Origin of the sequence: Desulfobacter postgatei 2ac9 (assembly GCF_000233695.2) — a bacterium.
In the GTDB taxonomy this organism is placed as follows: Bacteria; Desulfobacterota; Desulfobacteria; order Desulfobacterales; family Desulfobacteraceae; genus Desulfobacter; species Desulfobacter postgatei.
Genome location: NZ_CM001488.1, coordinates 3,315,453 through 3,373,123, shown reverse-complemented (window position 1 = coordinate 3,373,123; position 57,671 = coordinate 3,315,453). Strand labels below are relative to the sequence as shown.

At 48.8% G+C, this 57,671-nt stretch carries 52 protein-coding genes, 1 tRNA gene and 2 pseudogenes (1 of these 55 only partly in view); 30 read left to right on the top strand and 25 right to left on the bottom strand.

Annotated features, from left to right (window positions below):
• On the top strand, positions 1-259 hold the final stretch of the coding sequence (locus tag DESPODRAFT_RS15570; RefSeq protein WP_004074676.1) for a universal stress protein. The gene continues 1,277 nt to the left of window position 1, outside the view; 259 of the gene's 1,536 nt are visible here — the last part of the coding sequence; the start codon falls outside the window, past its left edge; the stop codon is at positions 257-259.
• Positions 260-367: 108 nt separating this feature from the next.
• Here DESPODRAFT_RS15570 and DESPODRAFT_RS15565 read toward each other — a convergent pair whose 3' ends face one another.
• The 4 genes from DESPODRAFT_RS15565 to kaiC are packed head-to-tail and all read right to left on the bottom strand — an operon-like array spanning position 368 to position 5,466.
• Complete coding sequence (locus DESPODRAFT_RS15565; RefSeq protein ID WP_353740122.1) at positions 368-2,107, bottom strand: ATP-binding protein; 1,740 nt, start codon at positions 2,105-2,107, stop codon at positions 368-370.
• Complete coding sequence (locus tag DESPODRAFT_RS15560; RefSeq protein ID WP_004074672.1) at positions 2,077-3,672, bottom strand: GAF domain-containing protein; 1,596 nt, start codon at positions 3,670-3,672, stop codon at positions 2,077-2,079. The genes DESPODRAFT_RS15565 and DESPODRAFT_RS15560 overlap by 31 nt, the downstream gene beginning before the upstream one ends.
• The gene (locus DESPODRAFT_RS15555) at positions 3,672-3,980 is read right to left on the bottom strand and encodes a circadian clock KaiB family protein (RefSeq protein WP_004074669.1); all 309 of its coding nucleotides are present in this window, start codon (positions 3,978-3,980) and stop codon (positions 3,672-3,674) included. Before DESPODRAFT_RS15555 ends, DESPODRAFT_RS15560 begins: the two co-directional genes overlap by 1 nt.
• Complete coding sequence (gene kaiC, locus DESPODRAFT_RS15550; protein ID WP_052314712.1) at positions 3,970-5,466, bottom strand: circadian clock protein KaiC; 1,497 nt, start codon at positions 5,464-5,466, stop codon at positions 3,970-3,972. The genes DESPODRAFT_RS15555 and kaiC overlap by 11 nt, the downstream gene beginning before the upstream one ends.
• Positions 5,467-5,585: 119 nt before the next feature.
• On the opposite strand from kaiC, the gene DESPODRAFT_RS15545 reads away from it, so the two are divergent.
• The 3 genes from DESPODRAFT_RS15545 to DESPODRAFT_RS15535 all read left to right on the top strand — a co-directional run bounded on the left by DESPODRAFT_RS15545 (position 5,586) and on the right by DESPODRAFT_RS15535 (position 9,532).
• Complete coding sequence (locus tag DESPODRAFT_RS15545; protein WP_040016039.1) at positions 5,586-6,287, top strand: hypothetical protein; 702 nt, start codon at positions 5,586-5,588, stop codon at positions 6,285-6,287.
• Between the two features lie 165 nt (positions 6,288-6,452).
• Positions 6,453-8,942, top strand: coding sequence for a glycosyltransferase (locus DESPODRAFT_RS15540; RefSeq protein ID WP_004074664.1), 2,490 nt, complete (start codon positions 6,453-6,455; stop codon positions 8,940-8,942).
• Between the two features lie 2 nt (positions 8,943-8,944).
• Positions 8,945-9,532 carry a radical SAM protein gene (locus DESPODRAFT_RS15535; RefSeq protein WP_245531940.1) on the top strand — a complete coding sequence of 196 codons (588 nt, stop codon included), beginning with the start codon at positions 8,945-8,947 and terminating at the stop codon, positions 9,530-9,532.
• A 17-nt stretch (positions 9,533-9,549) separates the two neighbouring features.
• Here the strand turns inward: DESPODRAFT_RS15535 and tnpC are convergent, their stop codons facing one another.
• From tnpC to tnpA, 3 genes are read right to left on the bottom strand one after another with little or no spacing between them, the layout of a single operon-like run.
• On the bottom strand, positions 9,550-11,136 hold the full coding sequence (tnpC, locus tag DESPODRAFT_RS15530; RefSeq protein WP_004072245.1) for an IS66 family transposase: 1,587 nt from the start codon (positions 11,134-11,136) through the stop codon (positions 9,550-9,552).
• A 44-nt stretch (positions 11,137-11,180) separates the two neighbouring features.
• Positions 11,181-11,534, bottom strand: a complete 354-nt coding sequence (tnpB, locus tag DESPODRAFT_RS15525; RefSeq protein WP_004072247.1) for an IS66 family insertion sequence element accessory protein TnpB — start codon at positions 11,532-11,534, stop codon at positions 11,181-11,183.
• Positions 11,534-11,866: an IS66 family insertion sequence element accessory protein TnpA gene (tnpA, locus tag DESPODRAFT_RS15520; protein ID WP_004070426.1), complete on the bottom strand. Its 333-nt coding sequence runs from the start codon at positions 11,864-11,866 to the stop codon at positions 11,534-11,536. Before tnpA ends, tnpB begins: the two co-directional genes overlap by 1 nt.
• A 62-nt stretch (positions 11,867-11,928) precedes the next feature.
• Between tnpA and DESPODRAFT_RS15515 the strand changes: the two genes are divergently transcribed.
• Positions 11,929-12,666: a hypothetical protein gene (locus DESPODRAFT_RS15515; RefSeq protein ID WP_216594015.1), complete on the top strand. Its 738-nt coding sequence runs from the start codon at positions 11,929-11,931 to the stop codon at positions 12,664-12,666.
• Positions 12,667-12,747: 81 nt separating this feature from the next.
• Here DESPODRAFT_RS15515 and DESPODRAFT_RS21520 read toward each other — a convergent pair whose 3' ends face one another.
• Positions 12,748-12,873, bottom strand: coding sequence for a hypothetical protein (locus tag DESPODRAFT_RS21520; RefSeq protein WP_277002391.1), 126 nt, complete (start codon positions 12,871-12,873; stop codon positions 12,748-12,750).
• Between the two features lie 285 nt (positions 12,874-13,158).
• Between DESPODRAFT_RS21520 and DESPODRAFT_RS15510 the strand changes: the two genes are divergently transcribed.
• Both DESPODRAFT_RS15510 and DESPODRAFT_RS15505 read left to right on the top strand, forming a co-directional pair.
• Positions 13,159-14,415: an OmpP1/FadL family transporter gene (locus DESPODRAFT_RS15510; RefSeq protein ID WP_004074661.1), complete on the top strand. Its 1,257-nt coding sequence runs from the start codon at positions 13,159-13,161 to the stop codon at positions 14,413-14,415.
• A 199-nt stretch (positions 14,416-14,614) separates the two neighbouring features.
• Positions 14,615-15,403: a hypothetical protein gene (locus DESPODRAFT_RS15505; RefSeq protein ID WP_004074659.1), complete on the top strand. Its 789-nt coding sequence runs from the start codon at positions 14,615-14,617 to the stop codon at positions 15,401-15,403.
• 376 nt (positions 15,404-15,779) lie between these two features.
• Here DESPODRAFT_RS15505 and DESPODRAFT_RS15500 read toward each other — a convergent pair whose 3' ends face one another.
• From DESPODRAFT_RS15500 to DESPODRAFT_RS15470, 7 genes are all read right to left on the bottom strand, one after another.
• Positions 15,780-16,832 (bottom strand): ABC transporter permease, encoded by a 1,053-nt coding sequence (locus DESPODRAFT_RS15500; RefSeq protein ID WP_040016038.1) that lies wholly within the window; start codon positions 16,830-16,832, stop codon positions 15,780-15,782.
• Between the two features lie 5 nt (positions 16,833-16,837).
• Positions 16,838-17,869 (bottom strand): ABC transporter permease subunit, encoded by a 1,032-nt coding sequence (locus tag DESPODRAFT_RS15495; RefSeq protein ID WP_004074653.1) that lies wholly within the window; start codon positions 17,867-17,869, stop codon positions 16,838-16,840.
• On the bottom strand, positions 17,866-20,493 hold the full coding sequence (gene alaS / locus DESPODRAFT_RS15490; RefSeq protein ID WP_004074651.1) for an alanine--tRNA ligase: 2,628 nt from the start codon (positions 20,491-20,493) through the stop codon (positions 17,866-17,868). Before alaS ends, DESPODRAFT_RS15495 begins: the two co-directional genes overlap by 4 nt.
• 106 nt (positions 20,494-20,599) lie before the next feature.
• A complete protein-coding gene (gene recA, locus DESPODRAFT_RS15485; RefSeq protein ID WP_004074649.1) occupies positions 20,600-21,664 on the bottom strand; it encodes a recombinase RecA in 1,065 nt (354 codons plus the stop codon).
• A 17-nt stretch (positions 21,665-21,681) separates the two neighbouring features.
• Positions 21,682-22,146: a phosphatidylglycerophosphatase A family protein gene (locus DESPODRAFT_RS15480; RefSeq protein ID WP_004074647.1), complete on the bottom strand. Its 465-nt coding sequence runs from the start codon at positions 22,144-22,146 to the stop codon at positions 21,682-21,684.
• A 23-nt stretch (positions 22,147-22,169) separates the two neighbouring features.
• Positions 22,170-23,372: a nickel pincer cofactor biosynthesis protein LarC gene (gene larC / locus DESPODRAFT_RS15475; protein ID WP_004074645.1), complete on the bottom strand. Its 1,203-nt coding sequence runs from the start codon at positions 23,370-23,372 to the stop codon at positions 22,170-22,172.
• Positions 23,369-24,514, bottom strand: a complete 1,146-nt coding sequence (locus tag DESPODRAFT_RS15470; RefSeq protein ID WP_004074643.1) for a M20/M25/M40 family metallo-hydrolase — start codon at positions 24,512-24,514, stop codon at positions 23,369-23,371. Before DESPODRAFT_RS15470 ends, larC begins: the two co-directional genes overlap by 4 nt.
• A 322-nt stretch (positions 24,515-24,836) precedes the next feature.
• Between DESPODRAFT_RS15470 and DESPODRAFT_RS15465 the strand changes: the two genes are divergently transcribed.
• Entirely contained in the window at positions 24,837-25,217 is a 381-nt protein-coding gene (locus tag DESPODRAFT_RS15465) for a hypothetical protein (RefSeq protein ID WP_004074641.1), read from the top strand.
• Between the two features lie 422 nt (positions 25,218-25,639).
• On the opposite strand, the gene DESPODRAFT_RS15455 is transcribed toward DESPODRAFT_RS15465, so the two are convergent.
• Positions 25,640-26,296, bottom strand: a complete 657-nt coding sequence (locus DESPODRAFT_RS15455) for a PEP-CTERM sorting domain-containing protein (protein WP_004074639.1) — start codon at positions 26,294-26,296, stop codon at positions 25,640-25,642.
• A gap of 231 nt (positions 26,297-26,527) precedes the next feature.
• Between DESPODRAFT_RS15455 and DESPODRAFT_RS21770 the strand changes: the two are divergent.
• Both DESPODRAFT_RS21770 and DESPODRAFT_RS15450 read left to right on the top strand, forming a co-directional pair.
• Positions 26,528-26,812 (top strand): annotated as a pseudogene (locus DESPODRAFT_RS21770) (transposase); the annotation flags it as partial.
• 36 nt (positions 26,813-26,848) lie between these two features.
• Positions 26,849-27,808, top strand: a complete 960-nt coding sequence (locus DESPODRAFT_RS15450; protein ID WP_245531939.1) for a hypothetical protein — start codon at positions 26,849-26,851, stop codon at positions 27,806-27,808.
• A gap of 504 nt (positions 27,809-28,312) precedes the next feature.
• Here DESPODRAFT_RS15450 and DESPODRAFT_RS15445 read toward each other — a convergent pair.
• Positions 28,313-28,648, bottom strand: a complete 336-nt coding sequence (locus tag DESPODRAFT_RS15445; RefSeq protein WP_004074637.1) for a type II toxin-antitoxin system HicB family antitoxin — start codon at positions 28,646-28,648, stop codon at positions 28,313-28,315.
• On the bottom strand, positions 28,645-28,899 hold the full coding sequence (locus tag DESPODRAFT_RS15440) for a type II toxin-antitoxin system HicA family toxin (protein WP_004074628.1): 255 nt from the start codon (positions 28,897-28,899) through the stop codon (positions 28,645-28,647). Before DESPODRAFT_RS15440 ends, DESPODRAFT_RS15445 begins: the two co-directional genes overlap by 4 nt.
• 431 nt (positions 28,900-29,330) lie before the next feature.
• Between DESPODRAFT_RS15440 and DESPODRAFT_RS21765 the strand changes: the two genes are divergently transcribed.
• The 4 genes from DESPODRAFT_RS21765 (at position 29,331) to DESPODRAFT_RS15420 (ending at position 30,856) form a co-directional block, all read left to right on the top strand.
• On the top strand, positions 29,331-29,537 hold the full coding sequence (locus DESPODRAFT_RS21765; RefSeq protein ID WP_040016035.1) for an Rpn family recombination-promoting nuclease/putative transposase: 207 nt from the start codon (positions 29,331-29,333) through the stop codon (positions 29,535-29,537).
• Positions 29,538-29,685: 148 nt separating this feature from the next.
• Entirely contained in the window at positions 29,686-30,039 is a 354-nt protein-coding gene (locus tag DESPODRAFT_RS15430; RefSeq protein ID WP_040016034.1) for an RpnC/YadD family protein, read from the top strand.
• A gap of 237 nt (positions 30,040-30,276) precedes the next feature.
• Complete coding sequence (locus tag DESPODRAFT_RS15425; RefSeq protein ID WP_004074626.1) at positions 30,277-30,621, top strand: DUF4258 domain-containing protein; 345 nt, start codon at positions 30,277-30,279, stop codon at positions 30,619-30,621.
• Between the two features lie 4 nt (positions 30,622-30,625).
• Complete coding sequence (locus tag DESPODRAFT_RS15420; protein ID WP_004074625.1) at positions 30,626-30,856, top strand: type II toxin-antitoxin system MqsA family antitoxin; 231 nt, start codon at positions 30,626-30,628, stop codon at positions 30,854-30,856.
• Between the two features lie 249 nt (positions 30,857-31,105).
• On the opposite strand, the gene hrpA is transcribed toward DESPODRAFT_RS15420, so the two are convergent.
• Positions 31,106-35,128, bottom strand: a complete 4,023-nt coding sequence (gene hrpA, locus DESPODRAFT_RS15415) for an ATP-dependent RNA helicase HrpA (RefSeq protein ID WP_040016407.1) — start codon at positions 35,126-35,128, stop codon at positions 31,106-31,108.
• 281 nt (positions 35,129-35,409) lie between these two features.
• Between hrpA and DESPODRAFT_RS15410 the strand changes: the two genes are divergently transcribed.
• From DESPODRAFT_RS15410 to DESPODRAFT_RS15365, 10 genes are all read left to right on the top strand, one after another.
• The gene (locus DESPODRAFT_RS15410; protein ID WP_004074623.1) at positions 35,410-36,168 is read left to right on the top strand and encodes a ParA family protein; all 759 of its coding nucleotides are present in this window, start codon (positions 35,410-35,412) and stop codon (positions 36,166-36,168) included.
• Positions 36,165-37,034 carry a ParB/RepB/Spo0J family partition protein gene (locus DESPODRAFT_RS15405; protein WP_004074622.1) on the top strand — a complete coding sequence of 290 codons (870 nt, stop codon included), beginning with the start codon at positions 36,165-36,167 and terminating at the stop codon, positions 37,032-37,034. Before DESPODRAFT_RS15410 ends, DESPODRAFT_RS15405 begins: the two co-directional genes overlap by 4 nt.
• The gene (gene ispH, locus DESPODRAFT_RS15400; protein WP_004074621.1) at positions 37,031-38,737 is read left to right on the top strand and encodes a 4-hydroxy-3-methylbut-2-enyl diphosphate reductase; all 1,707 of its coding nucleotides are present in this window, start codon (positions 37,031-37,033) and stop codon (positions 38,735-38,737) included. The genes DESPODRAFT_RS15405 and ispH overlap by 4 nt, the downstream gene beginning before the upstream one ends.
• 36 nt (positions 38,738-38,773) lie before the next feature.
• A complete protein-coding gene (locus tag DESPODRAFT_RS15395) occupies positions 38,774-40,933 on the top strand; it encodes a flagellar assembly protein A (protein WP_004074612.1) in 2,160 nt (719 codons plus the stop codon).
• A gap of 398 nt (positions 40,934-41,331) precedes the next feature.
• Positions 41,332-42,162, top strand: coding sequence for a 4'-phosphopantetheinyl transferase family protein (locus DESPODRAFT_RS15390; RefSeq protein WP_157488503.1), 831 nt, complete (start codon positions 41,332-41,334; stop codon positions 42,160-42,162).
• Positions 42,163-42,353: 191 nt separating this feature from the next.
• Positions 42,354-43,493 carry a prephenate dehydratase gene (pheA, locus tag DESPODRAFT_RS15385; protein ID WP_004074608.1) on the top strand — a complete coding sequence of 380 codons (1,140 nt, stop codon included), beginning with the start codon at positions 42,354-42,356 and terminating at the stop codon, positions 43,491-43,493.
• Positions 43,490-44,290 carry a shikimate dehydrogenase gene (locus DESPODRAFT_RS15380; protein WP_004074605.1) on the top strand — a complete coding sequence of 267 codons (801 nt, stop codon included), beginning with the start codon at positions 43,490-43,492 and terminating at the stop codon, positions 44,288-44,290. The genes pheA and DESPODRAFT_RS15380 overlap by 4 nt, the downstream gene beginning before the upstream one ends.
• Before the next feature lie 15 nt (positions 44,291-44,305).
• The gene (aroA, locus tag DESPODRAFT_RS15375) at positions 44,306-45,562 is read left to right on the top strand and encodes a 3-phosphoshikimate 1-carboxyvinyltransferase (protein WP_004074603.1); all 1,257 of its coding nucleotides are present in this window, start codon (positions 44,306-44,308) and stop codon (positions 45,560-45,562) included.
• A gap of 12 nt (positions 45,563-45,574) precedes the next feature.
• A complete protein-coding gene (aroL, locus tag DESPODRAFT_RS15370) occupies positions 45,575-46,114 on the top strand; it encodes a shikimate kinase AroL (protein WP_004074601.1) in 540 nt (179 codons plus the stop codon).
• Positions 46,115-46,204: 90 nt separating this feature from the next.
• Positions 46,205-46,588 carry a hotdog domain-containing protein gene (locus DESPODRAFT_RS15365; protein WP_004074598.1) on the top strand — a complete coding sequence of 128 codons (384 nt, stop codon included), beginning with the start codon at positions 46,205-46,207 and terminating at the stop codon, positions 46,586-46,588.
• A 101-nt stretch (positions 46,589-46,689) separates the two neighbouring features.
• On the opposite strand, the gene DESPODRAFT_RS15360 is transcribed toward DESPODRAFT_RS15365, so the two are convergent.
• From DESPODRAFT_RS15360 to DESPODRAFT_RS15350, 3 genes are read right to left on the bottom strand one after another with little or no spacing between them, the layout of a single operon-like run.
• Positions 46,690-47,016, bottom strand: a complete 327-nt coding sequence (locus tag DESPODRAFT_RS15360) for a hypothetical protein (RefSeq protein WP_004074596.1) — start codon at positions 47,014-47,016, stop codon at positions 46,690-46,692.
• Positions 47,017-47,029: 13 nt separating this feature from the next.
• The gene (locus DESPODRAFT_RS15355; protein ID WP_004074593.1) at positions 47,030-48,343 is read right to left on the bottom strand and encodes a TolC family protein; all 1,314 of its coding nucleotides are present in this window, start codon (positions 48,341-48,343) and stop codon (positions 47,030-47,032) included.
• 28 nt (positions 48,344-48,371) lie between these two features.
• Positions 48,372-49,028 carry a TIGR04211 family SH3 domain-containing protein gene (locus DESPODRAFT_RS15350; RefSeq protein WP_004074591.1) on the bottom strand — a complete coding sequence of 219 codons (657 nt, stop codon included), beginning with the start codon at positions 49,026-49,028 and terminating at the stop codon, positions 48,372-48,374.
• Positions 49,029-49,187: 159 nt separating this feature from the next.
• On the opposite strand from DESPODRAFT_RS15350, the gene DESPODRAFT_RS15345 reads away from it, so the two are divergent.
• The gene (locus DESPODRAFT_RS15345; protein WP_004074589.1) at positions 49,188-50,630 is read left to right on the top strand and encodes a DNA integrity scanning protein DisA nucleotide-binding domain protein; all 1,443 of its coding nucleotides are present in this window, start codon (positions 49,188-49,190) and stop codon (positions 50,628-50,630) included.
• A gap of 9 nt (positions 50,631-50,639) precedes the next feature.
• Complete coding sequence (nagZ, locus tag DESPODRAFT_RS15340) at positions 50,640-51,638, top strand: beta-N-acetylhexosaminidase (RefSeq protein WP_004074587.1); 999 nt, start codon at positions 50,640-50,642, stop codon at positions 51,636-51,638.
• On the opposite strand, the gene tsaD is transcribed toward nagZ, so the two are convergent.
• Both tsaD and purM read right to left on the bottom strand, forming a co-directional pair.
• The gene (gene tsaD, locus DESPODRAFT_RS15335; RefSeq protein WP_004074584.1) at positions 51,635-52,633 is read right to left on the bottom strand and encodes a tRNA (adenosine(37)-N6)-threonylcarbamoyltransferase complex transferase subunit TsaD; all 999 of its coding nucleotides are present in this window, start codon (positions 52,631-52,633) and stop codon (positions 51,635-51,637) included. The genes nagZ and tsaD overlap by 4 nt on opposite strands.
• A gap of 23 nt (positions 52,634-52,656) precedes the next feature.
• Positions 52,657-53,700, bottom strand: coding sequence for a phosphoribosylformylglycinamidine cyclo-ligase (gene purM / locus DESPODRAFT_RS15330; RefSeq protein ID WP_004074582.1), 1,044 nt, complete (start codon positions 53,698-53,700; stop codon positions 52,657-52,659).
• Between the two features lie 164 nt (positions 53,701-53,864).
• Between purM and DESPODRAFT_RS15325 the strand changes: the two genes are divergently transcribed.
• The 4 genes from DESPODRAFT_RS15325 to DESPODRAFT_RS15310 all read left to right on the top strand — a co-directional run bounded on the left by DESPODRAFT_RS15325 (position 53,865) and on the right by DESPODRAFT_RS15310 (position 56,976).
• Positions 53,865-55,178 (top strand): homoserine dehydrogenase, encoded by a 1,314-nt coding sequence (locus DESPODRAFT_RS15325; RefSeq protein WP_004074580.1) that lies wholly within the window; start codon positions 53,865-53,867, stop codon positions 55,176-55,178.
• Positions 55,179-55,268: 90 nt separating this feature from the next.
• Positions 55,269-55,874, top strand: coding sequence for a bifunctional phosphoserine phosphatase/homoserine phosphotransferase ThrH (gene thrH / locus DESPODRAFT_RS15320; protein ID WP_004074578.1), 606 nt, complete (start codon positions 55,269-55,271; stop codon positions 55,872-55,874).
• On the top strand, positions 55,875-56,840 hold the full coding sequence (gene rfaE1, locus DESPODRAFT_RS15315; RefSeq protein WP_004074576.1) for a D-glycero-beta-D-manno-heptose-7-phosphate kinase: 966 nt from the start codon (positions 55,875-55,877) through the stop codon (positions 56,838-56,840).
• A 59-nt stretch (positions 56,841-56,899) separates the two neighbouring features.
• Positions 56,900-56,976 (top strand) — tRNA-Met (locus DESPODRAFT_RS15310).
• 421 nt (positions 56,977-57,397) lie between these two features.
• Here DESPODRAFT_RS15310 and DESPODRAFT_RS15305 read toward each other — a convergent pair.
• Positions 57,398-57,671: pseudogene (locus tag DESPODRAFT_RS15305) on the bottom strand (hypothetical protein); the annotation flags it as partial.

The window sequence follows — 57,671 nt, the reverse complement described above, 5'->3', positions numbered from 1 at the left end:
TCTTGAAGAACGCATCCGAACCACGTCGGAAAAGGTGATCCGGGAAATCTCAGCCTGTCCCTTATCAAAGCACCGCATAATTGTCAAAATAGGTGATCCTGTGGAAGAAATTACCAAAGCGGCGACCCAGGGAAAATTTGACTTAATCATCATGGGCACCCACGGAGATCAGGGTATTGATGATATCCTTTTAGGCAGCACAGCCCAAGGGGTTATTCATGAATCAAAGATTCCTGTCCTTGTGGCACGCCCTTCCTGACACGCTTTTAATCTTATTGTCCCGCTTTTTTTAAAAAAATGCGGGACATTTTTTCACATGATCAAAAGCCTGAGATCAATTAATCTCTGGCCACCGGGATTGAATCCGTTATTTCCGATCCAGGACGGCTCTGACTTTGACGCCCAGGTCCGTCTTTGAGAAGGGCTTTTGAATGAACTGTACGCCTTCATCCAATACACCATGGTGGGCGATCACATTCGCTGTATAGCCGGACATGAACAATAGCTTGAGATTCGGATAAAGCGACAGCAGGTTTTTTGCCAGGTCCCGACCGTTCATCTCGGGCATCACCACATCGGTCATGAGCAGGTGAATATCGCCGGCGTGTTCACGGGCAAGCGCGATGGCTTCTCCCGGCGTGCCGGCCGCAAGGACCGTGTAACCGGTCCGCTCCAGCATCATCGTTGTCATTCTCAGGATGGCCGGCTCGTCTTCGACCAGCAGGATCGTTTCGCGACCGCGCGCGGCGGGTCGGATCGCTTCCTTGTCCGGCCACCGGACCTCTTTTGTCCGGTGGCGCGGCAGGTAGATCCGGAAGGTCGTACCCTGGCCCGGCTCGCTGTAGACATTGATGAAACCATTGTTTTGCTTGACCACACCATAGACCGTGGCAAGGCCCAGGCCGGTGCCTTTGTCCGATTCCTTGGTGGTGAAAAACGGTTCGAAGATATTTTCAAGCGTCTCGGCGTTCATGCCGCAACCGTTGTCACTCACCGTCAGCAAGGTATACTCACCAGGCACAAAACCAGCATGTTCCTTGCAGTATTCCTCGTCAAAAACAATGTTGCCCGTTTCGATGGTCACTTTGCCGACATCAGCAATGGCATCCCGGGCGTTGACGCACAGGTTGGCCAGAACCTGGTCGATCTGGGCGGGATCGATTTTCACCGGCCACATCTTCTCGCCCGGAATCCAGGCCATATCGATATCTTCACCGATCAGCCGCTGCAGCATGTTGAGCATGCCTGCCACGGTTTTGTTGAGATCGATCACCTTGGGGGCCACGGTCTGTTTGCGGGCAAACGCCAGGAGTTGCCGGGTCAGATCGGCGGAGCGTTCACCGGCTTTTCTGATTTCCGTAAGATCGGCATACAATGCCTGATCCGGGTCCATCTCCTCCAGGAGCATATCCGCATGCCCGAGAATAATCCCCAGCATGTTGTTGAAATCGTGGGCCACGCCGCCTGCCAAACGGCCTACGGCCTCCATTTTCTGGGCCTGGCGCATTTGCTCTTCCAGTTTCTCATGCGCTTTTTTTTGGCGGGCGTCTTCCTGGATGGCAAACAGAATCGGCGCCGTTTGCGCTGCCACGCTTTCCAGAAGGTCCCGGTCGTCCTTGTTGTATCCCCCCGCCTTGTCGGCTACGACAAACTGGCCGATCAGTTTATCATGGTGCACAATGGGCGTCGCCAGGGCGTTCTCCAGGGCCACATGTCCTTCGGGAATCCGGAGGTTTTCGTTGGCGACCAATGTCTGCTTCTCCATCAGCGACCGACCCCACAGCCCTCCCCAGTCGGCTCGGGGAAAAACGATGCTCTTTTCGGGCACCTGGCATTGATCCCAGATCTCCCGCGTCATGGAGGGACAGACCAGGTCGCCGGCCTCATCAATGTACCCGAAAAAGCCGAACCGGCTGTCCAGGGCACTCAGGAGGACATCAAGAACATCAGCAAAGACCTCGTTCCGGGAGGAGATCAGAAAAACACTGGCGATCTGACTGGATAGTTTGATGGATCGCTGTTGTCGGGCAAACGCCTCTTCAGCCTGCCTGCGCTCGGTAATGTCCGTAGCGATGCTCAGAACGGCTCGCCGGCCTTCCCATTCGATTTGTTTGGCCAGAACCTCAAGGGGGAACGTCGAGCCGTTCTTGCGATAGTGCTTGACATCGAAGCGGGGGCCTCGTCGAGCATGTGGCCCAGGATGGCAATGCGTTCTCGCGCGCGCTTTATTTCCGTGATGTCATGCAGACTGCCATACAGACGGTTGACCGCGCCATCGGCACCGTGCTCTGGAATTCCCCGCACGATGCAGTGACGCAACTGTCCGTCGGTGCGCGTGAAACGTACTTCCAAAGCATAAGGGACGCCGTTTTGCAGGCAGTTTTCAACCGCCTTGGCCAGGCGCGCGCGATCCGCTGGGACATAAAAAGCCTGGTGCTCGGCAAATGGGGGGGCTTGTTCCCTGGGTTCGAGTCCGAAGATGCGGAACAGTTCTTCCGACCAGGTGACCTTGTCGCCTTCGGCTTCCCACGCCCAGCTGCCCACATGAGCGAGGGCCTCGGTGCGGGCCAGCATGTCGTGCTGCCGTCTGAGCGATTCTTCAGTCTGTTTTAGATCCGTAATGTCGGTATGCGTGCCGAACATGGATAGCGCCTTGCCCACGTCGTCGCGGGTCATGATGCGCCCTCGATCGAGAATCCATACCCAGCGGCCGTCCTTGTGCTGCATGCGGAACTCGCAGTTGTAGTCGGTCGTCCGGCCCTCAACGCAATCCGCCAGGGCCTGGCGCGCCTGTCCAAGGTCTCCCGGGTGAACCAGGCGTTCCCAGGTCGCATAGTCGTAAGGCGTCAGTTCCTCGATGGTGTATCCGAGCATGGCCGCCCACTGCTCGTTGAAGCGGGTTTCATTGGTCCGGACGTTCCACTCCCAGGTTCCCACGTCCGACCCCTCGATGACGAGAGCCAGATGTTGTCGGTTTTCCTCCAATTTTCGCGCCGCTGTGATCTTGTACAGGGCAAAGGCCAGATCACCGGCCACCTCGTTGAAGAGATCCTGTTCTTCGTCGTCCCGGGCGTATGCGGCAGGGACGGAGACCGTCAGGATACCATAGGTCACGCCGTCCGCTTCCAGGCGGCGCACCAAACCCGCCCGGCCGCCGTATTGGCCGTGCAGGGGGCAGTCGGGACAATCCGCCGCCGGGTTGCCCTTCACCAGCGTCTCTCCGCTTTCCATCGCGCGGGCCATACAATCCGGGAATTGCCCACGCTCGAGGCGCTTGCGCAGGATCTCGAACCCGCCGTCGAACCCCGCAGCCGCGGCCGCCGCCACCGGCCCTTCGGTTTGCAGCCCCAGCCCCCGGGCCGCTTCACCACCCAGCAGGGCAATCCAGGCGTTGTGATACCCCATTGTTTCGGTCAGATTCCCACACGCCTGCTCGATCAGGCACAGCGGGTCGTCCTCGACCACGATAAGCTGGTTGACGTTGCGGATGGCGAGTAGCACCTGCTTCAGATGGGCTTCCCGGGCCTCGGCCTTTGCCAGACGCACCACCAGGGCCTCGCGTTCGCCCAGAATGGTGTCCACACGGCCCTCCCGGATGGCCTGCAGCGCCGACTCCGCAGCCTCCAGGCGCCGCTTCAACTCATCGTAAGACGGTGATGTCGAAGTACTCATTATGCATCCCCTTTCGGAAACAGCGATGCCAAGGCCGTTAAATCGCTCAAATCGCCGTAAATCAGCATTCCCGGTGCGGGTTCGAGCACCTGAAGGGCGGGATTGACGAAAACCCCCTGATCCAGGGCCGTCTGGGGGGCCTGGTTCACATCGATGACCGCTACTTTGAATTCAACGTGATCAAGCGTTTCCCGCAGTCGCCGAAGATTTTCCCTGGCCCTTTGCGAGTTGAGGGCATCACCGCAGACAAAAAGCCGGGCCACACAGCGGCGGATCCCGGGGTTTCGGGCCGGCTCTTTATTTGACATGATCCCCCTCCTTTCCGCCGATCTCAAAACCGTTGTCCGTGATCCGGAATTCGTGAATGCGGCTCGAATGGGCGCGGCCCCGTGATTTGAGGACGCCCAGGTCCCGCACGAAGCACCCCTTTTTTTCCACGTTGCGCAAAACGATCACCGTATCGATAACCGAGGAAAGATCGATGCCTGTGATTTCCCGGCCCGGGTCCATGGCTGAAATCAGGTTGGTGAGCAGCGTAGTGATGCCGCGTTGCTTGCAATGATCGATGATGCGAATGAGGAAATCGAAAGCCGCGTGTTCCGAGCCCATGCGGCGGCAGGCGGAAATGGCGTCGATGATCAGATGATGCGGTTCAAACGCTTCGATGGCGCGAAGTGCCTGGATCAGGTGTTCCTCGATGCCCTGGGATTCGGGCATGTGGGAAATAAATTTCAGCTTGCCGGACTCCCTGGCCGGCCGAAGGTCGAGGCTGGTGCTCAGCATGCAAGAAACCAGGGCGTCCCAGCTTTCCTCGAAATCCAGGTAGAGGACGCGTTCGTCCAACGAAACCATGGAAAGGGCAAACGCGCAGGCGAAGGTGGTCTTGCCGGTGCCGGAATTGCCCGTCAGCAGTGTGCAGGAGTTGCGCCGGTAACCGCCGCCCAGAATCTCGTCCAGTTGATTCACGCCGGTGGAGAGGTTTTCGCCGAGGCTGGCGTGCTGCAGGCTGGCCTGGGTTACGGGAATGATCCAGACGCCCAGGTCCGTGAAGCCGAACGGATACTCGTTTCGGCCGTACGCGGCGCCGCGGTACTTGATCACCCGCAGACGCCGGGTAGTGACCTGCTCAAGAACCCGCTGGTCCAGTTGAATCACGCAGTCGGCCATGTAATCAAGGAAATCATAATGCAAGGCCAAAGACGGGTCCGTTCGGCGCTTGACCGTCATCAAGGCCGTCATCCCGGCCTCGCGTAGCCATTCGTGCAACAGATGGAGTTCGGCCCGCTCTTTTGCGATGTCGCCCAAAAGGCGAAGAAACACGTCCGGGGCATCGACAACCACCCGTTCGGCCTTCATGGTATCTGCCTTTTGCCGCAGGATGCCAATGACGCCGCGCAGGTCGAAATCGCCGGAAAGCACGGCGTCCGGTTGGATACGGGCTGATACAACGGCTATAAGCCCTTTGGATTCGAACTCCGGAAGATCCCACCCGAACCCCGCGGCATAGTTTTTCAAGGCCGGCTCCGTTTCCTCGAAGGTCAACAGAATGCCGGGGTGCCCGGCCATGGCCCCCCGGGCAAGGAATTCAAGCCCCAGCATGGTTTTGCCTGTTCCCGGTCCGCCGCTGAGAAGTGTCATTGCGCCTTTGGGGACGCCCCCGTTAAGGACCTCATCCAGCCCCCGGATCCCCGTAGGAATCTTAGGGATTCCAGGGGGGCCGGAACCGCTGTTTCCCGTATTTTTTGTAATGGCTGTCATCACGATCCTTCTTCCTTTTTGGTTTTCTGGATTCATTTTTAATACCCTATGAAACTAAAATGGGCACCGCAGGCGCTTCGCCGTCTTGTTTCTTGTATCTAGTTTCGCAAAACCGCAAAACTCACCCCGAAAAGGGTTGAATAAAGGAAGTTCTCATGGCAATAAATGTTTTGCCAAAAACAAAGACTCCCAAAGGAGAACATGCCATGAGAACACGCCGTACATTATACCCTCAAACATCGGAAATGTACATTTGCGAATTAGATCAATGTCCGTTGTGTGGTGAACAACTGGAGTTGAGTCGTTATTCAAGCGGACATAAAATTGTACAAAACCTGTCATCGACAGTGGAAGTCGGTTATTGGCCCAAGCAGTGCGACAGTCCCGGTTGCACCAATTACGGGGAAAAGTGGCGATCCTCTGAATGGCAGCAAATTGCTCCGATGTATTGCACCTATGGTTTTGACGTCATTACAACGATCGGATGGCAACGACAGGCCAGCAGATGTACTTTCGAAGAGATTCACTCGGATTTAGCCGGCAGAATCACCATCAGTGAAGCCCGACACGCTTTCTGCCAGTTGCATTATCTCAAAAATATCGCTGAACCGGCAGCATCCGCTGATGAGACAATGAAAGTTGAACTCAGGAAAACGGTCCGGGAAAATGCCGGGGAGATCATCCGTCCCGAGCATCTGAAACAACCCGGAGTATTGACGGTAACGGGTTTGCTGCCGTCAGCTGTCGCGGAACAAAAAGCGAGTTTTTTTCACACGCCAGGCGTGATTCTATTGTCGGCCATTTTTCGTGGGGGCAATCCCGCCGTGGTTGCGCTCGTTTCTGGTTGCCCTCGTTAGGGGGCAGGCACGGTGGCCTGTCCAGACAGCGGCCATTGTTCGATTTGATTTTGTCTGTCCACTTTTCTTTTCACATTTTTCTAATCCTGTCTTCACAGGGATGTAACATAATTTAGGTAAGTTATAGGACAAACAGGATGTTCATCTCTTTAATAAGGATAGGAAATGATGAAAATAGACCTTCATGTACACTCCAAGTTTTCCAAGCGCCCTTCCCAGTGGATCCTGCAGAAAATCAGTTGTCCTGAAAGTTTCACGGAACCTATGCTGGTGTATAACACAGCCAAGGCAAAGGGCATGTCCCTTGTGACGATCTCCGACCATAACACCATTGACGGGGCCCTTGAAATTGCCCATCTGCCGGACACATATATCTCCGAGGAGATCACCGCCTATTTTCCCGAAGATGGTTGCAAGGTGCATGTACTGGCCCAGAACATTACCGAAGCCCATCATAATGAGATCCAGAAAATTCGGAAGAATATCTTTGATCTGGTGGCCTACCTCAATGCTGAGAACATTCTCAATATTATTGCCCATCCCCTCTACGCCGTCAATGACCGGCTGACCATCAACCATTTTGAACAGATGCTTCTACTGTTTAAAAACTTTGAGCTCAACGGTGCAAGAAACGACAAACAAAATCAAATTGTTTCCCAGGTGCTTAAGCAGCTCACCCCCATGGACATTGAACGACTGTCAAACATTTATGATTACCAGCCGCTGTTCGACACACCATGGAAAAAAAACCTCACCGGCGGATCCGATGATCACTCCGGGTTAAATATCGCCAGAACCTGCACGGCTGTGGATAATGCAACGAATCTTGACGATTTCATGGCCGGCATCCTTAACGGCAAATCCCGGGCCGTATCCGATCCGTCCACGCCCCAGACCATGGCCCACAACCTCTACGGCATTGCCTACCAATTTTACAGCAACCGATTCAACCTCGGGCGCCACACAGGCAAGGACCAGCTGCTCAAATTTCTTGACCAGTCCCTGATGCCGGTATCCAATGTAGATGACGGACTTATATCAAAGTTTTACACCTTCTTCAGCAAACGTAAAAACCGCCAGGAAACAACCCAATTCGTTTCCATAAAAGATCTGATCAGAAGGGAGACCGAGCGTCTGTTTGCCGAAAACCCGGACCTGATGAATATCGCCAGGGTCCAATCAAACAAAATACGCCTTGGCTCCTCCCTGGAAAAACAGGAACAGCACAGGGAAAAATTATGGTTCGATTTTGTCAACCAGCTCTCAAACAAAGTTTTGTCCCACACAGGCGACCATCTTCTAGGACAGGCCTGCGGGGCCAACCTGTTCAACATATTCCAGACCATCGGCTCTGTGGGCGGGCTCTACTCTCTTTTAGCACCCTACTTTTTGGCTTTTGTCCACTTTGCCAAGGACAATGAAATAAATGCGGCGGTCCTTAACCGGTTTACCGGATACAAAAACGGGATACAGGCCCCTAAATCCAGGGTGAAGCTTGGGCATTTTACCGACACCTTTTACGATGTCAACGGTGTGGCCCAGACCCTTCAACAGCAGGTGCAAGCCGCATTGAAAAACGACAAACACCTGACCATCATTACCTGTGATGCCCAAACAGGAAGAACAGGAAACGGGGTAAAAAACTTTACCCCCATCGGCGTTTATGAGATCCCGGAATATACGGAACAAAAAATGTATTACCCACCATTCCTGGAGATGCTTGATTATTGCTACCACCAGGGATTTACCCATATCCACTCCGCCACACCCGGCCCCATTGGTTTGGCAGCCCTGGCCATTTCAAAAATCCTGAAACTGCCCTTGAGCTCAACCTATCATACCCAGTTTCCCCAATATGCCCAATATCTGACCGGGGATGATTTTATCGAAGGCCTGACCTGGAAATTCATGATCTGGTATTACGACCAGATGGACCAGATCTATGTTTCCAGTCAGAACTCCTTTGACGAGCTCACCGAACGGGGCATCAAGGCCGAAAAAATCCGCATCATGCCCCGGGGCATTAACACGGAAATTTTTCATCCATCAAAGCGGTGCGACACCCTGACTTCCAATTTCGGGGTCAATGAGGATGCGTTGAAATTTCTTTATGTGGGCCGGGTCTCCAGGGAAAAAAATCTGCCGCTTCTGGTGGATGCGTTCAAAACGCTTTATGCGACCAATGACAAGGTGCATCTCACTGTTGTGGGAGACGGTCCTTATGCCGATGAAATGAAAGGTATGCTCAAAAATTATCCCGTGACCTTCACAGGGTACCTTTCCGGTGAGCCCTTATGCCGGGTGTATGCTTCGGCAGATATCTTTGTATTTCCATCCACCACAGACACTTTTGGCAATGTGGTGCTTGAAGCCCAGGCTTCGGGCCTGCCCGTGATCGTGTCGGACCTGGGCGGCCCCTGCGAAAATATGCTGGACCGTAAGACCGGCATTATCATTAAAAGCGATGATAGCACAGCCCTTTTATCTGCCATGCAGGAATTTGTGATCGCCCCCGGGTTGTGCGCTCAAATGTCCCGGTGGGCCAGGGAATACATGGAAAACCGCTCATTTGAAAATGCATTTATACAGTCCTGGGAGTTCTACAAAGAGATGGAGCCCCCGGTATCCATGGAAGAATTCTTAAAAGCGGTATGATCATGGCCCATATCCATTCAGGACTGAAAACCGCCGCACTGATCCTCAAAGGCAGGATGCCCGGCCAGCTTGTTATTCAAATTACAGACCGGTGCAATGCCACCTGCCCCCAGTGCGGCATGCGCAAAACCAGTACATTTGACAGAACCCGGCTCTCCAATGATCAGCTCAAAAAAATCATTGATGCGGCAGGGGAAAAGGGATTCCAGGCCATTTCGTTTACCGGCGGGGAACCCATGCTGCTGCGCAAGGATCTGCCCGAACTTATCCGGCACGCCGGAAAAGCAGGGATTCCCTATATTCGCACAGGTAGCAACGGATTTTTTTTTGCCGACCATGAAAATCCGGGCTTCAAAGACAAGGTAAAGGCCATTGCCGATGAACTTGCAGATACCCCATTGCGCAACTTCTGGATCAGCCTGGATTCATCCGTCCCGCACATCCATGAGCAAATGCGCGGGTTTAACGGCGTTGTCCGGGGTATGGAAAAAGCATTACCCTTTTTTCATCATGCAGGAATTTTCCCTTCCGTGAATCTGGGTCTGAACCGCAATGTGTCCCAACTCACCCGGAACGTAAGCGGTGTATGAACCACACCTTTTTAAGCCTATCGGGGTGTTGTATAGTTTTCCAGCAAGTTTTTATCCACGTTTTGTGGCATCAAAGCTTTAAATTCGTCTTCCGTCATGGCTTCCGGTAAATTTTCAAAAAGAAATTTGAGGTACCAATAAGGTTCAAGTCCATTGGCCTTGGCGGTTTCGATTAGGCTGTAAATGCAGGCACTGGCCCTGGCGCCTTCGGATGTACACGAAAATAACCAATTTTTTCTACCGACCACAAAGGGTCTTATTGCATTTTCAACCACATTATTGTCGGGCATTACCAGACCACTTTCCGTATACAGGACCAGCCGATGCCATTGATTAAGGGTGTAGTTGATGGCTTTGCCAAGAAGGCTTTTGGGGGGCACCTTCTCAACTTGAGCATCCAACCATTTTTTAAATTCATCAAGGATAGGCAAGGCTTGTTCCTGCCTTTTCCGGTAAAGTCCATCAGCAGACAAACCAAGTTCTTTGGCCTCTCTCTCTATTTTGTATAATTTGCTGATGTACTTCAGGGCTTTGCCGGAGATTCCTGTCGGTTTGCCGTCTTTATTCCCGGCAGCTTTGACCACCTCCATGAACTTTCGACGTGCGTGTATCCAGCAGGCAACATGAATGATTCCCTCAATATGATCAAGAAAGTCATATGCGCCATAACCATCCGTTTGGACAATACCCTGATAGCCGTTCAAAAAATTACGGGCAACATCCCCGGATCGAGTTGGGTGATACTGGAACAGAATAATGGGATTGTCCGGTGTTCCTCCTTTGAACACCCACATATAGCATTTTGACCGTTTCGGTTCTTTCAGAACTTGGACAGTTGTTTCATCAATATTGATCACTGGACCGTTAAGGATTTCACCCTTCATGAATTCCAGCAGGATCTCACAGCCCTGGGCCACTTTTATTGCCCAATTGCACATATTTGATCTGTGAATGTCTACTCCAATTCGGTGAAACTGTTTTTCCTGCCGGTAGAAAGGCAAGGCATCTGCAAATTTGGCGGTCAGGATATGAGCCAGAAGTCCTGGGGTTGCAATGCTTTTGGGGATCATTTGTTCCGGCATTCTGGCAATGGACACTGTCGGGCCGTCATCTTCAACACCTTCACAGTTTTTACATGCGTATTTATAACGGATATTCTTGATCACTCTCATCTGTGCCGGAATAATCTCAAGCTGTTCAGATTCTTCCTGGCCACAACGCGATTTCATGCAACCACAGCCACATGTTTTTTCTTCCTCGCTCAGATCGTGGATCACTTCAACCCGTGGAAGGTTTGCAGGCAAAGGCTTGCGCCCTGTTTTTTTCCCCTTATGGGCAGGCACACTGATTTCTTCGGGCTCGTCGTCTAATATGGGAGTATCCGGTTCAAAAGTATCGAAAAGGGAGCGTTGACCGTCATCCTTATTAATTTTTTCTGTCTTTTTGCCAAAAAGTCGGTCCAGAAGGCTTTTAATCTGCTCGTTGAGAATTTTTATTTCGGCTTTATAATTGTGTTCTCTGTCTGAAAAATCACTGACAAAAGAAGCCATTATTTCTTTTAATTTCTCAACGTCATTTATGTTCGCAAAAGCCTCTTGATTCATGCGTTGTATATACCATAACCACCCGGTTTTTGACAGTTTTTTCTTCAAAAAACAGCCGAATATTTTAATGGCTTATGTGCTTTTTCCTGATGAATTGAGAGCCCGTCCATTAGCCAGGAAAGTTCTTTTGCGCCAATGGTTAAAATCTCATTTTTTGACTTGGGCCATTGAAAACAATCCTTTTCCAGCCTCTTGTGCCAGAGACAGAATCCATTACGATCCCAATACAGGATTTTCAATATATTCTGTTTCCGATTACAGAATACAAACATGTGTCCTGAGAATGGATCTAAATTCAATGTTTCACTCACAAGTATGGATAACCCATCAATGGATTTACGCATATCAGTGCTCCCAAGTGCAATATGAATTTTTAAATTCTGGGTGGGAGAAAACATCAGCACCTCCCCAATACTTGGAGTACCTGGGCCAGGGTTGTCTGGGAAAATCCATCCGGTATTTCGATCTGAAATCGGTTATCTATATTCAGCCTTAATCCTTTTTGCTCAGAAAGGTTTAGAACCTGGGTGCTTTGTGTTGAAGGGAGCTGAACGAATTCTGGAAAAAGGGTCTGGTTTTTGAATTTGCTTTTCCAGTATGTAAACTGGTTGGGCCTTAAGTCATGTTGCCTACAGTATGCATTCTGTGACATGCCGGATTCAGACCATTGTTTAATATGGTGCTTCCAGAATTGGGTGCGCTTTTGATTTTTCTTGTTTGCTTTTGACATATGATGAACCTCCGCTAATTAAAAGATGGCTCATCTTCTCATGGCACGCTAACGATTTGTAGATGGGGTTTGCTAACCGCTTACCCCGGAACATTGCATCGCCGAGCGGAAAAGACCTTTGCGCCCCGGAATCATCCCCCTTTTACCAGGCCTTTGCCCAGGGATTTGCCGACTTCTATCGCAAGGTGATCAACATGGGATTCACCATTGCCAATGCCTGCTACCCCATGAGCATGGCGGACAGCGAAAATAAAGGTGACCTGAATGCTGTCTATGCAGCAGCGTCTGCCGACCGGGTGGTCTGTTTTACGGGTACGGAAAAAGCACTGTTATTCAAAGCGCTTTCAGATACCATCCCCCGATTCAGGTCCCAAATAAGAATTTTTTCACCCCTTGCAGGCCTGCACACCGTCCACAAGGTCTATTCAGGCGAAAAAACAGACACACCATACGGCTGCCGAGGCGGCATTGATTTCTTCTATGTCAACTGCACCGACGGAAACACCTACCCATGCGGGTACAGGGGCGCTGACAATTTAGGCGCGTTTCCGGACTTAAACATCAATGCCATTAATCCTACAGGATACTGCCTGGCCTGTGACTGGGAATGTTTCAGGGACCCCACAGAACTTGGCGGCCCATTAATGGAAGCCTTTTGCGCACCATGGCACCTTGCAGCCAGAATGGCCAAAGACCCAGAGTACGGCGCTTGCTGGCTCAAGGACCTTCAATATTACAAAGCCTGTGATTTCTTTAACGGCAGACGTCCACCCCGGCCAACGGCTTTGGAAAAATTCTAAACTGCAAACCTTGAATCAGCTTCCAGCACCAAAGAAACGATCGTATCCGCCAGCTCTTCGCTTGTTCCGGGGGAAAAAATATCACCGGCCATGTCCGCTAAGGCGTGTATAAAACAGATTGGCATTCAAGGTTTTTGCCACAAGGTCGCTTAAAGGGGCTGTTTCTTTGCGCGTGGCTGAAAACCCGTGGATATAGACCTCACACAAGTCCAACTCCTATTCTGAATTCCGTTCGCGATTTTTTTCGTAAAGCCTTCTCTCCTGACGATAAAATTCAACGCCGGACACAGTTGCATAAGAACTGATCTTAGAACTTGTCAATTCGGGAGCTTTCAAGTTGACAACCGTTCAAACAAAACGTAAATCATGTTTAAAAATTTAAAAATTTAAAAATCGGTTTCCGGGTACAGGAGTGGATAGAACTGGGCAAAACGCTGTTAAATAACCGTTGAAATCAAATTAATTGACTGCAGGATCGGGGGGAAAGAGATAATGAAAAAATGGTTTTTAATCGTATTGATTATGGGAACGGCCGTGCCGGCGTTTGGCGGCGGTATTGACAACAAACAAAATTTTTCAGCGGCATATGTCGGCAGCTTGAGCCGCAATGCCGCAACAGACGGGGCGGATGCCGCAGCGTACAATCCTGCCGGCCTGATGCAGCTTAAAAACGGGACCTACCTGGAAGTCGATCTCCAGCCTTTTACCTTCGACTATGACCATGAATTCAACGGGGAAACCTATACCGCCAGTCCCAACCTGATCGCCCCCATGGCCTTCGGAGTTCACAAACGGGAGAAATGGGCCGTGTGGGGCACTTTTACCATTAACGGCGGCGGCGGCGAGACCGAATATGAGAACGGCAACATTATCACCGAATCCGTTGAAAATCTCATGAACGCCGGTGCGTTCTCACCCTATATCCCCTCAGGGGGCGCGCTTTCCATGCCCTATGCCTACGCCAAAAGCTATGACTATACCTTCACCACAGGCCTCTCGTTCGATCTTCACCCCATGGTCTCGGTTTCCGCCGGGATCAGGTACGTGAGAACCGACAAAGAAGTGGATCTCCACGGAACCTATAACGGCTCCTATATCCTTGCCAGATACGATCAGGAAGCAGACGGTTTCGGCGGGGTGATCGGCATCGACATCCACCCCTCAGACAAGCTCAACATCGGTATCCGGTATGACTCACAGGTCAACCTGGACTGGGAGACTGAAACTGACACATCAAACCAGCTCGGACTCATTCTTCTCAATGCCTTTGGCCGGGTGGACGGCCAGAGCTATGCCAGGGACCTTCCGGCCGTACTGGCGCTCGGTCTTGAGTGGAAGGTCCTCCCTAGGCTCACACTCAAGCCCTCATTTTCCTACTACTTTGAAAAGGATGCGGACTGGGACACCCAAAATGACGCCGTGGACGGCAACTCCTTTGAATTGGCCATGGCCCTTCAATACGATCTCAACGCGGCCTGGTCCCTGACAGCAGGTTATCTTTATATCGACGTGGACATGAAGCCTGAAAACTTCGGCATCATTGAGCAGATGAGTCCGCCCCTTGACTGTCATGCTGTTGCCGTCGGCACAAGGTACAGGATCTCGGAACAAATTACTCTGATCTTGGGCATTAGCGGATATTTTTACACGGATGCCACAGCTCCCGCAGATTTTTCCAAGGGACGCCCCCAAGTCACCTACGACAAAACCCTGTATATAGGAGGTATCGGTATCCAATATCGTTTTTAACCGGCCAAAATTCTTTAATAATTGAGCCAAATGTGCGAATAACAAGCAGTTCCGAATTAATGACAGGATTAATAAATTGACAGGGTCGCTGAGACGGGTTAATTTCTATACAACTTTAACGATTGGGTTAAGGCTTCCTAATAGACTGAAGGGAGCTTTTTTGTGAAAGATCAGAATTGAAATCAAAACAAGGCGGATTATGAACATTAAAAATTCATTTTTCCACAACAAGGCCCTGCTGATTATAGTTACCGTGCTGCTGGTTTTAGTGGAACTTCAGATTTTCTTCGTTTTTGCTGCAAAATCAGGAAAAAAGAATACCCTGCAGGTTCTGAATGATTCAGGAACCGTCATTTACGAAACTGATGGAACGCGTTTAACCCAGTTTAAAAAATATTATTTTGAAGCAACTTTCGGCCCTTTTGAAAATTATGAAAAAAAGCTGGTCACACGAACAGTGCCGTTTCCGTTCAGGGCCTGGTTTGCCACGGCCATTGGACTTCCTTTAGGGTTTACGCTTTTGTTGGCATTTATTATATCGGCGTTTTCAACACTTGTTGGCAAAAAGCAAGAGGAACCCCTGGAAACCGAGGACAAGGATACGGATGCCAAGCCAAAGGGGAAAGTGGATCATTTTTTAGCCCAGATCAACCGCATGAACATTTTTATAATTGGTGCGGGCGTTTTTTTGGTTGTGCTTGCCTTCTGGGTGCTTCCCAATCTGGTTTCCGTTATCGGTCAAACCGGTCTTGAAATTATTAACCGGTATGGATGGTTTTTTGCCATTGCCGGCATGGCTGTTCTTTTAATTTTTGCCTGGTTTCTTTACTTACGATATCTTTTGGCCAAAAAGGCTTTGGAAGCCGAAACCCATATCCGTGAGCATCAGTTGTACCTAAGCAGACTGCCTGCACCTGAAGCGCCTATCCTTAAAATCGAAAACAAAACTGATTCCGATATACTGGAGGTTTCCGATTCAGAAAATTAAAGGAATACAGTGCCAAGACAAAGAAGACCAATCTGAGCAATGAAATCAACAGCAACAACCTGACCCGCTCACGAATAGCACTGCTCAAATATCTCATGTCAAATACACTGCAGGATGTCTGTGTTGAATTGTCTGATACCTCTCGGGAAGCATCAGATAATTCCGAATCTGCATCAGCAATTGCCCGGGATATCAAAAAAGTTAGTCAAATGTTGTCAGGTATCACAAAGGCAAGTTCCATCGTGGATGAAAACGCCGAAAAAATGAAGAGAGGGTATGACGATACACTGGACTGTTTCGGCATCCATGGTGTAGGCACGGTGAAATGTTCCTTTTTTAGAAAACAAAATTTCCGGTGCCTTTTCCAGGCACCGGGTTATTCATACACCGTATGGCGCCGGGGATCAAAGGCCTCCCTGATGCCTTCTCCGATGAAGGTAACGGTCATCAGGGTCACCACAAGGGCTGACACCACAGCGGCTGAAATCCACCAGGCTTCCATATTTTGCCAGCCCTGGGATAAAAGTTCACCCCAGGACGGCGTAGGTGCAGGCAGACCGAACCCCAGATAATCCAGGGAGGTTAAGGCCACAATGCCGCCGGAAATGGCAAAGGGTGCATAGGTAACGATCACGGAAATGGTGTTAGGGATAATGTGCCTGAAAATGATCCGCATATGCGAGGCACCCAGGGACCGGACGGCAAGAATATATTCACGTTCCTTTTCCCGGTAGGTCATGGTGCGCATGACCCAGGTAATGGAAATCCAGCCGAAAAAAGCCATAATCAGAATCAGGATCAGGAAGTTTGGCACCACAATGGAAGAAACAATAATAATTACATACAGAAACGGAATATTGCTCCAGATCTCAATGACCCGCTGGAAAAACAGGTCAAACACCCCTCCGAAATAGCCCATGGCACAGCCCATGGATATGCCCACAGTGTAGTTAAGAAACAACAGTGTCAGGGAAAAAAGAATAGCCGTGCGAAATCCGTACACAAGGCGGGCCAGCACATCCCGGCCCACGTTGTCCGTGCCCAGGAAATGCCGAAGGGAAAACGATGGCGGAAACGGCGGGTATTCATTGAAGCGCAGGTCATTTTCATAGGGATTATACGGCACCGGCGGCATAATTACAAAACTATTCCCCCCTTCCCTGTCAAATTTCTGCTTTAATTCCCGGTAATTGGTTTCATAGGAATACCCCAGGCCAAAGGTTTTTCCCGGGATCATATCTGCGTAGGTAGGAAAATAAAACTCCCCCTGGTAACAGACAACAAGGGCCCTGGAATTAATGAACACTTCGGCAAAAAAGGAGATAAACATCAGAACCAGAATAATCACAAGTGACCAGAAACCTCTTTTGACACTGCAAAAGCGCCGGAACTGTTCCTTTGTCACCGGGTTCAATACTCTCAATTCCATACTCCTTAATGAAACCGAACCCGGGGATCCACTATAGCCACACACACATCAGACAAAATATTTCCCACCATGAACAGCAGGGATGAAACCACAAGAATCCCCATCACCACCGGGAAATCGCGGTCCAAAATGGACTCATACCCTAAAAGGCCCATGCCGTCGATATTGAACACCTTTTCAATGAGAAAGGATCCCATGAGAAGAATGGAAATATTGTTGCCGAAACTGGTGGCAATGGGGATCAAACTATTGCGCAGGGCATGACGAAAAACAGCCTGTTTGAAGCTTAAGCCCTTGGCAATGGCCGTACGCACATAATCGGCGGACAGGTTGTCCATGAGCGTGTTTTTCATTAAAAGGGTCATCACGGTAAAGGCGCCGATCATATATGAGAAAAGCGGCAGCACCGTATGCCATGCCACATCCCTTATTTTTTCCCCAAGCGTCATATCAATGAAATAGTCGGACGCAAGCCCGCCCAGGGGAAACAGATCCATACGGGAGGCAAACATCACCAGCATAATGACGCCGGCCACCCAGCCCGGAATGGCGTAACCTGTAAAAATAACCGCAGAGGATATATTGTCAAACCCGGTGTTATGGCGCACAGCCTTGGCCACACCCAGTGGAATACAGACGCCGTAAATGAGCACCAGGCTCAATACCCCGAAGTAAAGGGATATGGGGATGCGCTCTTTAACCATCTCCCACACCGGGTCCTGGTATCGGGTAGACCGCCCCAGATCGCCTTTAAGCACCTTGAGAAGCCAAATCCCATAGCTTTGGAGTACAGGCTTGTCAAATCCGTAATAGGCTTCAAGGTTTTTGATCTGCTCCTCGGATAATGGCTGGCCCTGACCTACCTCCTGGGCCCTGGAACGTCCGCCCTGCTCTCCCATCTGCATGGCCCTGGTTTCGGCAATGATACGTTCAATAGGACCGCCGGGCACAAAGCGGGTGATGGTGAACACCATGATGGTGATGCCGATGAAGGTGGGAATCACTAAAAGGAGCCGTCTGATAAAATACGCTGTCACAAATTAGATACCGTATCAAAAACAGATGCCAGGGCCTTGTCCAGAAGCTCGGGTTTGGTGCCGCCGGCCTGGGCCATGTCCGGTCGGCCGCCGCCACCGCCACCCACAATACCGGCAGCGGTTTTAACAATATTGCCGGCCTTAAAGGTCTTGGTCAGATCGTCAGTAACCATGGAAATAAGCAATGCCTTGCCGTTGGATTCTGCACCCAACAGCAACACGCCCGAGCCCAGTTTGGTCTTGAATTTATCTGCCAGATCCCGGAGCTGGGATGGATTTTCAATTTCCACCCGCTTGGACAACACCTTGACCCCGTTGATCTCCTTGATATCATCGTCAATGTTTTCAACGGATTTGGACGCAATCTTGGCTTTAAGTGCGGCCAATTCCTTTTCCACAGCCTTTTTCTCGGCCACAAAGCTTTCAAGCCGCTCCACCACATCGTCCTTGGCACTTTTCAGAATCCCTGCCACCTTTTCCAGGGCAGAGTGATCCTCATGAACGGCTTCAAGGGCAGTAAGCCCTGTCACCGCTTCAATACGACGCACACCCGAGGCAATCCCCGCCTCGGACAGGATGCGGAACAACCCGATGTCGCCGGTGGCACGGGTATGGGTGCCGCCGCACAATTCCTGGGAGAAATCTCCCTGGGAGACTACCCGGACCACATCCCCGTATTTTTCTTCAAACAGGGCCGTGGCACCGGACCGGACCGCTTCTTCCATGTCCATCTCTTTTGTGGTGACCGCATGGTTTTCAATGATATGGGTGTTGACCTCTGTTTCAATGGCAGCAAGCTCTTCAGGGGTAACCGCGCTGAAATGGGTGAAGTCGAACCGCAGCCTGTCCGGTGTTACCAGAGAGCCGGACTGCTTGACATGATCGCCTAAAACCTTGCGAAGCGCTGCATGCAGGATATGGGTAGCGGAATGGTTTGCAGCCGTAGTCCGGCGAAGCCCTGCATCCACCTTGAGGGTAAATGTATCGCCTTTCTTGCAGGATCCTTTAACGACTCTGCCCTTGTGGATGAAAAGACCGGAAGGGTCCTTCACCGTATCCGTGATTTCAATAAGGCAGGCATCATTTTCAAACAGACCGCGATCCCCGGCCTGACCCCCGGATTCAGCATAAAATACGGTTTCCGGGGTGACCACTTCAATTTCCTCACCCGCGCCGGCCGTGTCCACTTCAGCATCATCCTTGACCACAATAAGCAGATCACTTTGCATTTCAATGGTATCATAACCTTTGAACACGGTTTTCACACCTGCCGAGGTCAGGGGTTTATAGGCCTCGCCCACACCGGCAAATTTCTTTTTAGACTTGGACCTGGCTTTCTGTTCAGCCATGGCCGCATCAAATCCTTCCATATCCAGGGCAATACCCATCTCCTTGACATGATCCTGGATAATGTCAACAGGAAATCCAAACGTATCGTAAAGCTTGAAGATCACCTCTCCCGGAATAATTTTCTCCTTTTTCTTTTCAAGGTCCTCAATGGTTGCCTCCAAAAGCTTCATGCCGGTTTCAAGGGTTTCAAGGAATTTTTCTTCTTCGTTTTTCACCACGTTAAGGATAAAAGCGGCAGACTCTTTGAGTTCCGGATAGGCATCATCCATAATGGTAAATACGGTCTGAACGGTTTTGTGTAAAAATGGTTTGGTCAGCCCGATGCTGCGCCCGTACCGGATGGCCCGGCGCATGATCCTGCGAAGTACATAACCGCGCCCCTCGTTGGAAGGCAATACCCCGTCACAGATTAAAAAAGCGCTGGCTCTTGAGTGGTCGGCAATGACCTTCATGGCCACTTCCACTTGCTTGGATTCCCCCCGTTTTTTCCCGGCCAGTTCCCCGACCCGGTCCATGATGGGGACAAAAAGGTCTGTATCAAAATTGGTGGGCACGTTCTGCAGTACGGAGAGAATGCGCTCAAGACCCATCCCCGTGTCAATACTGGGTTGGGGCAGCGGCGTCATGGTGCCGTCTTCACTTCTTTCAAACTGCATGAACACCAGATTCCACAATTCCAGCCATCGGTCGCAGTCACAACCCACGGCACAGTTGGGATCATCACACCCGAACTCCTTGCCACGGTCAATATGAATTTCGGAACAGGGACCGCAGGGGCCGGTATCGCCCATGGCCCAGAAATTGTCCTCTTCGCCTAACCGGGAGATGCGGCCGACAGGAAGGCCAACCTGCTTATTCCAGATTTCAAAAGCCTGATCATCATCTTTATAAACAGAGACGTAAAGTTTATCGGCATCAAACCCGTACCCGTTGGTCAGCAGGTCCCAGGCAAAATCAATGGCCTTTTCCTTGAAATATTCGCCAAAGGAAAAATTGCCCAGCATCTCAAAAAAAGTATGATGGCGCGCCGTGTAGCCCACATTCTCAAGGTCGTTATGTTTACCCCCGGCCCGCACGCATTTCTGTGAGGTGACCGCTGTGTCGTAGTCACGTTTTTCATCACCTGTAAAAACACGCTTAAACTGCACCATACCGGCGTTCACGAACAGCAGGGTGGGATCATCCTGGGGTACCAGGGACGATGAGCGCACATGGCGGTGGTTATGTTTTTTAAAATATTCGAGGAAAATTTTCCTGGCTTCATTACCTGTCATAGTAGTATTGGCTCCTGCTCAACTGTACCGGTTAGGTTAGTGTTTGAACGGCTCGTTAGAGGAGCTTTAGCTCCTCTAACGAGCCGTTCAAACACGGGTTTTCGGTTCAGGCACTGGGTTTGGATTCCGGTAGACTGTCCTTTCCGGTATCGGCCGCAGTTTTGGCTGCATCCGCTCCGGCAATTCCAAGTTCGGTTCTCACTTTAAGTTCAATGGCATCAAAAATATCGGGATTGTCAATTAAAAAAGCTTTTACATTCTCCCGGCCCTGGCCGATGCGCTCTTTGTCAAACGAGTACCAGGAGCCGCTCTTGTTCACAATATCCAGCTCAACCGCCATATCCAGAAGATCGCCGGTCCTGGAAATGCCATCCCCGTACATCAGATCGAATTCAACACTTTTAAACGGGGGGGCCAGTTTGTTTTTCACCACCTTGACCTTGGTCCGGGACCCGATCACATCTTCACCGTTTTTAATGGCTGCGGCCTTTCTGATCTCAAGACGCATGGAGGCATAAAATTTCAAGGCATTGCCGCCGGTGGTAGTTTCCGGGTTGCCGTAGACCACGCCGATCTTCATACGGATCTGGTTAATAAAAATCAGGGTGGTGGCGGTTTTTCCTATTGTCCCGGTAAGTTTACGAAGGGCCTGGGACATAAGACGCGCCTGCAGTCCCATGTGGGAATCGCCCATCTCGCCTTCGATTTCTGATCTGGGCACAAGGGCAGCCACCGAGTCCACAACCAGGATGTCAATACCGCCGCTTCGCACCAGCATGTCGGCAATTTCAAGGGCCTGTTCACCGGTATCGGGCTGGGAAACCAGAAGTTCGTCACAGTCGACGCCCAGCCGCCTGGCATAGGCCACGTCCAGGGCGTGTTCGGCATCGATGAATGCGGCAATACCGCCTTTTCTCTGGGCTTCGGCCACGGCATGAAGTGCAAGGGTTGTCTTGCCCGAAGATTCCGGGCCGTAAATCTCAATGATCCGGCCCCTGGGGTATCCGCCCACGCCCAGTGCCTTGTCCAGGGCAAGGGAACCGGACCGGATCACGGGAACGGCTTCCACCTCCCGGCCGCCGAGCTTCATGATCGAGCCTTTGCCGAACTGACGCTCAATCTGATTCATGGCGGTCTGGACGGCTTTTTCCTTTTCCTTATTTTTTTCCATCACGTTTTCCTCCTCAATCACAACATAAAGTATATTGCTTTAAGCAGGAAAGCGGCCAGCACCCCTGCCATTAAATCATCCAACACAATACCGGCCCCGCCGGAAAAAGTTTTTTCAAACCAGCGGATCGGAAAAGGCTTTAATATATCAAAACATCTGAAAGCAATAAAGCCTATGACCAACGAGACTAAGCTTATAGGCACCAGGGTCATGGTTACACAAAACCCTGCCATCTCATCAATGACCACAGCCCCCGGATCTTTTTGGCCAATCAGAACTTCAGCCTTTTGGGAAATCCAAATCGCACAAAGTATCACGCCTACCAGAAACAGGGCGGCAGCACCGGGCGTACACGCCGTTGCCAGCCACACCATGATACCGATCAACGGCAGGCCCGCAAGGGTGCCAAAGGTCCCGGGGGCAAAAGGCAGCCGTCCCAGACCAAAACCCGTGGCAATGAAAAGTATTGCTTTTTCTCCCATCAGCCGGATCCTTCCCCGATCTTTTATGACCGTCCTGTTTGCCTGTCAAGGGGATTCGATTCAGCCAGGATCTGCTCATATACCTGATAAAAAGGCAAATTACGATCCAGGGCAATGCGTTTGCACTCATCATATTCCGGCATGATCCGGGCCCGGCCGTTTGGGGAGGTGATCTTTTTGGCGCTTACCCGGCCAAGGCTGGTCTCTACTTCCACGGATTCGCGTTTTAAAATCATTCTGTCGCAAAGGTGATATCGCACCCCGATGGTTGTGGTCTCTGACAGCAGGAGATCTGCAAGCACCTGGAGCTGCGCGGGCCGGCAGATCACCTCAATGCGTGTGGCGGGCCGGTTCTTTTTCATGAATGCCGGCGTAAAACTGACGTCAAGCGCCCCTTTGTCCATGAGACGGTCCATGACAAAACCCAGACTCTCCGGGCTCATGTCATCCACATTGGTATAGAGCACATGAACCTGGTCCGACAGGATGTTATCCGCTGAATTCTTCACGACGGAAGGGGTGCCCAGCACCAGACGCAGAAGATTGGGCACAGATGCGCCAATGTCGCGTTTACCGGCCCCGTATCCCACTTTTTCAATCTGCATGTCGGGCATGCCCCCGAACTGGGGTGCCAACGTTGCCACAATGGCTGCGCCCGTGGGTGTAACGATTTCGGTTTTGGCGTCAGACCCCCTCACTTCAAGGCCCTTAAGTATGGCCACAGTGGCCGGAACCGGCACGGGAATGGTGCCATGGGCGCACTTAATGGTCCCTGATCCGAGGGGAACCGGGGTTGCCGCCACCTGGTCCACCCCCAGGTAATCGAGGGCCAGAAAGCTGCCAATGATGTCCACCAGGCTGTCAATGCCGCCAATCTCATGGAAGTGGACGGTTTCAATGTCCTTTCCGTGGATATGGGCTTCGGCCTGGGCAATGTGTTTAAAGGCGGTCAGGGCATTGGCCCGAACCTGGTCCGGCAAATCCGCAGATTCAATCATCTGCCGGATGTGGGTGTAATGGCGATGGGTGACATGGTCGGTCACATCCACATAAAGATTAACGGCCCGCAGATGGTGCCGGAACACAATTTCAGTGCGCAGGTCAAAACCGTCCAGAACGGGTGATAATTTTCCCTTGAGCCACTCCACAGGGACACCAAGATCCACCAGTGCGCCTAAAAACATGTCGCCTGCAATACCTGCCATCATATCAAGATAAAGAATCATACCGCTGCCTTTCCTGTTGCATGGATTTGAAGAATTTCAAGGACCAGTTCAGCACAACTGACCATATCTTTAAGTGCAATGGATTCCTTAAGGGTGTGGACATCCGTCATGCCTGTGCCGATAACGCCTGCGGCAATGCCTTTGCCGAAAAAGATATTGGCATCAGCCGCACCGCCGCTTGTTTTACAGACCAGGTGGGTGCCCAGGTTCGCCGCAGCTTTTTGGGCAAGCTTGATTACCATATGATCTTCGGGGATGTTGGTGTGGGGAAAATCATTTTTCACAATCATTTCCACCCGGGGAAGCCCGTCCCCACCAGCCTGAAGTTCGGCCATGGTATTTTTAAAAGTGGAGACAATGCCCTGTGTGACCTTATCCAGTTTTGCAGGATCATGGGACCGGGCTTCACCGTGAATTTCCACATATTCGGGCACGATATTGGTGGCAGCCCCGCCGGAAATAAGCCCAAGATTGCAGGTGGTCTCCTGGTCAATGCGCCCCAGTTCAAGCTTGGCAATGGCGCAGGATGCCGCATAAATGGCAGAAATCCCGTTTTCGGGAGAACTGCCGGCATGAGCAGCCCGGCCGTAAATTTTTGCACTGATCTTGTTGGCCGCAGGTGCCCGGTTCACAATACCCCGGGTGTCCACGGCGTCCAGAATGTATCCGAATTTTGATTTAAGCCCGGAGCAGTCAAGGTTCTTGGCCCCTAAAAGCCCCTGCTCCTCACATACCGTCATGACCACCTCAACAGGGGGGCACGGCAGGTTATTATCTTTGATCACCTGCATCACCTCAAGGATAACGGCAAGGGCGGATTTGTCGTCGGAACCCAGGATGGTGGTGCCGTCACTTCTGAAGACCCCGTCCTCAAATATGACCTTAACCCCTTTGCCCGGCACCACGGTGTCCATATGTCCGGAGAGCATTACCGGATCAACGTCTATATTGCCTTTAAATGCGGCCACAAGATTGCCGCAGTCACCGTTGACCTTGGCACCGGCCTCATCAAAGACCACAGTTGCCCCAAGGTCTGTCAGTTCCTTTTCAAGCACCTTTGCGATCACGGCCTCGCTTCGGGATTCGGAATCAATCCGCGCAAGGGTTGCAAACCGCTGCCCCAGGCGTTCTTCATCAATCATATTCTATCCTTTATATACTAAGGCCCACCAGGACCATTTAAACAAGTGGGATAATATACTAGAATTTATCGGGGAATGCCAGTCCCTGTTATCACAGATCTGCAGGGCAATGACCATATAACCGGCCTGCAGCGCAATGTCAATTGCACACCTTTCTGGTACCGGCCTGCGGGAAATTAGCCCGACCGTGACAGATGCGTTTGAATGGCCTAAACTTTTTGCAATAAAGATTGAATGTAAACTTTAATCCTGTTTAATAGACATTTGCAGCCCATTATGTTTATTATTTTGAAACTTAACAGCCTTAATCTTTGGAAAATTTATGGAATACCGATTTGATATTGATAAAGTACGCACCACAATACTGGCAATAGATCCTTTTGAATTCCCTGAAAAGTTACCAGAACTCATAGAGCTTATTGATTATTATTCTATCTTCTTAACCAAGGCGTATAACACGACTTTGGAAATTTCCAAACGATTGGGAGCCGAGCAATATTTTAATTATTCCGTCTGGGCTTTTATGACAGTAGGCCCCGCTTTCATTGCGGCAGAACAACAAGATGCCGATGAAGGCATTGAATGGCAATTGAATTTTTTAAACGGCCTGTCCAGAGTTGTACTTGAAAATATTAATAAAGTCCTGGCAGCACCTTTGGTTCCAGGAAAATTTCCAGAACATTGGATTGTTTCTTTGGATTAAACCTGGCTTCTCCCGAATTGAAAAGTACCAAGGAGAGCGTCACCAACAGAGCCTGGAAAGCGACCAGCAAAAAGGCCATCAAGGACAACGCCGAGGTGATGATTTCCGATCGCTCGGACCGTTGGGTGAAGGAAGCCGGGCGTGGGCCATCGGAGTGAATTCACCGTGCCCATGTGCCCATGTCGATGCGAGAATCTGAAGCCTGACAGTAATTTAGAACCGGAAATTTAAAAACTAAAGATAATCACCATGAGCGCAGGAACGTCCAGGCATCCACTGAAAGAAGCGGCTCAAGGGCACCCTGCCCTTGAGCCGATTATAGGCCAAACACAACAAGAAAGAGCCGAAAAAAGAATCTTCCGGCTCATTATTCCTGTATCCCATAATTAATGAATTTGATCGATAAAAAATCTTATAAAAACTTATGCTTTAACTCGACGACCCAATGCAGCCATCCCTAACGTCCCAAAAGCAAAAAGCACGAAAGTGGAGGGTTCCGGCGCAGGTGCCACCGCCTGCTCTCCCTCCAGAGTAAACGCCATGTCAATACCAATATACTCAGCTACCCAGGCACCTGAATCAAAATAATAGCTCGCTCCGTCTCCCCCCAGCCCATCAGCCCAGTACCACTCGGAAAAATATGTGTTTGAATTACTGATTGAAAGTAGATATGAACCGGCGGAAACTGCCCAGTCAGAAACAGAAACCTGATACTGATAAATCATCTCCCCATAGGCATCATCAAACCCGGAATATGATTTATCAATATTGGAAACATAAGATTTACCAAATAGCTCAGTACCGGCCATATCGAATATTTGTATATCAAAACTATCCACTGTACCCGCTCCTGCCGCTCCGTACATACCATACCATGTCATTAATTGGAGAACGGTGTCGTCTGTGACCACAAAGTTATCAGCGCTGAGATCTCCACCGATATTACTAATAAAACCGTAATTATCTGTATCACTGAGACCCTGATCATAAATGACAACTGCAAAAACTGGTGATGATAGACCAGCTATAATTGTCCCAATCAGTCCCAATACACATACCATTTTCTTAATTTTCAACATATAGCTACCCCTTAATAATTCAAAGAATTTTTCATTTTTATAGTTTATGGCTACATTTGCCGTATAATTAGTATCTGCTGATTTTCTATTTTGTTGGCTTTATAGAAACTATTGAATGTCACCCTACTTCTATTGTACAAAAATTTGAAAAAATGGTCTTATGTTAATAAGCTGTAACTAAAGGATTGAAAATGATAGAAAAAAAACTCTGAGGCTCTCAGTGAAGAATGGATAAAAGACAATATTCATGATCCAACCAACACATTCGTTATTTTACGTAAGATTATCCCTTGGCAAAAAATTACAGACAAACTGGTACACTATTATAGTGACAAAACGGGACGGACAGGAACTCCAATCCGAACAATTATAGCTGTTTTTATTGCCGCAAAGCTCCGGTTGCTCAGTGATCGGGCGATTGTTAGCCAGATCAAAGAAAATCGGTATATTCAATATTTTTGCAATGTCCCAGATGAAAATTTATTCACATTCATGCATCACAGCAACCTGAGCAAATTGCGAAAACGTTTTGATATTAAGGGGATAGAGACCGTGGAATCAATCATTTTTAATATATTGAGAGTTGCCAAAGTAATTGATACAGACAGCATGTTGATTGATTCCACTGTACTGCCCGATAACATCATTTATCCAACAGATGTCGGATTGATTTTCAAAGCCTTTAGAAAAATGGAGCAGTTTGCTCGACAGTATTATATTCCTATCTGGTGGGACAGGAAGGAGCTCAGGCAGCTACGGCGCGAATATAATTTGAATCGAAAAAAGACTGAAATTGAAGATTTATTTTTCGATGCTCTCTTGATATTTTCCGCTGGATTGCGGAAGTTTAAAACAATAGTGAAAAGCCTTGAGGGTCCTGATCAAGACAGAAAAAAAGCTCAGCAGCTTTTGGCTCTCCTGATGTTATTCCAAGATCAGAATGCACTAAAACTTGGGGGCGAAAGACATATTCCAAATCGGATTGTCTCCTTTGATGAACCGGACTCCCGCCCGATTAAAAAAGGCAAAAAACATCCAAGCTGTGAATTTGGAAGTACACTTCAACTTTCGTTCAACCGACAGGGTTTTATGATTACAATGGAAAATTTTATCGGAAAGCCTAATGATAAAACCCTATGGCCCGGGACAGCTCAATTGTTTGAAAAAAGAATGAAAGGTGTTCCTGAACATGCTATCGGGGATCAAGGTTACCGCAGCCGGTTAAATCAGGTAATCCCCAAAGGCTGTCCACACATCTTTCTTGGCAAAAGCCAGGATGTTGGCAAAGAGAAGCGGGACTTTTGTCAAAAAGCCCGTTCTGCAACGGAAGGCTTTATCGCAATTTCAAAAAATATTCGCGGTTTTGGCTGCAGCCTTTATCAGGGAAGCGATGGAAACCGTATTTGGTCTCTTTTATGTCAGACCGCGTATAACCTGAAAAAATTTCTTCAGCTCTATAATGATGAAAAAATCAGTGAAGAAAGCCTGATGAGACTCGGCTTACTGGGCTGATTTAGATCACCCTTATTCAGCGATCTGACTACCTGCAGTTCATCGAGATGGGTGGATTGCGGCTAAAATACGATGAAATTGCCTTAAAAAACGCTCTAAACCCCTAACAAGTCTTTTTTTACCATGATTTTTTAATGAAGGTCTTAAAAGGGGGTCAAGGCTATCTTCTTCATATAGGAGAAAATCAGCAGATACTTATTATTTGCAGAAATGAAGCATATATCGCAATGGAACCCTTGTATTCAAGTAAAACTTATTTTATTCTGCTCAGTGGAGGCTGGCCAACCGATGGGTGAGATATCAGCTGGAATAGTTGGCATTATACCATCGACTTGACCAGCCTTTACATTTCCCAATATTGTGACATTGTCTAATCCCAAAAAACTGGATCATCGAGTGTTATTCAAATTAATAAGGAGAATACATCTACCCATCCTGAATCAGAGATTCAGAAGGGGCTTGTAAAAGCCCGAGTTGATAACCTCTGAGGATAAGCCGGGTGTGTTAATGCGCGTGAGCAGCCTCCTCAAGCACCCTGGCAGCCCATTGATTGATGCTTTGCCCTTTTATTTCTGCGGCTGTCGCCACCGCAGCATGGACATCCACAGGGATTCTTAACATAAGATTTCCCGAATATGTTTTATTGGGTTTCTGGCCTAATTTTTTACAGGCCGAAAGATAGTCATCTATCGACTCGGCAAAAGCCGACTCAAGCTCCGACACCGTTTCCCCATGGAAGCTGATCACGTCATTGATACCAATAACCCGGCCAACAAAAATTTTATCTTCCGGATCAAAATCTATCCTGGCACAATAGCCTTTATATTTCATTCCGTTCATGGCGTCACTCCTATCTTGATCAAAAACTCACGTGCTGCTTTAATTCGGTATTTGAGGGCCTCTTTTTCGGGGTGAGGCCTATGAAAGTAGGCCCTAACGCCATCTTTTTCGAATGTAACACTTGAACCGGAACCCTCTATTACCCGACATCCTACGACAACAAACAAAGACTCTATCTTTTTCCATTCCAAATTGCTGTTTACCGGATCTTGAAAAATAGCGGCCTGTGTTTTTCGATGTTTTGTGTTCATGTTTTAATAATAAATTCATTCGTCATTTATTGCAATCAATAAATGATTGCACTCAGAAATAATGCCCCAAAACGCAACATGAGCCTAAATTTTTTGCAAAATATTTTTTTGGGACGTCTCGAAATTCTATAAAATTTTGTGCGATTCTAATGCGTAATGTGTAGTCAGAGTCAGTGATGTCCGAATGCCATTGGTTGGGAGTCGGACCAAATTAACTAATTGGAATTATGAGGGATATGAGTCAAAAACGTCTCAAAAATCCTCTTAAAAGCCTTATTTAGCCCCCAAAAGAGACCGTTTAAGGTAGAACACATATCATTGGCCCGCGCAAATCGACATTTTATTCCAGACTAGATTCGGCACATAACTCACCGGTGCCATAAGCGGGAATTTCTTCTCAAGTTCTCGAAAGATCGCCATCGTTATTTGCAGTGGCTGTATCAGGCCAAGAAACGGTATACAGAGAAACGTGGAGCGATCTTGCCAGTGCAAAGTCTTTTTTGCAGAACTACCTGCCGGGGAAGGTTCTGGACGTTGCCCGGCTTGATACCCTTGAAATCTGCAAAGACAGCTTTATTGAACCTGATTTGAAGGATTATTATTCTCGGAAATATACGGACACCTTACTTATTTATTGACAAAGATTAAAGCATTTGTTTACATTCTACCATGGCACGAATGGCAAGAGCGGTCGCCCCTGGTTTTCCACATCACATCACAGAAAGGGGAAATAGACGACAGCAGACATTTTTTAGCGATCAAGACTATCAATCGTATCTGGCTTTGATGGCGGAATGGTGCGTTAATTGGTATCTGGCATCGGTGCTGGATGAGGATGAACTGTCTTTGAAGGAAATAAAAGAGATGGCTGAGCAGGCTATCTCCAAAGAGACGGGGGAATATATCATGACATTGGCAGAGAAACTTCGGAAAGAAGGCGAAGAGAGGGGGAAGTTGGAAGGTAAATTGGAAGGGCTCAAAGAAACCATTGAGCTGGGAATAACCCTCAAGTTTCCGGGAGACATTGATACAGTGATGATCGAAGTGAACAAAATTGATGATTTGAAAACACTTGTCAAAATCAAAGAAGCCATAAAAACAGCAAAAGACAGCTCGGAGATCCTGGCCCTGATGAAATAACACGAATTCGGGGATATACTGAATGCTGGTTTTCGGGTCGGACCCAGATAAGTTTCTGTTTTAACGAAAGGTGTTGCTTTAATCATGGGCTGAAAGTGTCTTAGAGTGTGCTTTTCGATGCCCAAAAGAGGCGTTTAATAAAATGATTTTTCCTGATTGTCGTTATTGGAGGGGTTGCGTATCGGGCAAGATTTCAATATACTATGAAATAATACTAAACTTGGATTAGTCAGAAAAATGGACCTCCCATATGAACCAAAAAAACTTGAGACTTGGATACAGGAAATTCGTTTGCTGGTCAGTTTGGAAAAGGTTTCCCTGAAAAAGCACTGTATTTTAAGGATGCGGCAAAGAAGAATATCCATAGATGAGTTCAAGGAGGCTATGTCGCATGCAAAAATTGTAGAATATTATCAGGACGATTATCCTTTACCTAGTGCATTGATCCTTGGTTTCACAGCATTGGGAAGGCCACTGCATGCTGTGGCGGCTTTGGATCAGAATAGTGAAATGCTCTGGATTATCACTTTGTATGAACCTACAATAGAACTGTGGGATGACCAATTCAAAAACAGGAAATAACAACATGGATTGTCCTCTTTGTAAAGGAAAAATGGAGATGGGAACAACTATTCTTCCTTTTGAAATGAAAAACGGCAGAGTAATTGTTGTTCAAAATGTACCGGCAAAGATTTGTGAACAATGTGGAGAGGAATATGTGGATATGGATGTGGCCAGAAATGTAGAAGCCCTGTTAAACCGGCTAGAACTTGATGGATTAAGTATGGGTTTTGTGGAGTATGGTGTGGCCGCTTGAATCAAGGGAGCGAAGAATTCAAGAATTCCGCCTATGAGAAAGTAAGTCAAGAAAAAACACTTCACCCTTTGCATAAAAATGCATTTTTTTTTGCTTACGGTCTCCAGGTTGCCTATTCACAATGTGTTCCTGTATTTGTTCATTAACGGCTCTTGCTTTATCATCTCTTTACAATAAGGTTCTCAGTATTCCTCATCCGCCTATTTGAGCTCTTTTGCCAACCGATATTTTTTCAGCTGGACCGGGCTATTATATCATGGTGGAAAGATCCAACAAAGCCTCATCCAGGCGTTTGGCTGAAATCTTGAACCGGGTTTTGAGCTCCTGGGCATATACGGAAATTTTATACTCCTCCAGCATCCAGAAAAACGCTTCCACTGCATTGGATTTTTCCTTTGAAGAGCCCGGGTCAAGGCTTGAAATCAGGTGGGCAAGCTTTTGTTCATAGGGCACGACAAGTTGTTTTTTCTGGGCCTCTTTGGCCGGGTTGTCCACCCAGCGCCTGGCGCGGATAGAGAGGCATTCCAGGTTTTTTGGCAGCAGCGCAATCCGGTTTAGATCGTAAAGTTCCAGGAAATTGGCCGGGCACAGGTTTTTCAGCTCATTGAATATTGCTGTCAATGCCTCGAAAATGAGCGGTCGCTCCTTGGATGCAAGACTCAAGCTTTGCAGCAGATCAAAACAGGTGGCATATTCCCGGCCCACGGTCAGGATCTCTTCCATGGCCTGGCGGCCAAGGGTGTACAGTTTAGGACGAAGCGCCTGCACATGGTCATCAAACGCTTTTTGTGTGAAAATTTCCTTTTGAAAAAAGGCCTTTGCCATGGCATTGTAGGCCATCCGGGCAAAGGTGGGTTTGTCATTGAAGTAGGGTGCGATCCGCCTTAAGCCTTCAGTTCTGTTTATATCTTTTTTCAATGCCTTGATATCATCGGGGAACATGATTTCGAACAGGCGGCAAACCCCTTTGGCGTGGCTTTCCAAGGCCATTTCCCTTGTTTTGAACAAGGTTAAGGTAACCGAATCGCTGTCTGGTCCGCAGCAAAGACCGGGAAAGGCTTTGCGCCGGGTGCCGTTGCCTTCGTCCAACTGGATTTCCTGTTCTATGTCAGGAAAATTCCACTCCCGGAGACCTGTTTTTTCAAAGGCCTTTTTTGTCCGTTCAAAGGCATTGGTCTTTTGGACCGGACGTTGGGTGGCAAACGTTCCGAGTTTGGATAGGTCCCTTAGGGATTTGATCTCCCTGTCTTTGTGGTCCCGGATGGATATCCGCATTTTCAAGTGATCCGCAAGATCTTCATCCGACCAGGCAGAAGCCGGGATCACAAGGTTGAAATGCTTTTGAATGACGCCGGACAGTTTTGAGTATAAAGGCGCATCCGAGTCGGGCAGGTGGTCGGCAATAAAATCAGCCCGCTGCTGGATGGGCATCAGTTTTATCCGATGGGATTTGGGCAGAGCCTTGATCAAAGCGGCGATCTTTTCCCTGAGCAGCCCAGGCACCAATGTCTCCACCTGGTGGGGGGAGATAAGCGCCGCATCCTGACTTGGCACTTTCAGGGTCACCCCGTCCGTCTTTGCCCCGGGGTTGAATTCGTAATCCAGGGCAAACTCCCCCTGGTCCGTGGTAAGGGTGTCGGGAAACCGGGCCAGCAACGCCTCGTCCACATCTGTCTTCTGCAGGTCTTCACGGGTCATGCGCAGAAAGGTATCATCTTTTTTATCTTTGATGAATTTGGCAAAGGTGCGGATATTGTAAAAGGGTTTGGGGAGCCGGGACTGGTAGAACAGATAAATCTCATCGTCCGAAGCCAGGATATCCCGCTGCCGGGTTTTGTCCTCCAGGGTTGCGATCTCTTCGATGAGATTTTTGTTGTGGGTCATGAACCCGAACTCCTGGTAGATCTCCCCCTGGACCAGGGCATGGCGGATGAACAGCTCCCCGGACTCTTCGGGATTGATTTTTCCATAGGCCACGGATCTGCCGCTTGCAAGGATAAGGCCGAACAAAGAGACCTGTTCGGATGCCACCACCTCCCCGCGTTTCTTTTCCCAGTGGGGGTCACTGTAGGTGCGGGTGCAAAGGCTTTGGCCGATCTCTTCGATCCAGGCCGGGTCGATATTACCCACACACCGGGCAAACAGCTGGCTGGTCTTGACATATTCGGCGGCCACAATCCAGTTGCCTGCCTTGTTGAACAGGCCGGAACCCGGAAAGATAACAGCCTGCCCACCTTTGGCGGCTGTGAAAAGGTTTTTCTCCTTTTTTTGGGCAATGCCGGCCAGATATCCGTGGAGAAGGGCCTTGTGGATGGCGGCATACAAGGGACCGCCATGCTCAAACTGACCAGACTCAAGGTCTTCGGCCTTTAGGTCCTCTGCTGGCGGCGCTGTCTGTTCAATGCCGTGTTCTTTGATTATCCGGGTGATCTGGCCATGGATATCCTGCCACTCGCGCAGTCGCTTGAAGGAGAGAAAATTTTCAATGCACCATTTGCGAAGGGCGGAACGTGATTTTAACCGGTTCCGGGCGTCTATGCATGCATTCCAGATATTGAGCAGGGTAATGAAATCTGATGCCGGGTCTTTGAATTGGGCATGCTTCTGGTCCGCGGCCTGGATCTTGTCTGCCGGTCTCTGTCGGATGTCGGAGACGGTCAGTGCCGTGGTGATGATTACCGCTTCTTTCAGAACCCCGGTATCTCCTGCGTTGAGCAGAATGCGGGAGAGTTTCGGGTCCATGGGCAGCCTGGCCATTAAGCGGCCCGAAGGGGTAAGCCGATATTTTTTGCCTTGTCTTTTTTTTGCACCTGTTTGGGGCCCAGGCTTGTTAGCTGCAATGGCGTCAAGTTCCAACAGGATGTCAAACCCGTCCGTGATGCTTTTTGCGGCAGGCGGATCAATAAAGGGAAAGGTGGATACATCTTCAAGCCCTAACGCCATCATGCGTAAAATAACTTCAGCCAGGTTGCTGCGCAAAATTTCAGGCGTTGTAAAAAAAGGGCGGCCATTGAAATCATTTTCATCGTAAAGCCGGATGCATACGCCGTTTTCCACACGGCCGCAGCGGCCCATGCGCTGGTTGGCGCTGGACTGGGACACGGGGCTGACCGGCAGTGCCGTGGTCCGGGTTCTTGGAGAATAGGCGGGGATACGGGCAAGGCCTGTGTCCACCACATATTTGATGCCGGGGATGGTCAAAGATGTTTCCGCCACATTGGTGGAAACCACGACCTTTCTGCCGGGACCTGAAGCAAATATCTTTGCCTGATCTCCGGCAGACAGCCGCGCAAACAGCGGCAGAATCGTGACTCCGGAAAGGTTTTTCCCTTTAAGTATTTCCATGGTCTCTGAGATATCCTGCTCTGTGGGCATGAATATCAGAATATCGCCGGTCCGGGTGCGCATTAACAGATCGGCCGCGTGTCCGGCTGCTGCCTCCACATACCCCTGGTCATCCGGGGCACCGGTGCTCTCCCCGTTGTTATTGTCCTCTTCAATGGGTGCGTAGATCAGTTCCACCGGGTACATCCGGCCCGAAACCTCAATCACCGGGGCATTGTCAAAGGCTTTGGAAAATTTTTCCGTATCAATGGTGGCGCTGGTGATGATCAGTTTGAGATCACGACGATTTTTGACAAGGCTGCGCAGAATGCCTAAAACAAAATCAATATTAAGGCTGCGTTCATGGGCCTCATCCACAATCAGGGTGTCATAGTGGTTTAAAAAGCGGTCCTGCTGGGTTTCAGCCAACAAAATGCCGTCGGTCATCAGCTTAATATATGCGTTGTCAGGCGTGTGGTCGTCAAACCGGATTTTATATCCCACGGATTGCCCCAAAGATTCATTGAGCTCAAAGGCAATGCGTTTGGCCACGGTCATGGCGGCAATGCGCCGGGGCTGGGTGCAGCCGATCATGCCCGAAACCCCGCGGCCCGCTTCCAGGCAGAATTTAGGAATCTGGGTGGTTTTACCGGATCCGGTTTCACCTGAAATGATCACCACAGGATAATCCTGTATGGCCTTAATGATCCTCTCTTTTTCGGCGTTGATGGGCAGATTCGGGTCAAAGCGGATGTTTTGGGGCAGATTGTCCATGCGCTGCTGCCGGATATCAACCGAGGCCCGGGCTCTTGATAGAAGATCTTTTAAAAAATTTTTGCCGGGTCCCTGACCGGGTTTTTGCCTGCTGCGCAAGGCGCGGGCCAACATATACCGGTCCCGGCACATGGCCTTTGGAATGAGCGTTTTGATTTGATCTGAAATTGACATAATACCGCCAATAGTAGCCAGGGTTTTGAAAATGTCAAATAAACCGTTTGATACTGCCGTCCATTTTTTTATTGACATGGATTTTGGAATAGGGGAATACAATGCTTTACCCTATCGTTGGGGGTATTCTCGGGGCAACAGGGGAGAACTGTAGCAACATCAGCATATTGTTAACGTCTGTGATCCTGCCGTATCCTTAAAAAAAAACGGCCAAATCGCCCGGTAGGTGGAATGGTCATATGTTTGCCTATACACTATAATTATGATAAGAAAATTGGATTATGACTCAGATTATCAGTATTGCCAATCAGAAGGGTGGCGTGGGTAAAACCACCACAGCAGTTAATCTGGCGGCCTCCCTCGCCAAACTGAAAAAAAAAGTGCTGCTTGTGGATTGTGATTCTCAGGCCAATGCCACCACTGCACTTGGGGTGGACAAACCCGCCCTGCAAGCCTCTTTGTATGACGGTTTGATTGGGGAAACCGGCATTGAGAATATGCTTTTGCCCACCATGCTCGAGGATTTGACCCTGGTACCGGCCAATGTCGATCTCATCGGATTTGAGGTGGAAATGATGTCTGTCCCAAAAAGAGAGGCCCGACTCAAGGAGCTTCTGGCTCCCGTGGCCGACAAATTTGATTTCATCATTATTGACTGTCCGCCGGCGTTAAGTCTTTTAACGCTGAACGCTTTTTCCGCAAGCCATTCCGTTGTTATTCCTTTGCAGAGTGAATTTCTTGCACTGGAAGGATTAGGGCAGCTCTTAGATACAATCAAGCGAATCAAGAATGCATTTAATTCGAGCCTTATAATTAAAGGCATTTTGCTGACAATGTTCGACCGCAGGACCAATTTATCCCAGAATGTGGTGGATGAGGCCAGGCAGTATTTTAAAGACCTTGTGTTCAAGACAAAAATTCCCCGTAATGTGAAGCTTGGAGAGGCGCCAAGCTATGGTCTGCCGGTTCTTCTGTATGATAAAACGTCACCAGGTGCTAAAAGTTATATCTCCTTTGCCAGGGAACTTCTAAAACGATGATGAACAAGAAACGAAAAAATACCGGTCTGGGCCGGGGAATATCTGCGCTGATCCCCGATATGGAAGAACCCGAAGCCAATTCGGATTTTTTCTTTTGTAATATTGAACAGTTAAGCCCTAACCGCTATCAGCCCAGAACCCGGTTCAGTGAAGAGGAACAGGAGCGGCTTACCCAGTCCATTGCCGAACAGGGTGTGCTCCAGCCCCTTTTGGCCAGGAAAATTGATGGTGCCTATGAATTGATTGCCGGAGAGCGGCGCTTGCGGGCAGCAAAGGCGGCCGGGCTTGCCCAGGTTCCCGTCATTATCCTGGATCTTACGGATGAGCAGGTTCTTGAGGTTTCGATTATCGAAAATGTTCAAAGGGAAAATCTCAACGTGCTTGAGGAGGCCGAAGCTTATTTCCGGCTCATCGATGAGTTTGGATATACCCAGGAAAAGGTGGCCGAAAAAATCGGCAAGAATCGGTCCACCATTGCCAATCTGCTGCGTCTGCGCAGTCTGCCCGAAAAGATCAAGGAGAGTCTGGTTGCCGAAGAGATCACCATGGGACATGCCAGGGCATTGTTGGGGGCAGGTACTGTTGAAAATCAGCTCTATCTGTTCGAACAGGTGGTGGCGCAACATCTGTCGGTGCGGGAAACCGAACGATTGGTAAATCAGGATAAAAAAGAGCCTCAAAAAATCGCAAAAAACATTAATGCAGACGAAACACAGTTTCTGGAAGAGACCTCGTTTCAGATATCCTCCCGGATCAACTCTCCGGTCTCCATCAAGAAAAGCGGGGGCCGTGGACGAATCGAGATTAAATTCTCATCCGGGGCCGAATTTAACCGTCTTGTGGAGTTGCTGAGTAGAGTTTCATGAAAATTTCAATTGCTAAAACCGCAGGTTTTTGTATGGGTGTCCGTCGGGCCGTGGACATGGTACTGGATGCATCCAATGAGGCCAAGGAACCGATTTATACCTATGGGCCTTTAATCCATAATCCCCAGGTCCTGGAGATGCTCGAAAGCAAACAGATTTTTAGGATGGATACGATTCCCGAATCCGGAAAAGGCATCGTACTCATCCGGGCCCACGGGGTGCCGCCCGAAGATGAAAAGGCCCTGGCTGATGCGGGATTCACTGTGCTGAACGCCACTTGTCCCCGGGTGGTAAGGGTCCAGGTGATCATCGATAAATATTCAAAAAAAGGTTACGACACCATTATCCTTGGGGATGAAAAGCATCCGGAGGTTATCGGCCTTCTGGGATATGCCCGGGGGAAAGGACATACCATCACCAATCTGGATCAGCTTAAATCACTTCCCAGGTTTGAAAAGGCTGTGGTCGTGGCCCAAACCACGCAGAACACCAAGATTTTTGCGCAGATCAAGGAGTGGTGCAGTACCAATACCCCCCATTACGAAATTTTTAATACCATCTGCGATTCCACGGAAAAACGGCAGAATGAGGTCCGGGAAATGGCCGTTACCCATGATGCCGTTATTGTTGTGGGGGGAAAATTTTCCGGAAATACAAAGCGCCTTGCCCAGGTAGCCGCTGAAACCGGTAAACCGTCCATGCACATTGAACAGGCATCGGAAATCGATTATGCATCCATTTCCCATGTACAATCCATTGCCATTACCGCAGGCGCTTCAACGCCCAACTGGATCATCAATGATACCTGCAGCAGGGTGGAACAGGCCTTGAGAGAGAAACGGCCCGGGCTAAAAAAAGTTATGGCCGTGCTGGATGTGCTGATGAAAACCAACATGATTCTGGCCGCAGGCGCAGGTTGCCTGACCCTGGGGACAGCCATGATTTCCGGCGCACAAAATCCTGGTGTACCAGCGGTCATTGCCATGTTTTATATCCTGTCCATGCAGATCATGAACAACATGATGACCATCGGGGCCGATACCTACAACAAACCTGACCGGGCAGCCCTTTATAAGCGAAACAAGCAATGGCTTTTGCTTGTGGCGTTCCTGTCCGGTGCGGCCGGGCTTTACCTGGCATGGACAAGGGGATGGGGGTATTTTAGCATGCTGCTCATCATGATGCTGTTAGGCATGTCCTACACCCGCACCATTGTCCCCTCCTTTTTCTCCGGACGAAAAATGTACCGGATCAAGGATGTTCCCGGGTCAAAGACCATTCTGATTGCAGCGGCATGGGGTATTGTTACAAGCCTGATGCCCGGGATCAGCCTTAAGGCAAACCCCGGCCTGACCCTGGTGGCCTTTGTGTTTGCCACAGTGCTTTCGTTTGCCAGGACCACCTTTATGGATATCCTGGCTGTTCAGGGTGACAGGATTGCAGGCCGGGAAACGCTTCCCATCCTTCTGGGCAAAAAGAAGAGCCTAAAATTTGTTCGTTACACCCTTGTGGCCGCAATTATTATTCCTTTAATTTTAACCGTTTGGGTCTCTCCTGCCGTCTGCGGCCTTGCCCTTATACCGGCTTTCATGCTTATATTGACCTTACGGTATAAAATTGACAGAGATCTTTCCGCCAACTTTTATGAGTTCTGGTTCGAGTTCCCCTTGCTGTTTGCAGGCGTTATTGCTGCTCTGAGCTGATAATTATCCTTTCTTACGGCAAATGCAGGAAAATATATGGCAAATGGGTCAAAACAAGACAATACAGTTCCGCTGATAGGCACCCTGGCTGTTAAAAAGCAACTTATCAGTGAGGAACAGTTGCAAAAGGCCCTTGCCCAATGCAGTGATGATAACGATATAGAAGAAAAACTCACCGCATACTTTCTTGCAGAAAACCTGATTTCATCCCAGAATCTCCACCGGCTGACCATGGCGGCCAAGGCCGTGAGCATCCATCAGAAGGAATATCGGTTTGGCGCCATCGCGCTTGCCATGGGTATTGTGAATAAAAGCGTTCTGGATTTGGCCTTAGAGGAGCAAAAGGAGCAGCTTGAAAAGGGGAAAAAACCCCGGCGCATTGGGGACCTGATGGTGGAAGCCGGCCTGATTACAGTAAAACAACGGGATGATATACTTAAACTTCAGAACCGGCCCTGCAAGCCGCCTGACGGGGCCCACAAACCGCCGGAAAACGCAGAACGTCTCGTGAAGGGGCTGGCCATCGCCCATGATGCGCATTACACTTCGGCCAACAATATTCCGGGGCAAACCCTGGAATCTGATGGAGATCAGGTCCTTGACCGTATGGGACAGGTGGCGCAGATATGCGGCGGGCTTTTACTCCAGATCACCTGCGATCATTTATATGCATTTTTATCAAAAACCTGTGACATGGATCCGGATATCCCGGCCGTGGTTATTCGTGCGACTTTGGCCGAAAAGGGGGTTGTTTTTGGTCTGGCATCCGATGAGCGGATAGAGCGATTTATCAGATCCCCCATTGCGGATTCCACATTTTTCATTGTGGCCCAGGGGGTGCCTCCTTCCCCGGGCAAAGATAGCAAAATAGAGTTTTTTTTTAATACGGATTATCTGAAAACCGGTGGTATGGATGATTTTGGAAATATTGATTTTAAACGCAGGCGCCCAAGGCCGCTGGTGGAAAAAGGCACCGTGCTGGCTGAAAAAATTGCAGGGAGTACACCCCAGCCGGGCAAGGATGTCTACGGCAATACCATTAAGGCGATTGCCGGAATGGATGATCTGTGTCGTGTCGGCGGCGGCACAGTGTTGTCCGAGGACGGTCAGAAGGTGCTGGCCACGGTTCGGGGAACCCCTAGGATCACCCTGGCCGGGTCGATTGTGGTCCATGAAGAATCTGTCGTTAAGGGAGATATTGACAATGAAACCGAGCCCGTTGAATTTGACGGCAACATCCGTGTCTGCGGGAGCATAAAATCCGGTGCCAGGGTGTGCGGCGTTGATATTTCCGCACTGGAAGTGGACAAGGGCACTGTAGAGGCCAACGGAGATCTGACTGTTACCCGCGGCATCAATGCCGCCCGGGTGTACGCCCGGGGCAATGTCTATGCGAACTACATTACCAATAGCGAAATTGTCTGTATGGGTGATGTGTTTGTTAAAAAGAAGATTGTGGATTCAACAATTGAATGCTCCGGGGCCTGTTCGATTATCACCGGTATGCTGGTTTCAAGCCGGGTGTTCGCCAAAATGGGGCTGATGGCCCGCAGTATCGGCTCCGGCGGAACAGCCGGCCCTTCCAGAATCAGGGTCGGGCATGATGCGTTTGCTGCACGGGAACTGGAAAAAAACAGTGCCGGGACAATGCAGGTGGAAGAGGCAATCCATAACCTTGGGAAGAAAAAGAATACGATCCTCAGACAGGCGGCAGGTATTAAAAAACAGATGACCGAACTGGAGCGGGTCAAGGAACGTCTCCTGGTTAAATGCCGGAAAATTGAATCCCGGAGGGCACGCTCTCCGGGTGACCGGGAATCCTTGCACAGCCATTTAACCGGACTTAAAAAAAATTTAAAGGCTGCAGAAAGCAAAATGCAGATGTGTGCGGCACAAATCAAAGACCTTGTAAAACAGGCAACAAAAGTGGACCGGCAGTTCTCTGGAGCCGTGGCATCCCAAAAGGGACTGGTGCATGAGAAAAAAAATTTGCTCCGCTGGTCGGAACATACTCCGGGAAAGGCCCGGGTGGTTGTGGACGGTGAAATCGTGTCCGGCACTGTATTTGTGGGCCTGCACAGCAGATTTGTTCCTGATACTGAACTCTGTCATGTCCGGATTACGGAGCGGCCCGTTAAATGCCAGGATCAGGAACAATCTGAAGTCATTTACCAGATGCAGGTGGACAATCTTTGACAGACGGCCGGCCCTGGGCGATTCCTTATACACAAAGACTCTCATCCCATCAAGGAGCTTCTCCGCAGAGGTGGCCGGATTTCGCGGAACATTGTCAAGTGTGTTGCGGTATTGAAACTGATAGACGCGGTGACACTATTCTCCTCAGTATTTTTCAAGACCTGAATCAGAGACCAGAAATATTTTTCTCGCCCTCATTCGTCTGGTGTACATGCCGGCATATTTAAGGCTTTTTTTGCCAAAAAAATTTCAGGACAGGAATAGAAAGTTTTAAAATTTCCCGGAAAAGATCTGATTTTGAAATGGATTTAAAGCTTAAAAAGGATCTTTTTTATGGTATGCTAGTATCCTTTTTAAACCTGAGGATACGAAAAATTAAAGAACAGCAGGTCTCAGTTATGAAAAAACCGCCTTCTCCGGATTCCGGTCATGTTTATGTATACTACACCCGGGCAGACCGGATATCAGATCCCTGTCTTTTAGAACAATACAGGGCCTGTCTTTCCCCCCCTGAAATCCGGAAGGCGGATCGGTATATGAAACAATCAGACCGGCACCTCAGCCTGGTGTCCAGGGCCCTATTGCGCTATTTGATCGCCGAAACGACCCGACAGGATCCGCGATCCCTTAACTTTTCGGTTAATGAACATGGCAAACCCTTTCTTGCTGAATTGCCGGATATGCATTTTAACCTTTCCCATAGCCATGGTGTGGCAGTCTGCGCCCTGTGCCGGAATGCTGCCGTGGGTGTGGATGTGGAAGATGTGGGGCGGCACACGGATTTTTCCATTGCCAAACGCTTTTTTTCTTCTTGTGAGGCAGCGCTTGTCTCACAGGCACCAGAGGCTGAAAAACGAAAGCTGTTTTTTGATATCTGGACTTTGAAAGAGGCCTATATCAAGGCGGTTGGCAAGGGATTATCCATCCCTCTAAACAGTTTTTCATTTAATGTAAATGAAACTGGCATTCAAATCACCTTCCGTGATACCGGTCGGGCCGACCCCATGTGGCAGTTTTTCCAATGGCGCCCCGAACCCGGCAAAATTGTTGCTGCCGCCGTTCGGTCCGCTTCTCCCATTGTTTTTAAACATTTTGGGTGTGTTCCGTTTGTGGGTATAGCACCCAACCCATTAATTTCCAGGATATGTTTACATGCGATTGGCCTGGAGATTGAGTCTGAATCTATTGACAGAAACAGATCCAACGTATATGGTCTTAAAAAAATATAAGGGGAGAAATAGTTTAATGATCTTTAGCTTCAGCAAAAATTTTTATTTTAGCACTCGATTTTATAGAAAGGACAGCCTGCCTGTGGACAACTGATTTTTCCCATAAATTTTAACTAAATCACTAAAACCGCAGCAGGCAAAACCTGAGGCGGTTTTTTTATTTGAAGCTGATTATAAAAAAGGAAATTGACATGACTGACCATGAGATTAAAGACAAGGACAATCAAAAGCAGGCAGAAGATGATTCTTCGCCCCTGTCTCCGCTTCGTGGCGAAATTGACCGTATTGATGAGCGCATTCTTGAACTGATCAATCAGCGCCTTGAGATCGGCAAAAAAGTAGGGGAGATTAAAAAACAAAAAGGCAGTCAAATTCTGGATCGAACCCGGGAACGCATGGTGATTGAGCGGCTTTCCCGGCTGAACCCCGGCCCTGCGGACGAAAGCCTGATTCAGTATATTTTCAATGTGATCATCACGGCTACACGGGAAATCCAGAAGCCTAAGACCATTGGTTATTTAGGGCCCCTTGCCAGCCATTCCCATATTGCCGCCCTTCATTATTTCAACCACTGCGGGGAATTTGTAGAACAAGCCGGTTTTTTTGATATTTTCAACAATATCGAGCGAAAAGAGCTGCATTTCGGCATTGTTCCCGTTGAAAACTCCATTGAAGGGGCTGTCAACTATACCCTTGATCTTTTTGCCGAGTTTGATCTTGAAATTACGGCAGAGCATTATGAGCCTGTTTCCCATGATCTGTTATCCATTACAGGGGAACTCAAAGACGTTAAAACCGTTTATTCCCATCCCCAGGCCATTGCCCAGTGCAAAAACTGGTTGAAGAAACATCTGCCCCATGCCATAGTCATGGAGACCAGCTCCACATCAAATGCGGCTCTTCTGGCCTCGAAGGATGAACAGATTGCCGCCATTGCATCCGGCAAAGCAGCACATTTTTATAACCTGCTGCCGGTGGCATCAAAAATACAGGATCGTGCCGGAAATATTACGCGGTTCCTTGTGATTGGGGGTGATCGTCCGGAGAGAACAGGGAATGATAAAACATCTATTATGTTTGCCACGAACCACACCCCGGGCGCACTTTTCAGGGCGCTTTCGCCTGTGAACAGATCCGGCCTGAACATGGTTAAACTTGAATCCAGACCCACGCGTCACTATAACTGGAGCTATCATTTTTTCATGGATATTGAAGGGCATATCCAGGATGAAATCGTATTTCAAACCATTGAACAGATTCGAAGCCAGGCCCTGTATTTAAAGGTGCTGGGGTCGTACCCGATTTTTGAAAAACAGGAGATATTACAATGATTGACGCTGCCACCCGGCTATATTGTCTATTCGGCAATCCTGCCAGGCACTCTAAAGGTCCTGTGATTCATAATGCAGCGTTTAAAGATAAGGACATCAATGCCGTTTACCTTGCTTTTGAGGTGCAGGATGCGGCAGGAGCGGCACAGGCTGTGCGTACGCTCGATATCAAGGGAGCTTCCGTAACCATTCCTTTCAAGGAATCCATCATGGAACATATTGACTGGATCGATCCCACAGCCCGGGCCATTGGTGCCGTAAACACTATAGTGAATGAAAACGGCGTATTAAAAGGATATAATACCGATTGTCAAGCCGCTGTTGCGCCTCTTGTCCCCTTTGGCATTTCAGGAAAAACCGTCTGTATTGTGGGTGCAGGCGGGGCAGCCCGGGCCGTGGCCCACGGTATTGAAGCCCAAAATGGGGATATCATCATCACCAATCGGACGGAACAAAAAGGCCGGGCCCTTGCTGAGACGGTTAATGCTCGGTTTATACCTGCCGAAGAGATGGAAAATATCCAGGCGGATGTGATTATCAACACCACAAGCATCGGCATGACACCCAAAGAGAATGAAATCAGCTTTCCGCCCGAAGCATTAAGATCGGAAATGGTGGTAATGGATGTGGTATATACCCCGTTGAGAACCCGGCTGCTTGAAGCTGCAGAACAAAAGGGCTGCACAACCATTGACGGCCTGTCCATGTTCATTGCCCAGGCAGCCGCCCAGTTTGAATTATGGACAGGTATAATCCCTGATACGGATCTGATGCGAAACACCATTATTAACGACTGATTAAAGGAGAACTTTATGAAACTGGTAATTTCCAGAAAGATCCATGACCAGGTGGTCAAAATTCCGGGTTCCAAGAGCATTTCACACAGGATGTTGATCTGTGCCGCGCTGGCCGACGGCATATCTCAAATTTATAATGTGCTCGACAGCCAGGATATTTCTCTTACCCGCAAAACCCTGGAGTGTATGGGGGCTCAAATCGAAAGCAGACAAGACGGTACCCTGTCGGTTACAGGTTTCGGCGGCAGGCCCAAACCCTGGCCGGATCCCATCCACCTTGGTAACTCAGGCACGTCCATGCGCCTTTTAGCAGGCATTGCCGCCCTTGGCAGCACCCCATATACTCTGACCGGGGATGAGCGCATGCGTCAACGCCCCATGGGAGAGCTTTTAGACGCTCTTGGCCGTATCCGGATCAGTGCGGCTTCCCAAAACAATGAAGGTACACCGCCGGTAGTGATCCAGGGCGGTGACAGGGCAGGGGGGCGAACGCTTCTTGACTGCTCCAGGTCAAGCCAGTACCTGTCCGCCCTGCTCATGGCCGGTGCTTTTTTTGATCAGGGCCTCGTGATTGATTTGACAGGGCCTGCCGTGTCCCAGCCATATATTGATTTGACTTTGGATGTGATGAAGCAGTTTGGGGTCAATGCCTTCCAGGTATCCGACACCTGCTATGAGGTCCCGGGGGGCCAGACTTACTCATCCGGAAGCAGAACCGTGGAGCCGGATCTTTCCAATGCCGGCTATTTTTGGGCAGCAGGGGCTGTAACAGGTGCGGATATCGGGGTGGATAATATCGGCACAGCCTCTTTGCAGGGCGATCTGAAACAGGCATATATATTTGAGAAGATGGGCTGTACGGTAAATCATGATGGCCGGGTCCTGCGGGTAAAGGGCCATCCCCTGCACGGCGTGGATGTGGATATGTCCGATACCCCCGATGCCGTGCCTGCTGTGGCTGTAACAGCCGCGTTTGCCGAAGGCACCACCCGGATTCGTAATATTGGACATCTTCGGGTCAAGGAGTGCGACCGCATTGATGCGGTTTGTTCCCAGCTCACAAAAATGGGAATTAAAGCGGTGCAGGGACCGGATTTTATGGAAATTACGGGGGGCACACCCCATGGCGCACTCATTGAAACCTTTAACGACCACCGCATTGCCATGGCCTTTGCGGTTGCCGGTCTTAGGGTGGACGATATTAAAATTGAAAATCCCGTGTGCGTGGAGAAATCATTTCCCACATTTTGGCAGCTTTTTGACGCCCTCTAAAAAGGAGGTACCATGGGTCCCATTTTTCTTATCGGATACCGGTGTACCGGCAAAACCAGTACCGGAAAGTACCTTGCCGATCTTTTGAATAAAACGTTTCTGGATACGGATCTGGTTTTGGAATCAACTTACGGTACAACCATTGCACAGATGGTGGGCCGGCACGGCTGGGCCTATTTCAGGGCAAAAGAAACTCAAACACTTATGAATCTGGATTTGAAGAATTCACCCGTCATAGCTACGGGCGGGGGGATCATCCTTGCAGAAGAAAACAGACAGTTTTTAAAAGAAAACGGGATTGTTGTATATCTTTATGCCACAGCATCCGTTCTGACGGACAGAATCAGCAAAGATGAAAACAACACTGACCGAAGACCGGATTTAACCCGTGACAGCCTTTCCCTTGAAACAGAAAAAATGCTTGAAATCAGAACCCCCTTGTACCAGGAGCTTGCGGGTGTCTCGATTGACACCGAAAAATACACTCCGAAAGCCGCGGCACTAGAGATCAAGGCCCAACTTGATCCAGGGAGTCGGACCGAAATTTCATAAGTTTGCAAAGTAACCCAATAAAATTGTTTTTTTGCAACGCCGCAGGTGGGCAACTTTTCGTCCAAACACTAAAAAAAAGGAGAATTTTTAATGGATATCATAACCCATCAATTAATAGACAATGAATTGTGCGGAACGCCGGTCATGGTTGAAACCGGTAAGAGCCGTGTGGAATATACGACTACGCCCAGAATGGCGACAGATGACTCAGGGCTGGTGCATGGCGGATTTATTTTCGGACTTGCCGACTATGCGGCTATGCTTGCAGTGAATCATCCCAATGTTGTGCTTGGCGGAGCGGATGTTAAATTCCTGAAACCTGTCAAAGCAGGGGAATCGGTCTGTGCCGAGGCTAGTGTATCATCCGTGTCAGGTAAAAAACAGATGGTCGGTGTTGTGGTTAAACGTGAAGATGAAGTGGTTTTCAAAGGGGATTTTTCCTGTTTTATCCTGGAAAAACATGTCCTTGAATAAAAAAATTCCAAGCACCATCTCTTATCAAAACATGGTGCTTGGAATATACATTCAATGGAAAATAGCCGTGAATGCGCTCAAACTATTCGAAGTATCCGATTTTACGCCTCCTGGGGCGTTTTGATCATATCGTTTTCCATCATGTCAGCAATATCTAAGGCGGAATTCAAGGCATCGTTAATCATGAAAAGCTGAATTTTCAGTGTTTTCAATGAGGCCGGGGTCGCCGAAATCTTTTCTTCTGATGCAAGAAGCGACGAAAACAAGTCTGCTTTTTGGGCAAAATCGGCCAAACGTTGACTAAATTGAACGATCTGTTTTGCCCATTTGTCCCTTTCTTCTCTTGTCAGGTCTATATTTGCGTTGTCAGTGCCGTTAATCAGGTGGTCAATCTGGTACTCCTCGGGGGTGGCGATGATTTCGTACATAGGTTGTACTCCTTTATTTTTTGTTTAAAAAATAATATAGGATATCCCCCTGGGTGTAAATAATTTTCAAAATGGACAGATAAAAGGAGGAACGGGCATTGGATATGCGCCGCTGGGCCTCAACAAGCAACGTATTGGCATCCATGATATCTATACTGTCAGCCATGCCGTATTTGAATTGCATTTGAACGGCGTTGAAATTTTCTTCGGCAGATTTCACTTCATCAGCAAGGTTGATCAGGGTCGCTTTTGAGGTGTTAAATTCCAGAAAGGATTGCTTTGATTCAAGGATTATGGCCTTTTCTTCATTGGCAAGTGCCTGCATGGCCTGGCGATACTTTGCCATGGCCTGGCGTACCTGAGCACTTCGCAATCCGCCGTCATACAGGGTAACGACCAGCTGGGCCTGGATATATGCCTCTGCGGTATCATATCCGCCTTGTGCCCCGTTTCCTGTATCATAGGTGATATCTTTTTCCCGGTAGCCGCCTTCAATCTCAAAACGGGGCCAATAGTCACCTTTTTCATAGGCTATGCTTCGCCGGGCAATTTCAACCCCCTTTTTACCTTCCTTGATTTCATAACGGTTTTCAAGGGCCTTTAATTTTATCTCTTCAAGGGTGATTGAAAAATTTTCAATCTCTTTGATATCCCCCGATGCAATGGAGAACTGGTCTTCGATACCGGTGAGCCTGACAATACCTGCCTTGGCTGTCTGAACATTATTGATCGCCACAATCTGATCGGTTTTAGCCTTTGACAATTCAGCCCGGGCCCTGTAAATCGCTGTTTTTGTCACACTACCCACCCTAAGTTTTTCATTTATCGAATCTGTGTATGTGGTCAAGCGCTCAACTTCGGCATCCGCCACCTCCACCAGACGTTTCAAATTCAATGCCTGGATATAGGCCTGAGCCACCTGGAAAATGTAATCAGTTCTAATGTTTTGTTCTGAATATTTTGCCTTTTCAATATCTTTTTTACTGATATCATAGGCGATCAGTTCCCTGCCGTTCAGGGTAAATGACTGGGTGAGTTTGCCGCCTAAGGTATTTACATCAGGCGTGTAATAGTCGTCGTTTTTATAATTCAGGTAACTGGCGTATAGCGTAGCTGCAGGAATAAGCACGGACTGGGCACGTTTTTTATCCTGTTCGGCAATATAGGTCTGCTCCCTGGCAATCTGGATGCTTTCTGCATTTTTATTGGCGATTCGGCATAATTGTTTCAGGGTATATGACGGCTTGCAAAAAGCTTGTGCTGAAAATCCGAAAAGCAGTAACAATGATACCAGAACGAAGAGATGAATCTTGTTTATCTTTAACATTATAACTTTTGGGGGTCGAAGGTTAAAGTCAGTCCAGCAATGAGCTTGAGCCACCCTGCCTGGAAGATACACTCAGACCTATAACCCAGCCAAGGAGAAGCACGCCCACACCGGCCAGAAACCATTTAATCATGCCGGTTTTAAACATGAATTCGTAGTTACCCTTTTGCTGGGCAAGTGTGTCCGGCAAAGATGTGTTCTGGGTTTTAAGGCGTTTGTTCTCTTCTAACGTATCGGTGGCAGAGGCAGCCTTAAGCGCAGTATATTGTGACTTTAAGGTTTCAAGGTTTTGAATCAGGACCTGGTTCTCTTTTTTCAGCTGCTCCATGACGGCGTGGTCTGCCTGTTCCGTCAATGCCCTGATTTTTTCTTCAAGGGCGGCATTTTCTTTTTTTAACTGGTCTATGATCATTGGTTTGGGTAGATCGGTTACAACATAATTTTTGTCGACCCATCCCTGCTCCCCGGATGAAAGTGCCACCTTAAGGTAGCCGTTGCTTTCTTCAATTATGGTTAAAGGGGTATCGCTTTTTAAAGCGGAGATCAAAGGGTAGTTGGGGCCGGGTCCCTTCCTGAATGTAAGAATGAGCATATCAGAGACATAAGCGGTCTGGGCGCGGCATAACCCTGTGATCCCGATAACAATTAGAACAACCGCACAAATTCGTGGAAATAGTTTTAGCATTATTAATTGCCTCCTTAACGGTTTTTAGTTAATTATCAGTCCTTCCCTGTTTTTACAACACCCGGCATGTAAAAAAAACTTGCCAAACCGCATGGAACATGGGATCAATCATTACTTCCTGTCATTGATTACAGTCTGTTGAATTAAAACGGTTGGCGTATGAACCTGGACTCTTTCAAGAAATTGTGTATTGCAAATATCCTTAACGGGGTGTCTGACGGGTTGCGCAAATATTCAAATCCCAGCCGCGTTGCCCTGCTGTTTGCTCCGGGGGCGGATGATCCGGTTCAGATATTTGACCCCCAGGATCTTTTGTTCGGGCATGAAACCGTGCTTGAGGAAATATTTGTTATTCACGAAGACCGTTGGCGGCAGCATATCGGAGAGCAGATTGAAAATCAGCCCAAAGGTTATCTTATCCCCCAGGAAAATTTGGACTTGTCAGGGCTTATTGTGTTTGCAGGCGCAAGTAGTGACTTTTTTTACCAGGTCTGGTTCACCGAGCACCATCCTGACATATGTTCCATCAAACCGACAGAAAAGTGGCTGGAACAGGCTGCTTGCCTGCTTGCCCATGATTATACCTCGGGTAATCCGCCTATCAACTGTTCGGATTATGTGGTTAAGAACTATGCGCTCCAGGCCATAGCCGATTACATGGTGGATGAGCGCAACAGTCATCTCGGGTATGATACTAAAATTCAGATACCCACGATCCTAGACCATATTCTTTCCATTTCAAAAACTAGGGAAGAGGGGTCCTGGGCAAGGGGGCATCTTTTTTTTACGGACCCGGTCAATATCGACACCATTGATTTTTTGACCATGTTCCAGCGTAATGAAAGGCCGGTCATTTCAAATATCAAACACATCAGAAAACTTCTTGTCAGTGTAGAGCGTTCAAATCGTAAACTGGTTTCCGACGGCAATTATGTTGTGGGGATCACATTAGCCCCTGTGCCCGAGTATGCTATTGTTGCCGATTTCAGGGGCGATCACGGTTTTTTGAGTCTGGGTACCCAGAAAATAGCCTCATTTTGTGACGGCAATTTTTATTCCACCACCAGGGAAAACAAGCTGGTGGAGTTGGAGGAATTGCTTTTGGATTCACAGCTTGATATCGAAGCTGCCGGCACCTTGTTCAGTATCGTTTCCGGGTTGATACACAAGGCAGGACATTCACATTACGGCAGTACCGTGGTGATTGATATGAACGAAGTCCCACTGGTGCTGTCCGGCCATGTGCTGGATCCGCCTTTAACTCTTATGGATCGTGATAATTATGACCTGGCTTCGGCATTCATGCGCATTGACGGGGCAGTTCAAATAACACCGGATGCTAAAATTCGCGGATTTGGCTGTCTTCTGGACGGGCAGTCCGTTACCTGGGAAAATATGGCCCGGGGTGCCAGATACAACTCGGCATTGAGATTTTCCGCCACAACATCAAAAGTGATTGTGATTGTCGTTTCTGCCGACAGACCTATTTCAATCATATATAACGGCATTGAATTGAACGGAATATCCAGATGGAAACCCATTTATCAGTATATGCCGGAAATATTAACTCTTAAAGAGCATTTGCATGGTGTGCAGATATGATGAACTGTTATGACTCAATTTGATTTTAAATCATTATCGGATCTGGCCGGCCAGCGTTTGATTTTCGGGTTTGAGGGTCAGAGCCTTAATTCTGAATTAAAATATCTGATAAAGGAATACAGGGTCGGGGGGATTATCCTGTTCCGGTCCAATATTGAATCTGCAGACCAGTTGCGCCGTTTGTGTATGAATGCCCGAAAATATGCACTGGATCAAGGTTTGCCGAATTTGTTTGTTGCCGTGGACCAGGAAGGTGGCCAGGTGGCAAGACTGCGAAAACCCTTTACTGAATTTCCCGGCAATCCCCATATCAAGACCATTGATGATGCCCGTGAATTTGCCCGGATTACAGCATCAGAGCTTTCTGACATGGGTATTAACATGAATATGGCTCCGGTTATGGATGTAGCGCCGCCGGATGTGGATTCCATCATGAAAGACCGGGTGTTTTCAGGGGGGGCAAACCGTGTGTCCCGACTGGGTACTGCGGTGATCCAGGGGCTTCAAAAGGGTGGGGTCATGGCTGTGGCCAAACATTTTCCCGGTATTGGCAGAACACTAAAAGATTCCCATTTTTTTCTGCCTGAACTGAATGCGGAACTGTCCGATTTAAAACAGACAGATTTGGTCCCTTTTGAAGCTGCAAAAAAAGCACAGGTTTCAGGGATTATGCTGTCCCATATTTTGTATCCAAAACTGGATCCGGACTGGCAGGCCAGTCTGTCAAAGACCATTGCATACGATCTATTGCGACAGGATATGGAATACCAGGGCCTTGTCATGACCGACGATCTTGATATGAAGGCCATCAGTCACGATATGGATACCTGTATTCACAGGATCTTGATTGCACAAATCGACATGGCGCTTGTATGCCACGCCGGACCCAATATCACCGAAGCCAGAGAGGCGATGATGCGATATCTTGAAAAGGACGGGGAGCTGTTTGAATCGGGTTGCGCTTGTGTGAAAAGGATTTTAGCGGCAAAGGAAAGGTTTCTTGTTTAAAATTTTACCCGGGAATACACATCATCGCCAAGGCCGCAAACCTGGTTGTCCCGTATCATTTCCCAGCCCCTGGCTGCAATCATGGCCGCATTATCTCCGCACAGGGACAAGGGGGGATAAAACACTTTTATTTGATGCTGGCCGGCCCTTTCAGAAAGGGTGTTGACAAAGGTGCGGTTGGCGGATACCCCGCCCGCAATACCTATGCTTGAACAGTTTCTATCCCTGGCTGCAGCAAGCAGTTTGGTGGAGAGCACATCAATGACAGCCATTTGGAATCCGGCTGCCACATGGGCAGGTCGGTTTTCGCTCATATCAGGGTTTTCATGCAGGTGCCTGGCGACCGCGGATTTAAGTCCGCTGAAACTGAAGTCAAAGTTGTCTTTCCCAAGCATGCTTCGGGGAAATTTGATTTTTTCAGGGTCCCCTTTTTTTGCCAAAGCTTCAATGGCAGGTCCGCCCGGATAGCTTAACCCCATCATTTTGGCCACCTTGTCAAAGGCTTCTCCTGCCGCATCATCCCGTGTTTGGCCCATAAGGGTGAATGCGCCGGGGCCTTTGACATGATAAATATTGGTGTGTCCGCCTGACACCACAAGGGAAATGAATGGGAACCTGGGGGGATTGTCCAAAAGTTGTAAAGAGCAGATATGGGCTTCAAGATGGTTAACACCGGCCAACGGCAGGTTCCGTGCCCAGGCCAGGGCCTTGGCATAGGAAAACCCCACCAGAAGAGCGCCTATCAGTCCCGGACCCCGGGTGGCGGCAATGCCGTCAATGTCATCTAAGCTCACACCGGCTTGTGCCAGGGCCTGAACCACAATCGGATCTATGACTTCAAGGTGCATGCGCGATGCAAGTTCAGGCACTACGCCGCCGTAAATGGCATGGGTGGATACCTGGGAGGCCACAACAGAAGAGCGAATACGCACACCGTCTTCAACGACGGCAGCTGCCGTTTCGTCGCAGGAGGATTCGATCCCGAGAATGAGCATGGGTTTACCTGCCTGAAGGGTAATCAGACGTACTGGGTCTGGGTCTCGTGGTTTTCCCTTTCCAGGATTTCACCGATAAAATACGCTTTTTCGTCCATGGCAACCAGTCTATCCATGACCTCCTGGGCGGATTTTTCAGGGACCACCATCACCATGCCGACGCCGTTGTTAAATGTCCGGTGCATGTCATGTTCCGGCACATTGCCTTCCCGCTGGATAATGTTGAATATTGGGGGAATCTGCCATGACCCTTTGTGGATGACGGCCTTGCATGTCTGGGGGATGACCCGGATGATGTTTTCATCTATGCCGCCGCCTGTGATATGAACCAGGCCGTGAATAGGCAGGTCACGCAGCAGGCTTAAGATCGTGGATACATAGATGATGGTGGGTTTGAGCAGTTCTTCCCCAAGGGTGGTATCCAAGTCAGCCAGCCGGGTATTGACGTCATACCCGCATTTGTCAAAAAAAACCTTGCGCACTAAAGAAAAGCCATTGGAGTGAACACCTGAAGAGGCTATGCCGATAAGTTTGTGCCCGGGACGAATGTAGGAGCCGTCGATGATTTTGTTATTGTCAACGATACCGACGGAAAAACCTGACAGATCATATTCACCACCCTGGTACATGCCGGGCATTTCAGCGGTTTCTCCGCCGATCAGCGCACATCCAGCCTCTGTGCAGCCTTCGGCAATACCCCTAATAATTTTTTCAGCCACACTGTTGTCCAGTTTTCCCATGGCAAGATAATCCAGAAAAAATAATGGCTTAGCTCCCTGGACAATGATGTCGTTGACGCACATGGCCACAAGGTCTATACCTATGGTGTCATGTTTGTCCATCTGGAATGCGATTTTCAGCTTGGTACCCACCCCGTCTGTGGAGCTGACCAGCACCGGGTTGGAAATATTGGCCAGGTTTAGGGAAAAAAGTCCGCCGAAACCACCGATTTCACCCATAACACCGGTACGTGGGGTAGATTTGGCTATGTCTTTTATCCGGTCCACCAGCCGGGTGGCTTTATCAATATCAACGCCGGAATCCGCATATGTTAAAGAGTCATTCATTTCATCTCACCTGTGGAATATAGTAGATCTGTCAATCCCTTTAAAATCATCAATCATACGCCCAAAGGCCGTAAAAAGTCAAAAGCTTTTTGACAAGGGATGCCTGGATGAAGTATTAAGTTGGGTGATTTTAAACACGGGACTATTTTGGAGAAAATACCTTCATGAAAACAATCCATATCGGCCTACTTGGATTCGGTGTAGTAGGGGCAGGCGTGGCAAAATTGCTCAAGGAGAAAAAAGACTTGCTTGAAGCCCGGATCGGTGCCAGTCTGAATCTGAAAACCATTGCTGACCTTGATATTACAACGGACCGGGGTGTTGAATTGACAGGCACCCAATTAATAACCGATGCTGTAACGGTTATCAATGACCCTGACATTGACATTATTGTGGAGCTTATCGGCGGGAAAACCATAGCCAGGGATTTCATCCTTAAGACCCTTGAAAATAAAAAACATGTGGTGACTGCAAACAAGGCGCTTCTGGCAAATTTTGGTAATGAGCTGGTCGCCGTTGCCGGAAAAAATCAGGTGGATTTGGCTTTTGAAGCCTCCTGCGGGGGATGTATGCCCGTCATCAAAAGCCTGCGGGAATCTTTGGTCGCCAATGACATCCATGGCATGTGCGGAATCCTTAACGGTACCTGCAATTATATCTTAAGCAAGATGTCCCAGGATGGCTCTCTATTTGAGGATGCCCTAAAAAAGGCACAGGAGCTGGGTTTTGCCGAGGCTGAACCATCACTGGATGTGGATGGATATGATACGGCCCATAAACTTGCCATCTTAAGTGCCCTGGCCTATGGTATGGAAATCAACCTTGATGATATTCATGTGGAAGGTATCCGGAACATAGGTCCGGCTGATATCGGGTTTGCAAAAGATTTTGGTTATACCATTAAACTGCTTGCCATCGGGAAAAAACATGAGAACCATGTTGAAGCCCGGGTGCATCCCACCATGATTCACAACTCCAATCCGTTGTCTCATGTGGATCACTCCATGAATGCCATTGCCATTGATGCAGACGCCACCGGCAGAACCATGCTTTACGGTCACGGTGCAGGCATGATGCCCACAGCCTCCGCTGTACTCTCGGATATTGCTGATATTGCCAGGAATATCATTGCCGGCACCCGGCGCAGGGTTCCTACCCTTGGATATCCCGAGGAAAATATTCAAAAAATACCAATTCTACCCATGGCGCAGTTGTCCACCCGGTATTATCTGCGCTTTGAAGCCCAGGATCATCCGGGTGTTCTATCCACCATTTCAGGAATTCTAGGTGAAAACGATATCAGTATTAAATCTGTTCATCAAAAAGGGCGCAATGCCAATGGGCAGGTGCCCATTGTGATGCTGACTCACCTGGCCAAGGAAAGCAGGATTCAGGCGGCCCTTGCTAAAATTGTTCAAACCGACTGCGTGGTGGGACAACCCGTTCTTATCCGTATTGAAGATGATGAGACTGAGTAGGGTTCGGTTGTTCTGGGGTATTTATATCCCGATATCCGGGATAAAGGTTGCAGCATAAATAGAATAAATAAGAGAAAAAGGGTTAAAGGAATGAAAATACTTGTTGCAGATCTGGAAGGGGTCTTTTTGCCTGAAATCTGGATTAATGTGGCGAAAAAAACGGGGATTGAGGAACTTAAACTCACCACCCGGGATATCAGCGATTATGATGTGCTTATGACCAAGCGTCTATCCATACTTGATGAGCATAATCTGACACTTAAGGATATTCAGGATGTCATTGCAGGCCTTGACCCCCTTGATGGCGCAAAGGAGATGTTGGACTGGATCCGGAAACGCACTCAGATCATTATCCTGTCCGATACCTTTGAAGAGTTTGCAGGGCCGCTTATGGAAAAATTAGGCTTTCCTGCACTTCTCTGCCATAATCTTACCGTGGACGCAACAAACCGGATTATCGGATACAATTTGAGAATTGACAATCAGAAAGCCCGGGCCGTCAAAGCCCTTCAAGGTTTGAATTATCATGTTATTGCGTTTGGAGATTCCTACAATGATACCGGGATGATCCTATCTGCAGACCAGGGCTTTTTCTTTAAGCCCCCTGAGTCCATTACCAAGGATTTTCCTGATATTCCCATTACCCGCTCCTATGATGAGCTTCAAGTCATGCTTACCACTCTTCTGGCGAACTGAATGATAAACATTGATCACTTTAAAGCGCTGCGGGTGCTTGTCATCGGGGACTTAATGCTCGATGAGTACCTGTGGGGAAGGGTAGACAGAATTTCACCGGAGGCGCCTGTGCCTGTGGTGGCCGTGGAAAAGACCAGCCATACACTGGGCGGAGCCGGCAATGTGATAAATAACCTTTCAGCTATGGGGGCAACGGTCTTCGCCATGGGTACCGTGGGTAAGGGGCCGGCCGGCCGTGATGTTTTAAAAATGCTTGGAGCCTTGAACGTTGATGTCACAGGGGTGATCAGTGAATCGGACCGGCCTACAACACGTAAAACCAGAATCATTGCAGCCAGTCAGCAAATGCTGCGCATTGACAGGGAAGTCATGCACCGGATCAGTGCCCATACGCTTGAGGAATTAACTCGGATTCTTGCCGGTTACATAGACAAAATGGATCTTGTTATCATTTCAGATTATGATAAGGGTTTGGTAACCCGTGAGCTTGTAGCACGTATTGTTGAACTGGCAAACAAATCAGGCGTAATGACCCTGGCCGATCCCAAGTCCATGGATTTTTCCAAATACATGGGGGTAAGCGTTTTGACCCCTAATAAAAGAGAAGCTGCAATTGCCGCGGGTATGCAGATTCAAACTCCCGAAGAGATGGAAGCGGCTGCAGCAAAGATCATGGCTTTGGCCGGGCTTGAAAAACTTCTTATTACCTGCGGAAAGGCCGGTATGGTCCTTTATGAAACCGGAAAACCGGCTGTCGCTATTGCATCCAAAGCAAGGCAGGTCTTTGATGTGTCCGGGGCCGGAGATACGGTTATCTCTATTTTAGGCCTGGGGTTGGCATCAGGTGCCACGTTTAAAGCGGCTGCCGGGCTGGCCAATCTTGCGGCAGGTATTGTCGTGGCTAAAGTCGGTACCGCAACCGCATCAATTGATGAGCTAAAACAGTGTGTTATGGTTAATGTTTGAATTATATGAAAATTTAACTTGACTCGAAAGCTTCTTTGATCTATATTGCTAAATGTTGTTGCGGGGTGGAGCAGTCTGGTAGCTCGTCGGGCTCATAACCCGAAGGTCGTTGGTTCAAATCCTTCCCCCGCTACCAAGTATATCAAGGCTCTCGGCGGTTTCGCCGGGAGCCTTTGTTATTTCTGGAGGGTGAGGTGTGACGTAATTGTCACATCTATGATAAGTTTTGTCAAGGGGAAAATGTAGATTTCCCTTCACTTTTTAAAGACATTCTCCAAAAGCGTTAAATGGCCCATTGCATTAACTCCTGATCTTTTTAATCTATTTCATTTAAGTGCCAAAAAGATAAAGATCTTTTGACCAGACATCTATTTGCTGTATCAGGTCCTTTTGTAAAGGAACCATCACAGAAGATTAAGTTTGGGTAAACCCGCTGACCTTGAAACACTATAAATGATGTATCACGGCGGTTGCCGATCACATAGTCCCCAGAAAGCAAGGACCAGCGGGAAGATCTATTGTAAATGCAATGCTATTAATGTATCAATGCGACCGTATCAGGCAGCCTGATATGGAGCTGTCACCTCAAAATCCTTTTTGGATTTTTCAACAGCCAGCATATAGGCTACAAGCTTTCTTGCTACGGCCAGGGTCGCTCTATTCTTGTTTCCCTTTCTCAATTCCCTTTCATGAATTTCAGCCAATTGAGGATTCCAATGTGGTGCAAGTTTTGCCGCCTCAACCAGAACAGTTTGCAAATGTTTATTCGTTTTTTGGATATCGGACCACGACTTTCTTTGCCGCCAGATTCTTTTTGAGCCGCGCAAAGGC

Coding starts and splice junctions, on each gene's coding strand:
- DESPODRAFT_RS15500 (WP_040016038.1), bottom strand. CDS start 16,832: ATGGAATTGAGAGTATTGAACCCGGTGACAAAGGAACAGTTCCGGCGC.
- DESPODRAFT_RS15425 (WP_004074626.1), top strand. CDS start 30,277: ATGGACCTCCCATATGAACCAAAAAAACTTGAGACTTGGATACAGGAA.
- DESPODRAFT_RS15430 (WP_040016034.1), top strand. CDS start 29,686: ATGGCGGAATGGTGCGTTAATTGGTATCTGGCATCGGTGCTGGATGAG.
- tnpA (WP_004070426.1), bottom strand. CDS start 11,866: ATGTCAAAAGCAAACAAGAAAAATCAAAAGCGCACCCAATTCTGGAAG.
- DESPODRAFT_RS15545 (WP_040016039.1), top strand. CDS start 5,586: ATGGCAATAAATGTTTTGCCAAAAACAAAGACTCCCAAAGGAGAACAT.
- DESPODRAFT_RS15555 (WP_004074669.1), bottom strand. CDS start 3,980: ATGTCAAATAAAGAGCCGGCCCGAAACCCCGGGATCCGCCGCTGTGTG.
- kaiC (WP_052314712.1), bottom strand. CDS start 5,466: ATGAATCCAGAAAACCAAAAAGGAAGAAGGATCGTGATGACAGCCATT.
- DESPODRAFT_RS15410 (WP_004074623.1), top strand. CDS start 35,410: ATGACTCAGATTATCAGTATTGCCAATCAGAAGGGTGGCGTGGGTAAA.
- DESPODRAFT_RS15355 (WP_004074593.1), bottom strand. CDS start 48,343: ATGTTAAAGATAAACAAGATTCATCTCTTCGTTCTGGTATCATTGTTA.
- DESPODRAFT_RS15325 (WP_004074580.1), top strand. CDS start 53,865: ATGAAAACAATCCATATCGGCCTACTTGGATTCGGTGTAGTAGGGGCA.
- DESPODRAFT_RS15350 (WP_004074591.1), bottom strand. CDS start 49,028: ATGCTAAAACTATTTCCACGAATTTGTGCGGTTGTTCTAATTGTTATC.
- tsaD (WP_004074584.1), bottom strand. CDS start 52,633: ATGCTCATTCTCGGGATCGAATCCTCCTGCGACGAAACGGCAGCTGCC.
- DESPODRAFT_RS15480 (WP_004074647.1), bottom strand. CDS start 22,146: ATGGGAGAAAAAGCAATACTTTTCATTGCCACGGGTTTTGGTCTGGGA.
- alaS (WP_004074651.1), bottom strand. CDS start 20,493: ATGACAGGTAATGAAGCCAGGAAAATTTTCCTCGAATATTTTAAAAAA.
- DESPODRAFT_RS15365 (WP_004074598.1), top strand. CDS start 46,205: ATGGATATCATAACCCATCAATTAATAGACAATGAATTGTGCGGAACG.
- DESPODRAFT_RS15390 (WP_157488503.1), top strand. CDS start 41,332: ATGAAAAAACCGCCTTCTCCGGATTCCGGTCATGTTTATGTATACTAC.
- DESPODRAFT_RS15405 (WP_004074622.1), top strand. CDS start 36,165: ATGATGAACAAGAAACGAAAAAATACCGGTCTGGGCCGGGGAATATCT.
- DESPODRAFT_RS15535 (WP_245531940.1), top strand. CDS start 8,945: ATGGCCCATATCCATTCAGGACTGAAAACCGCCGCACTGATCCTCAAA.
- DESPODRAFT_RS15455 (WP_004074639.1), bottom strand. CDS start 26,296: ATGTTGAAAATTAAGAAAATGGTATGTGTATTGGGACTGATTGGGACA.
- DESPODRAFT_RS15510 (WP_004074661.1), top strand. CDS start 13,159: ATGAAAAAATGGTTTTTAATCGTATTGATTATGGGAACGGCCGTGCCG.
- larC (WP_004074645.1), bottom strand. CDS start 23,372: ATGATTCTTTATCTTGATATGATGGCAGGTATTGCAGGCGACATGTTT.
- DESPODRAFT_RS15465 (WP_004074641.1), top strand. CDS start 24,837: ATGGAATACCGATTTGATATTGATAAAGTACGCACCACAATACTGGCA.
- pheA (WP_004074608.1), top strand. CDS start 42,354: ATGACTGACCATGAGATTAAAGACAAGGACAATCAAAAGCAGGCAGAA.
- DESPODRAFT_RS15540 (WP_004074664.1), top strand. CDS start 6,453: ATGATGAAAATAGACCTTCATGTACACTCCAAGTTTTCCAAGCGCCCT.
- DESPODRAFT_RS15470 (WP_004074643.1), bottom strand. CDS start 24,514: ATGATTGATGAAGAACGCCTGGGGCAGCGGTTTGCAACCCTTGCGCGG.
- DESPODRAFT_RS15560 (WP_004074672.1), bottom strand. CDS start 3,672: ATGAGTACTTCGACATCACCGTCTTACGATGAGTTGAAGCGGCGCCTG.
- hrpA (WP_040016407.1), bottom strand. CDS start 35,128: ATGTCAATTTCAGATCAAATCAAAACGCTCATTCCAAAGGCCATGTGC.
- tnpB (WP_004072247.1), bottom strand. CDS start 11,534: ATGTTTTCTCCCACCCAGAATTTAAAAATTCATATTGCACTTGGGAGC.
- nagZ (WP_004074587.1), top strand. CDS start 50,640: ATGACTCAATTTGATTTTAAATCATTATCGGATCTGGCCGGCCAGCGT.
- aroL (WP_004074601.1), top strand. CDS start 45,575: ATGGGTCCCATTTTTCTTATCGGATACCGGTGTACCGGCAAAACCAGT.
- ispH (WP_004074621.1), top strand. CDS start 37,031: ATGAAAATTTCAATTGCTAAAACCGCAGGTTTTTGTATGGGTGTCCGT.
- DESPODRAFT_RS15360 (WP_004074596.1), bottom strand. CDS start 47,016: ATGTACGAAATCATCGCCACCCCCGAGGAGTACCAGATTGACCACCTG.
- aroA (WP_004074603.1), top strand. CDS start 44,306: ATGAAACTGGTAATTTCCAGAAAGATCCATGACCAGGTGGTCAAAATT.
- DESPODRAFT_RS15345 (WP_004074589.1), top strand. CDS start 49,188: ATGAACCTGGACTCTTTCAAGAAATTGTGTATTGCAAATATCCTTAAC.
- DESPODRAFT_RS15420 (WP_004074625.1), top strand. CDS start 30,626: ATGGATTGTCCTCTTTGTAAAGGAAAAATGGAGATGGGAACAACTATT.
- DESPODRAFT_RS15505 (WP_004074659.1), top strand. CDS start 14,615: ATGAACATTAAAAATTCATTTTTCCACAACAAGGCCCTGCTGATTATA.
- recA (WP_004074649.1), bottom strand. CDS start 21,664: ATGGAAAAAAATAAGGAAAAGGAAAAAGCCGTCCAGACCGCCATGAAT.
- DESPODRAFT_RS15440 (WP_004074628.1), bottom strand. CDS start 28,899: ATGAACACAAAACATCGAAAAACACAGGCCGCTATTTTTCAAGATCCG.
- purM (WP_004074582.1), bottom strand. CDS start 53,700: ATGAATGACTCTTTAACATATGCGGATTCCGGCGTTGATATTGATAAA.
- thrH (WP_004074578.1), top strand. CDS start 55,269: ATGAAAATACTTGTTGCAGATCTGGAAGGGGTCTTTTTGCCTGAAATC.
- DESPODRAFT_RS15380 (WP_004074605.1), top strand. CDS start 43,490: ATGATTGACGCTGCCACCCGGCTATATTGTCTATTCGGCAATCCTGCC.
- DESPODRAFT_RS15395 (WP_004074612.1), top strand. CDS start 38,774: ATGGCAAATGGGTCAAAACAAGACAATACAGTTCCGCTGATAGGCACC.
- rfaE1 (WP_004074576.1), top strand. CDS start 55,875: ATGATAAACATTGATCACTTTAAAGCGCTGCGGGTGCTTGTCATCGGG.
- tnpC (WP_004072245.1), bottom strand. CDS start 11,136: ATGAATCAAGAGGCTTTTGCGAACATAAATGACGTTGAGAAATTAAAA.
- DESPODRAFT_RS15515 (WP_216594015.1), top strand. CDS start 11,929: ATGGGGTTTGCTAACCGCTTACCCCGGAACATTGCATCGCCGAGCGGA.
- DESPODRAFT_RS15445 (WP_004074637.1), bottom strand. CDS start 28,648: ATGAACGGAATGAAATATAAAGGCTATTGTGCCAGGATAGATTTTGAT.